Consider the following 57671-nt stretch of genomic DNA (forward strand, 5'->3'; position numbering starts at 1 on the left):
ATTAGTTATATGCTTTTCGTGGCGAATTTCCCCGAAATTTGGGTGATGCCCCATTATAGGATTTACTTTGCTATTTAGTTTATACCATATAGCAGAATTTATGATTGTCAAGAAAAATAGCCCTTTAGGCTTCTTGTCTATTCAATTATTATTTTTTGTAACTGCATGGTTAATCGCAAAGCTGCAATTTGGTAATGGTTTCTCTGATTGGGGATTTATAAGGTCTACAAAAATTTTCAAACAAATGGGCTTTGGATTGCTAATCGGAATTATAATTTATGGAGTTACATTTACCATATCTATTCTTTCAGGTGCTGAGAGAATTATACTTGTACCAACAATTAAAGAAGCAATAATCCCTTTTTCATTATTTGTCTTTGGTAACTTCTTTTCATCTTTTTCAGAAGATATTCTTACAAGAGGGTATGTTTTTGCACATACTAAAAAAAAAATAGGAAATATTGCAATTATTCTCGTCTCATCATCAATCTATGTGTTGAACCATATCTACAGATTAGGTGATGGTATAGAAACTTACAGCTACTTGTTTCTTCTTGGAGTTATTTTTATAATTCCACTTGTAAAAACAAAACAAATCTGGACAACTGGTTCAATACATTGGGCAGGTAATTGTACCTTTTACTTTACTCACGAAATAATTAAAACTCAATCTCAAAACAGTTTTTTATCACCCAATATTATACTGTCAATTGTAATCATCTGTTTTATAATTTTTTTCCCTCACGATTTCCAAAAGATTCTGGAATAGTTCACTAAACTGTGTCTAGGTTAAAAAATATGTAAGACAGGGACTGGCTAGGAGGCCGAAGGCCTCCTAGCCAGTCCCTATGGAATTAACATTTTTGCGGTACTCTCTGTGGGTAAAGTTCCATGATTTCCCGTTGGATGGAGGTCCATCCATTCGCCTTTCTCTTCCATGATTTCTCGTTCCTGGTGATGGATAAATAGAGCTGTTTTAACAAAGCCGTTTCTGATACTCAAGCCGCCTTACTTTTGACCAACTTACGCATAATGCGATGAAGTGCTTCCACCGGATTGGTCGTATAAATCATTTTTCGCATCGGTAATGGAAAGTCCAAAAAGGCCATCAATTCTCCCCAGTTTTCCCTCCATTGCTTGAGGATATATTTGTATTTCTTACCCCATTTGGCCTCAAAAGCGGCAAGTGCAGTTCTTGCACTTTCTTCCGTGCTGGATGTATATACCTGACGTAAATCCTTACTGATTGCCTTTTTGTCCACTTCATCCACGTATTTTAGCGAATTCCGCATCTGGTGGACAATACATTTTTGGACAATAGATTGAGGAAAAACCTCCTGAATCTGTTCACTGAACCCCTGTAAATCGTCCGTACACACCACTAAAATGTCTAGCACACCTCTGGACTTAAGGTCTTCCATCACTAAGCCCCACTTCTTAGCTCCTTCGCCACCCGAGTTGATATACAACCCCAATACATCCCGATTCCCTTCCCAATCTACCGAATAAACCGTGTAGAAGGCGCTCTGGGTATATTTGCCGTCCTGACGCACTTTGAAGTGAATGGCATCCAAATATACAATCGGATAGAAACTTTGTAGGATTCTTGTACGCCATTCTTGGATCTGAGGAAGTATCTTATCGGTAATCTGTGAAATACGCCCCGCAGAGATACCAACCCCATAAATATCTTCCACCAAACGTCTGACGTCTTCCACCGAGTTCCCTTGAGCATAGAGCGCCAAAATCTGTTCATCCAAGCCACTACTCAATTCTCGTTCTCGTTTGCCGATTAGTTCTGGCTCAAAGTCGCCGTTACGGTCTCGAGGTGTCGAAATATCTAAAGAACCCATTTCGCTCAAAACTCGTTTGGGTGTCTTCCCATTCCGTTTATTAATACTACCTGTGGATCGTTCTTCAGCAAGAAAACTGTCGATCTCTCCCTCAAGCATCGTGTTGACCATCTCTTGTAAAATCTCACTAAAGGGACTCTCTTTACCCAGAATACCCTTCTTACTGTAAAGATGCTCTTTCAAGCGAGCTGTCATCGTGGGATCTGTCAGAAGACCCTCAACTGTCTGTTTTTTCTTCATTGGTAGCTAAGTTAGCAGACACACTTAATTGAACAATCTCTTTTTGTATAAGTATTTTTATGTGTCATAATATACCGTTTACTATCAATATCATTGCTAATTAAAAACCATATCCTTTTCTTGCTTGATATGCTTTACCTATTTTTTAATAAACTTAAAAAAGTCATTATATATTTTGCTATTGCTTATAAAATTACCACATCACAAAACTAATTAATATGATAATATCTGTAACAAGCTTGAAGGGCGGTGTAGGTAAGTCTACTATTTCTCAGAATTTGGCGGTATGCTTTGCTCATGGTGGATATAAGGTCTGCATTGCCGATGCTGATGCAAACCAGAGTGCATTACGCTGGTCTAGTTTACGAGGTGAAGATTTACCATTGATTCCAACTTTTGGGACACCTGAAAAAACATTGGCTGCTAATATCAAACAGCTAGCTAGAGATTATGAGATTGTAATCATCGATGGCACACCATCGTTGGATAAAATCACCAGTAAGATTATTCTTTTGGCGGATTTGCTGTTAGTACCAATCTTACCTAGTGGTTTGGACATCTGGGCGACTGAACAATTTATGCAACGTTTTGAGGATGCAAAAGTCGAAAAGGAGGAAGATATTCCTGCTCGCTTTATTCTAAATCGATATAGACCTAATACCAATCTGAGTAAAGAGGTCAAAGAAATTCTTCAGGAAACAGGGATAGGTGTTGTAGACACAACTTTAAAAGATAGAACTGCTTATGCTGAGGCCGTAATTAAAGGTCTTGGAGTACTAGAATATAAAGATGAAAAAGCTAAACAGGAATTGATTTCACTTTACACAGAGGTATTGTCATTACTACCAATTAAGTAAATAAGTATTTAAACTTTTGAGTATATACTTATTTACTTAATTGGTAGCCTTTTTGATACATAAGTAAAATATTAGCATTGATAATCAGAGTTTTACAAAATAGTAAATACTTAAATAAAAAAGAATATGGCTAAAGATAATAAATCAAATATTGGATTAAGAAATGTTTCAAACTTACTGCCTAAAAAGGTGGAATTGAAAACTACAGAAATAGATGTAAAAACTACAGATAAAGTGGTGCAAAAAATACATAGCACTCAAGGGAAACAGACTCGGCTCAGTGTTGATGTACCAGAAGAACTTTATCAGCCAATTAAGATTAGACAACTGACAAAGGGATATAAAACTACTAGAGAATATATCCTTGATTTGATAAATAAAGATCTTGAAGAGGGTAATAAATAGAAATACATTAGAGAGCACCTATGGATATTAGAATTATAGGTGTTTTTTTGATTTTAAGAGACGTTTACCACACTATCTATATAAGTAATCATTTGAACCAAAAATAACGCCTTAAAATCGAAATATTAAAACTAAACATTTAGTTCACGGCCCTACTTGCTACAATTTAGTTTGATTTTTGAAATTTTCCATTTTGACATTTTTATTCTTGGTCTACTTTTTTGAAAATTTTAACTTTAAAAAACAAATCATGATTTTATTTATTTTATCAATTAAATATTTGATTGATTTAGGGGCCTCCTATTAAATTGATTTACAGGCAATTGCAAAGAGAATAATGACAAATTGAAAGGCAAATAATGACAAATTGAAAGGCAAGGGTGTGGCAAATAATGACAAATTGAAAGCCAAATAATGACAAATTGAAAGCCAAGGGTGTGGCAAATAATGACAAATTGAAAGCCAAAATTTGGCTAAAAATCGCAAGTTATCCACATAATTCTTGAGTTATCCACAATGAAGTACGGCAAATAATGACAAATTGAAAGACAAAATTTGAGTCAATCTTAACATATATCAAGATGATTTTTAGAATAATGACAAATTGAAAGGCATAAATGCTTAGGCTGGAAAATAATAATTCAAAAAGAATAATGACAGGTATATTATTATGTCATTATTCTCCTTAACTTTGTGTAAATGAGAGATTAAAAATTAATATTTTACAACTATTGCTTATGTCTACTGAACTATTTCAACTAAGAAAAAATAATTTTCAACCTAACAGCCTGACCTTATCGAGACAAGAATGGGGGTTGAATGAAAGAAAAATCCTATCGGTAGTTTTAAATCAATTGGATCATGTAGGCAAATATGAAGGTCAATCCACTCATACTTTCAAAATTCCCATAATAGATGTTGCCAAACATGTTCAATATAAATACATCAAAGAGTGTTTAGAAAACCTTCAGCAGAAGAAAGTTCAGTATCACTCTGAGGTAAAGAACCAATTGCTAAGTATCGTTTTGTTTCCAGACATAAGATATAATATCAATAACAATGGAATGCTTGAATTGCTTGTAACTCGCTCATCGTTGGACTTTTTGCTAAACTTGGGACAAGAATATACGAAGTATAATATTGACATTTTTCTTCAGTTTCAAAGTGTATACTCTCAAAGAATGTACGAAATTGTAATGATGGAGTTACGAAATAGCAACAGAAAAACGTTTGTTATTGAAGTAGCTGAATTACAAAAAATATTCAATACGAATTATGCCTATGCTGATTTTAAAAAGCGTGTATTGGAAAAAGCAAGAGCCGATATTTATGAAAAGGCAGATATTGTCATAAATTATGAGCCGCATCAAAAGAAGGGTAAAAGCGTCATATCCTTGGCGTTTGCAATAACTACGGTGCGAGATGTAAAATACAATTCGGTAGAAGAAGAACTTGACGGATTTAGGAGCGCTAATCCTAATATGGTTAGACTAATTGCTCAAGGAATTCTTGAAACAGAATATACGTTTAACAAGGAGCAAATGAAAATGATTCTCTCAAATGACGACCTGTTGGAGAAGTTTGCTGAAGTTAATTCAAAAATAGATAATGGAATTATTCTGATTAAGAGCTCTAAGACTCAGTATATGGCAAAATCATTAGGATTTAATAAAACTTACAAATCGACAAATAAGTAGTCAAAAAGAGGTAGCAGTATAGCTTTGTTACCTCTTTTTTTGTTATCTGTAACAAAAAAGATAAATATTTGAAACTTCAAAAAATGCAAAATGCTGACTTTTAAACACTTAGTAAAAACTAGATTGTTATTTATAAATAATTTTATTCGTATATATACTAACGTTTTGAAATAAATAAATCCTGTTATACATTTGCACAAATTAATACAATAAAATCTACAACGTATTAGTACCAAAACTGTCTTCAGATAAGTTTATTATAATCACTAAATAAGTAAAATAGAATTTCATTCAATATGAAATGTACAAAAAGAGAGGTGTATATTTCCGACGTAGAAAAGGAAATACACAAATTTGAGCAGGAAGCTCCAAGCAAAAATAGTTCAAACACCTTTGTCCGAGTCAAAAAAGCATTACTTGACTTTGATTTGAGACTAGACTCGATTAAGCTTGATTTAGAAATATCTCCTAAAGGGCTGAATAAGTTTGAAACTTTAAATGACTCTAATTTATATGTGAGTCTAAGGGAACAAGGAATTAAGATATCTAAATCTGATTTTCGAGAAATTCTAAAAAGTGATTTTGTCCCTAAAGTCAATCCTATAGATAACTACTTCAAACAACTAAAGAGCTATAAACCAGAGGAACCTGACTACATTGATAAATTAGCAAACTTTGTACAAGCGGAAAATCAAGGAGAATTCAACAAACAATTTAAAAAGCATTTAGTCAGAACTGTTAAATGTGCTTTAGACGATGACTACTTCAACAAACAAGCTTTCATTCTAGTACAAGCTGGACAAAATACAGGTAAAACTACCTTCTGTCGATTCTTAACTCCTCCTACATTAAAGGATTACTTTGCAGAAGATATTACCACAGACAAAGATGGACTCATCTTATTAGCTAAGAACTTTATTATCAATCTTGATGAATTAAGTACCTTACACAAAGCTGAGATAAATGCTTTAAAGTCCTATTTCTCAAAGACTTCCATTAATGTTAGACTACCGTATGAGGCTAAAAATAGCAATATAGTTCGACGCTGCTCTTTCATAGGATCAACAAACTTGGGACAATTCCTATCTGATGAAACTGGTTCTGTTAGATGGTTATGCTTTCAAATAAATTCAATAAACTGGGAATATAAGTCAAGCATTAATATTGATGACGTTTGGAGACAGGCATTCTACTTATATCAAAGCCAATTCCCTTGTGATCTAAGTCAACGAGAAATACAAGAAAACGAGATTCGAAATTCTCAATTTCAAATGCTATCGGTTGAGGATGAGTTGATTCATAAATACTTAGATGTTCCTAATAGTACTAATGATCATCAAAAGGAGTTTCTACAAGCGTCTGAAATAACAACATATCTAAAAGTAAATTCAGGGATTTCTAAAATTAATCATGTCCAAATGGGAAAGGTTCTTTCAAAATACTACCAAAGAGACAAAAGAGTAAAAAATGGAATACAAGTATATGGCTATTGGGTAGTTAAAAGCTTAAACTTCTAGAAATTAAGTTACCTACTTACCTATTTACAAGTAATATTCTCATAACCAGTAAATTAATATATTTAGGTAACTTTACAAGATAGTCATAATCCGTTCTTACCTACCTACATATAAATCTCATAAAGTTCTAATTATTAATAAGATACAATACATTAGGTAAGTAGGTAACTTTAAAACTACAACTTTTAAAACTATGACTTTTAGATATTCATTAGATAAAACGACTCCGACTAGGTTGTACAAGTGTCCAAGCTGCGGAAAACGAACATTAAAAAGATATTGGGACAACGAGAATGGTAATTACATGCCAGATGATGTTGGGAGGTGCAACAGAGAAGTAAATTGTGCATATCATCTAACTCCGAAGGCTTTTTTAGAGAAAATTGGTAGCAATTATGCACCAATAGCGATTGGAAGACACTCAAAAGAGTCAATATTGCTACCAACGTATATACAAAAAAGTTATTTGGATAGAACAATGAATAGAGATGAGCCCAATAATTTGATTAGGTATCTTAGGCGGCTCTTTAAAGAAGACTTAACTCTGTACTTAGTAAATCGCTTCAAACTGGGTACCTCTACCTACTGGAAAGGTAGTACAATGTTCTGGCAGATTGATGAACGGATGAATATACACGCAGGAAAAATCATGCTTTATGATTCCGATACAGGGAGAAGGTGTAAGCATCCGTTCAATCATATTCAATGGGCTCACTCAGTAGCCAAGTGGAAAGATTTTAGACTCAATCAGTGCTTTTTTGGATTACATCAAATTAATACCCACGAAGCCAAAAGCATCTGTATTGTTGAATCCGAAAAAACAGCAGTGCTTATGACAGCATTAATTCCAAACGTGATTTGGTTAGCGTCTGGGGGAATGAATTTGTCAATTGAAAACTTTAGACCCCTAAAGCAATTTAAGTTAATTCTTTTCCCTGATGTAGGAGTGGAAGATAGAAACGGTAAAACACCTTACCAAAAATGGCAAGATAAAGCCTCTCTTCTTGAAATCTTGGGATACACAGTTTCAGTATCAAGTGTCTTAGAAAATAAAGCAACGATTCAACAAAGGGAGAAGGGATATGATCTAGCAGATTATCTAATGAAAACAGATACAGAACTAGGACTTGCGCTAAATGACAATAACTATCCCGTGTCATGGGATTTTAATTCAAATACTTTTCCAAATCAACAATACCATAAACACTAATGTACAAATACCGAACCACCACTCGCACAAAATTAGCACAAGAATACCAAGTATGTCTCAAGACATTTAACAAGATGTTGATGCGTATTCCCAACTCCCAATTTCAACTTGATAAAACGAGAAGGGTGCTAACCCCTAAAGAGGTAGAAGCTATTATTAACCACCTAGGTCCTTTAAGTGATTAATTTGAAATAACCTCCTTTCAACAGATTAACCCATGTTAACATGAATTAACTGGAATTAACCCGAATTAATTGGGATTAACCTAGATTAACCTAGATTAACCTAAAAGTGTCTAACATGGGTTAATTAAGTTTGAGAGGTAAACACATAAACAGGAGGGTGGCCTCCAATAATTCACTACATGAATCACCTCAAAACGGGTAGAGCTCTACAACTGGAAGGACTAGAGTTCGCAACAAACAAAGTAACAATTGGATTTAAGTGCGACGCAGGTACAAAAATCCAACTCGCTCAAGAAGCTAATCTATACGGACTAACGCTAAGTGAATACGTTGATACGATTCTTGGGCAAAGACATCATCAAACAAAGCAGCAGAAAACAGAAATGACCTATTCAAAAGAAGAACTAGAGGTACTGATTAAAAAGATTGCCTTCTATGAAAATGATAGAATGCAGCAAGCCTACGAAACTCATAAAGGAAACACACTAAACATTATGTGTGTAGATAATACTGAAAGACAATTTCAGGTTAACCACATAGAAGACATTTTTACCATCATCATGAACCTAGTAAAACTTTCATAAACCTATGTTTGAAGTAACATCACAACCATTTGGAACGAGTACAAGAGAAGAACTCACTCTATCAGGGCACAGTACGTTCTTAGAGTCAAGGTATAAATCCTCTAAATCATCATCAGGGATATTGAGTGTAATACTAATTTTTGGATTAGTCATTGTTGGATTGGCGGCTTTATTCTGGGATGAGTTGGAGGATAGAATATCTAACCTTCAAATCCCTGGTAAGACCTAAAATATATACACCTCATATACTTTCTTCTTGATTTTTACATTCCTTGGGATGAGTGGGCGTAGTAAAGAAACTTCTCATAGGTTTCCTATCATACTCTTCCCAATAAAGCTTAAAAGTATTGTGTAAGCTTCCCCAAAATAGTACGAATTGAAATTAGAGAGAATCTTTAACCTTTAAATCGTATTATTTTGGAGAAACCTAACAAATGCTTTGGTAGATATTTAAGCGATTCAATTTACATCAAATACCAAAGTATATAATAGGTCTTGATTTAGCTTTTGCTGAATCAATAAATTGTCTATTCCACAAAGGGATGAAGAATTTGCATGTTTGTTATTTACAAACCAACCATGCTCAATACCAGCATCAGGTCTTATTGTAATCAAGGTCTTATGCTTGTTTCGAATCGACAAGAAACGATAGTGAGGAAGATGTTGGTCTAATTCAACATTGACTGACTCAATACCACAATCCTTTGCTATTCTTTGAATAAAGAATTTACGGGAGTTTTCATCATTAAATTGCTCAGTAATATTTCCTTTGTTTTGTTCATAATATGGAGCTTTCATTTGTTGCAATTGAACTGTCAACTCGGTTATCTCGAAATTTAATTTCTCTTTCATAGTATTTATAAATTGAACAAGCAACAAGCATCCCAAGGGCTTCATAAGGTATCTGTCAGAATACGTAAGATGAACTTTTTCTCCTGCTAGAACTTGGGCAAGTTTATCTTGAACATCATCATTCAAACGTTCATGAAACATGTTGTAAAAATCTAACGAGTTAATATATTTACTAGGCGCTGGTATTTTTACTTCAAAAATGTTTCCAATCAAATCATCAAATTTTATATCATAAATGGGAAGAGTCCACTGACTAAAAGCTTCCTGCTTGTATATATAATTGCTCCTCGAATTACCCCAGTCTGCATCTAATTGGGTATGGAAGTCGTTTGTAAAATAGTCATACAGTTGATTATTCACAAGCTTTACCCTTGCAATTTGCTGTAAGTTCCCAACACTGAAACTATCAATATAATTAAGTTGCGCCCATACTCTTGTTTGAATAAGGGTAAGTTTATGCTCAAGAGATAATTGCATGGGATGACCACGAAAAACTAAATGAATAGAAATACCATTCAATTTCATACTATTTAGAAGTTGAAAATTATCAACATTCCAGTTATCTATGTTGTCATAGTCTACCAATAACCACACCTCTTGCATTTGTTTTTTACTCAGTAATCTTGCCCAATCATTTATGATTGTCCCAATATTTTTTTTAGGTTGATTTGTTAATAACATTTCAACCTCGTAAGGTACCTTATTGTCAACAATACTAGACAACCATTCAATAGCACTATGTCGATCTAATTTATCAATATAATACTGAGATTTACGGTCAATCAAGCATTTGGTACAAGCAGATTCACAATTACACCTTTTCAGAAAATCTAAAGCGTTATTACAAACATCCTCGAAATAGGTGGCAGACTGAGAAACATAGCCGGCACCTCCTTTGGCAGTATCAAAAAGAAAAATACTTGAATAACCACGATATTTCTTTAGACCAAAATCAACTTCCTGATCTTCTATACCCAGAAATGTAGTAAGACTTTTCGAAATGGCTTGACCTAAGGAATATAGAGTGGCTTCATTATTGATAAGGTTCCCATTTGCATCCTTACACCTTATTTCAAAAAAATCAGTTTGGAAACGGCCAACCAATAAAACATTATTTCGAATAGCATATGGATTATCATTTCCCTTACAAAGAGAATTATCTCTTTCGTTTTTCCCTCCCCTTAATCTTGTATGACCGTTCAATGAATTTTGATTTATATCCGCACGTCCACATTCTAAACAAACAGAATATCCTTCGCCAGCTCCATAATTATAATAAAGTATTTCTGCATTTTCTTTACTATCCCTAAATTCAAAAACAGGATGAGTATCATCACTCCAAGATTCAACACCAATTAGTAAAGGTTCAACATACTGAACATTTGAAAGTTCAGTAATCTCCCTTGTTTTATCTTCAAATAAGTCTACAGAGAAACCCGCAGGCTCGATTATTTCAGTGTATAAACTTTGAGAATTAAGTCCTTTTAGTGTGTCATTTTTACAGTCAGGGCACGTTCTTGAAATAGACTCGTTACTTACAATATGTTCAAAGCCACAGGCAGTACAGTGTTGTAATATTCGTTTTGTTGCCTCGCCGCCCCAGTTATTTTTTAATGAAATACCTGCAGATTTATAACTCCAACCATCAATTACTACCTTTGTACCAGGGGCATACTCTGAAAGTGCTCTAGTGATATGATAAGAAGGAAGTTGCTTGGGTTCATCAGCACTTCGCTTTAAATCCGTAATATTTATATTATTAAAATCAACTACTCCAGTTGGAATTCCTCCAGCAGGTAAAAACCCTTCTTCAGATAGATAGGATAATAGGTTTTTATGTAAAAATTGATTTTTCTGATAGTTAACAGCTTTGTATGCTGGAGAATCTTCGTTATATCCTTTAAGTTCTAAAAACTTCTTCAAAGAAGTATCAAAATCGACCCTCTTTTGAAGAATAGTATTGACTAAAAATTCAAAGTTTGAATAAACTTTATTGATAATTGCCATTGTAGTATGATTACTCAAAGGGGTATTCCTAATTATTTGTGCAATTGAATCTAACAATTCTACCGGAACACCTTCAAGTAGAAACTCCATCAATAATTGCGAAGCATTTGCTTGTTTTCCTGCTAAATTTATGAAGAAAAAACTTTCTATTGTTTCTTTAACATTAATGCCAGCTAGCTGATTTTGGATAAACTTTCCAAGCATAAAAGCATTAATATGGCGTTGTACTACTGCATTACTGCTAAAGGAAAGCATTGGAGGTGCTATCTTATGATTTAAGGCCCATTCAGGTTTAGCCATCACATTAGATCCTATTGGGTTTGCAGCACATATGGTGAAAGCAAGAGATTTATTTTCACCTCTTCTGCCTGCTCTTCCCGTTCTTTGTAAATAATTGGCTGGACTAGGTGGCACATTACTCATGACAACAGCTGAAATACCGCCAATATCCACCCCCATTTCCATGGTGGTTGAACAGCTTAATATGTTTATTTTGCCGTCCTGAAATTTTGTTTCGAGGTCATCTAATCTGGATTTTTGTTGCTGAGCTGAATGCTCTCCAGCTAAATACAATGGCTTAAAATTTATAATTCGTTCATGAAGGCTATTCCATAATCCTTTAGTTTTAAAAAATTTAACTTCGGAATTTGTATCAATCCATTGTAATGTAGGTTCTGTATTGTAATTGTTATCTTCATCCCTATTAAAAGGGTAATAAAACATTGGAAAATTGATAGAGTTTCCTACTTTGAACGCTCCAATATTTGATGCATTACCGTTAATCCAAGGTGAATAACCTCTAAAATTAGTATCAATAAGCCTTTTTTTGACCGGACACAGCCATAGCTTATCTGCTAATTCAAACGCAACTTTTTCTTCTAAATTTAGCTTATAGCCACCTTCGTTTCCATAAGCTGTTAAGAAATTCCTCCTAATTGTTATCCACAATTGTTCGAGTAACGCATTAATTTGATCTTGAATTTCATTATCAATCGTATTTAGTTCATGATATCCAAGTCCAGCACATATTAAAAGTACCAAACGGTTTGGCCTTACACGATTTCTATCGAATACTGGCCACTTAGAGACATTTGCAATTGGCGAATCACTCGGGTAAATAGCAAAACTTTTATGATTTGTTGAAGCCATTCCTCTCACACTAGGAGAAATAGAATAATAGAATTTATACCTAATTACATAATCTAGCGCAATTTTCACAAGACTTTTCCACTCATTGCTCTCAATTCCTAATCCAGATGCAATATCAGGAGTAGTCAAGTTATCTAAGTCGGGATAAATCACATTGACCATGCCTAAATTTTCCAAAGAGCGGTCTCTGGGTAACCTTCTGGCAAATTCATTGTAAAGGAGTGAATTTAAGTAATCTTTTCCCTGAGAAGATATATTACCGCCTATATTATGATTGAATAAATTTGTAAATTCATTTTCACTACGCTCCAATATTTCCAGCATTTCCTTCCAAGTAATCCGACTTTGTTGTACACTCGGAGGTACCGAATTAATTATAGCTTCATATTGCTCAATGTCAGCCTTTTTTTTATTAATAAGAATAGGGATTTTTATCGTCGGTAATTCTGCTTTTAATTTTTCTAATTCTTTGATACAAGCAATTTTGTCCTCTTCATTTAATTGAGGAAATTGATTTTGTAACTCTATTCTTTCTTTACACAAAGAATGAAATACCTGCGATCTCAACCAGTAGGTTTCACTATCTATGTTAATGAGGGCTGATATTTTTGCCGTCCCTTGTCTGCTATCTGTAAAGGAAATGTATTTTTTCCCCTCCCAAAGCATTTCTTTACTAATTTGGTTTGCACTATTTGTTTGTTCAAGAATCAAATCTGACATCAGCCTATTTAGAAATGCTGCTGATAATCTAAAATGGAAAGGACGCTCAAGATTACATCCACAATATGGACAACCTTCAGTATTAGGTACTTCAAAGAGAGGCCCTAAAGTATCAAAATTTAAGGTGCTATCAATATTGATTTTAACTGGTACAAGATTCTCAGAAATAAATGGTCTACCCTTTAACTGTTTGGCAAGAATAAATCTACTTGGTATAGGATTCATGCTTAAATTATCTTCATTATCCTCATCATTTTCATCATCTACCTGAAAAAAGTCATTACTTTGCTTAGAACTTTGTTTGACTACATTCCCCTCTTTTTCTCCTTCCATCATGTAGGTGCCACAAGTTTTACAGGAAATTAATTCTAGCAATGGGTAACCACATTTGCACTGCTTTTTAGAAATAGTAGTAAGTGTGCCTATGATGTGTTCAGGGACATTTCGATGAATCGTGCAAGTAGGATTGGTACATGCATATATTCCACTTATATTTCTTGCAAAAAAATGTCCTCTGACTGGGAGAAAAGATTGACCATTATCAGAAATATCAGCTAAACTATCAATATATGCAAGCTGGTCAGAGCGATTAGGGAGCTTAGTAGTTTTTCCAATTACCTCTAAATTCAGACAAGTATTTTCGTATAGCTGCTTACGTAAATTGAGGGCAATATCAGAATCCTCTATATCACTTTTATCCAGTAGGCTAGCGTCAAAACTTGGTAGTATTCTTTTCCCTTTAATAATTTCGATATTCGATGTTTGAATACCACATAAATCAGCCATAAACTGCTTTAAGTAATCATCGTTTCCATCCCCAACTGTTGCCGAAGTTACTGCAAACCTTACAGTATTGATATCTACGTCAAAAGCATCGATAACTCTCCTAATCAGAAGAGCCATTTCTGTAGCTTTTGACCCCACTAAAGTATGAGCTTCATCTAACAAAATCCACCTCAATTTTCCTTTTGAATTTTGAAGTAATTGGGTGTCCTTATCCCTAACCAGCATATATTCAAGCATAGTTGGATTTGTGAACAAGATTTGTGGGGTCTGTTCTCTTATGTTTTTCCTTGATATGATTTCAGGAAAAGCCTCATTTTGTTTTAGCTGCGGTACAGTTTCTGCAGTATTTCCATTGTACACGGCATATTTAATATTTCCTAATGCCTTACACCATGCATGCATACGCTTTTTTTGACTACCAATCAAAGCATTTAATGGATAAAGAAATATAGCATTAACACCTATCTCATTTGGGCTATTGGTATAAATATCTTGTAAGACTGGTAACATAAAACATTCTGTTTTTCCAGAACCTGTACCAGTTGTAACTAAGATTGATTTCTTTTCATCTATAGATGCTTTCCAACTACTTAACTGATGTAAATAAGGAAGCCTATCTGCTGAAAAACGATATTCTTCATTTTTTATGCTATCAAGTTTTTTGATAAAGTCAGGATTAAACATAAAACTCAATTGCCCAAACGTTTCTTGAGAAGGTTCCCAAGGGAACATATTTTGAAATACGGGCTTGGCTAATATTTTCTCATCCTCTTGGTTCAAAATATATTTAAGATAGGTCTGCATCTCGGCATCTCCTGTTGCCCAAAGCGATAGAACGGTATCGATAATTCTTTGTTCAGTACTAGTGTAAAATTTTCTAAAGTTCATCATAAATAGGTTTTGTTTTTATAATATTCGATTGATAGTATAAGTAACTGCTAAATCATACCATTGATTATCAAGATTTTCACAATAAATAATATTTCGTCTGATTTCATGATTATTCAGATGCCATAAATCAACGATTTTACCTCCATTAGGCAGTTCCGATTCATAAAGATTTAATTTTACTAGAGCAATAGCTATAGGACACCTTGTCATTATTTTTAATTTTTTGTTATCAATAGGAATAATTGTTTTTCTGTTTTCGGGTATAAAAGGTCTCCAATGCGGCAATTCATTTATCACTGATTCTCCTAGTCTTTGCCGCATACTATTCATGGAAGTATTTAAGTGAAATCCTTCTGGCATCTTCCAATCATTGTTGTTGAACATTAGAAATTTTCTATCAATAATTAGGCTTGATTTTTCAAGGATTAAACCGATAGCATCATTCCCATGATTATCAATTATACTATTAAAGTTTTTTTGAATCGATTCAAAAGAGCACCAATGAAATCTAAACCCTAACTCTTCTTCCATTTTCCCACAAGTGCGAATAAAATCTTCATTACTATGTGTATAGCAGATCAGAAAGAAGAAAAGTTTAGCACAAATATCAGATGATGAACAAGCTGCTCTAATTATATCAAATGCAGAAAAAGGAAGATTAAACTGATTACAAATTTCAATATATCGATATAATTTTTGCCACTCCTGATCGTCTATCGAATCATCTGATAATTGACGGTAGAATTCAGTAATCCTAACTAACTTATTTTGATAAAGAACTTCTGGTGCTGGTGGCGAAATTATATAATCCTGATTAATAGTTACATAGGTAGGGAGAATCTTACAATTGATATCTTTATTCGTATCAAAAACAATGAACTCCTGATTACTAATGATTTCAGGAATATAAAAACTATCATTATCCCTGTCTAATTCAATAGAATTGATATCTTTAAGCTCGCAGTTCAAGGGCACTGCATAGAGCAAGTAATTTGATTGAGGGGTATAATTAATATCTAAATCATCACTTTTTTTAAGATTAATAAGTAATTTTTTATCTTCCGATTGTCTCAAAGCCCCATCTTCATTTAGGTAAGAGAGACGAGTATTATATGCTTTAAACTGAATTCTTTTACCCTGCATTTCCATTACGACTATGTTACTAGATGCCATTGAGTCTGCTAATAGAAATAACTTTTGAATTATTGTATTAAAGTTTCTTAGTGGGATTAATCCAGATTGTAGCGTCTGACGAATAATCAGCTTTGGATACTGTTCATTATAAAACTTAATGGTTTGATTTTCTCCACTTATGATTCGGTATCCATCTATGTTATTCAACAAAAAAATGTGGTTATTACCCACCACTTTATCCTCTTTATCAACTAACTCAATGCCCTTAGCTGGCAGTAGTATATCGAATAATAAATTTCCATATTTACTTTTTATATAGGCTTTGATGTATTTAGGTATTTGATTTGTGTTAGTGATATTTACTACAATAGATTTATCCGTGTTAGAGATATTATAGCAGCTATTATTGTCAACTACTTCTAACATCAAATCATTATGATTAAAATAGATTGCCGGTCTTAAAATATCAGAGCTGGAGAATCTCAATGTAGAGTCTCCAATATTGAATACTTTTTCGTACTCAGTAACTCCAGCGATACAAAATTGCAGTTCTATAATTCCCACAGGAATCGAACCATTATATTCATGCCATACATACTCCCCCTTTCTTCGCCATTTTTTACTTATCTGATTATCACTTATTCTTTTTCCATCATCATTAAAAAAATAAATTTTAGGCAAAGCTTTCACAACTACCGTATTTGCTTTATGTAACCAATGGGGTCTCGTTTCTTGAATATACCAATCAAAAGAGGTAGTATTTAGTTTGAAGTGAACAGACTCATTTTTACTAGTGATTAAGGTAGTAGCTTCTTGTATTTCAAAAAGATAAAATATTTTGTTTTCAATTATCAATTTCAGACTTTTCTCAGTACAATGACTAGGTTCAGAGGTCAAAACAAAGGCACTGTCCCCGTTATGATTTTTCTTGGATAGCATTATCCAACGATTTTCTTCAACTTGAACCCAAAGACTTGGAATGCTAGTATCTGGCAATACTTTTATCTGAGAAGAAATAAAATATTTTTTCCCAGAAGTATCTGCAAAATACAATTCTGGTAGGTGTTTGTTTCCGGGATTCCACAAAATGGGGGTCAAAGACGAATAATATTTTATAAAATCCCCCTTGATATCCTTTCGGTAAGTTGCCAATAAGGTTTCATCACAAAAGAAATTGTATGAAGCAGATAACTCATCATCGGAAATGAGGTTAATCATCTCAGCAAATAATGTGCTGTTTATTTTATCAGGTAAAACCGATTTTAATACAATATTGGCTTCCTCGGAAGACTTCAAATTCAATTCAAAAAATGTTTTTATTTTGGCTTGAGATTTTACTGCCTTTTCTATTTCCGTTTTGCGTTTTTTTAGGGTATCTACTAAATCTCTTTGTTGATTCAGCTCTAATAGGTCAAGTATTTCTCGACCTTCCTCTGTATCATCCCAAATGGCTCTCGAAATACTCAAGGCTGCTTCAAAAACAATTTCATTACGAGTAGACATTGGCAAATCCTTAATCACTTCATAATTATCTGCAATATCACTGATAATAGCGGGTCTCTGTTCAATTACTTTCAATAAAAACTTACGGTATGCTGTTCCATATTTCAGCAAGTTTTTCAAAGGGATACCTCCTTGAAGTAAAAGTGTCCTAAAGTACAAGGTATTCTCTTTCTGAATCCATTTCCAGCCTAACTTTTTACCTCCTTCTTTTGCTTTTTGATATAAATCTTCTGCCGAAAAGCTTTGATCTGTAGAGTATAAGGAATTAAAAATCATATCCTTGGATGGCTTTCCTTCAACATAGGAAAATTTCCACCACAAGCCGAAGAGTATGGCACAATCTCTTGAATCAATACTAGTTAATGAAGACTTTTCCCTAAAATATCTTTTAATACTTTCGAAAAAATCTTCATCAAAGTTTCTTAAACTTTTCCCTTCTAAATTTGTATAGTAGTGCATATCATGTAAGTATTAACTCTGTAAAACTATGTTTCAACTATGCAGTGGTGGTGCATAGTTGAAATTACTTTATAGGTATATTAAACTTACTTTGCACTAGTACTTACTCATAGTCGGACAAATCCAAGATTTTTAGTAGTCAATAAGCTAGTAAGTCTTCTTGCTAGTACCTATTTCTACGCCACTTCAGTATTCTGAATAATTGTTTCTAACAAAGTGATGATTTTAGCAGATGTTTGTTCATCGAAGACGCCCATTATGCCGCTTGTGTTTATATCAGTAAATGGTGAGTCGAATAGTTTTGCTGGTTCGATAATCCCTTTGACGTTCAGAAAATTGATAATAGTATCTATGAATCTAATTTGCTGTGAATTAAGCGTTTGATTATTCAATATCTCGCCAAATGCTAGTTTGGCAGCATTGATATCCAAGCCTACTATTCCTCTGATGAAGCGGCCTAGTGGTTGCTCTCCATACACTTTAATAAACTCTTCTCTAGTGCCTAAGTTTCCTTGTTCAAACAGTAGGTGCTCCAATGCGTTTAACTCGCTTTGGGTGATAGGCACATTGTTACGAAGCTTATGAATCGTTAAGTTATTACTTTGAGATTTAAGATATTGCTCTACTTTACGCTTGTAGGTATCCAAATCATTAAAGTTATAAACCAATGGTTGCTCTTTGATGCCAGATTCTATCACTTCATCTTGATAAGAGGAGTAATAAATGGGCGTTTTCTCCTTTTCCAAAAACTTCATCAATTCACGAAGTTCTAGCCTTACTTTTTCTAGATCAGGAATAGACACACGTTCCCAAAATGACTTTTCTTGAAGATCATGAATAAGCTCTTTTCGTTGTGCTACCGACGGGATTGTTAGCTTTTTGCTTAGCTTCTTGGCTGTTATTACCACATTTTGAATAATTCCAAGCTGTCTTTTCTCTCCCTTGAGTATGCTCAATTGCAAATCGAGCATAATGGCATCAAAACGTTTTGCTTGTTCATCTTGCTCTATTTCTGTAATCAATGGTGCTATGTGATCAAATATCTCTTTGATATTCAAATCGGTAAGAGTATTCCACTGACTAGCATCTTGATATTTCTCTACTATTTCCCAATGCTGACGTACTAGGAAACTTTGCATGTTGAGTGCTTGTACTTGCCTTACTAAATAGGATATTAATTCTTGAGCATATTTTTTTAACTCAGGAGCTTCTTGCGCTTCTAATAACAAAGAGAGTTTTAACCGTAATTCAAATAAGCGTTGACTCAAAGATTTGCCTGTTTCGGTTTCAAAACCTCTCGGGTTATCATTGAAGAACTCTATATTTTCGCAAAAGTCGAATATGACAAATTCCTTTTTATCTTCATCAACGCCAAATAAGTTTTTACAAAGACGGGTACCTCTACCAATCATTTGCCAGTACTTTGTACGACTTCTGATAGGCTTAAAAAATACCAAGTTACACACTTCTGGCACGTCAATGCCTGTATCGAGCATATCAACTGATACCGCAATTTGTGGCATTTTGGCTTTGTCTTTAAACTTGTTTAAGAGGTCATATTTATATTCCTCCTGATAGTCTATAACTTTCAGAAAATCACCCTTATACTCTGGATATTGCTTATTAAAACGTTCTTCGATAAACTTGGCGTGCAGGTGCGATCTGGCAAAAATAATGCTTTTTGCAAGTTTGTCTCCACCTTCTACTTTGATACCGTTTTGCATCAAATGTCCAATAACTTTATCAACTGTATCGGTATTGAATAACCAGGTGTTAAGAGCTGCGGCATCTATTTCTTCAGGAAAGTCTCCTGTCAATGGGTTACTAAATTGCTCTTCGTACATCAGCTTTTCGGCTTCACTCAACTCTGCATATTTAATGCCTTTTCGCTGAAACTTAATAGGTACTGAAATAGCTTTAGGTGGTACCAAAAACTGGTCATTTACTGCTTGTTCCAGTTCGTAGGCGTAGGTTGGGTTATTGGGTTCCATATCAAACAACCCATAAGTATCTTTATCACCATGCGAGCGTGGTGTTGCAGTTAAACCAATTCTGATACCGTCAAAATACTTAAATATATGCTTATAGCGATTATAGACCGAACGGTGAATTTCATCAAAAATAATCAGGTCAAAATGACCGATGCCATACATACGATTGTCGCCGTCGGCTTCGCCATCAATCATGTTAATCATGGTTTGATAGGTCGAAAATACGATTCGGCTGCTGTCATCTTCTTTCTCTTTTGTTAAATCTACCGTTGGAAGATGGGGCAAATAATCATTCAAATTGACTTTTGCTTGATGTACAAGAGCATTTCTATCTGCCAAAAACAATACTCTTTTTATCCAGCCTGCTTTACTCAAAAAATCAATAATAGAGGCCGAAACCCTTGTTTTACCTGTACCTGTTGCCATTACAAGCAAGGCTTCTCGCTGATTTCTCTCTAATACTTCAGCAACTTTTCGGATAGCTTCTTGCTGATAATAACGATCCGTAATAGCTGAGTTAATCGTTTGATTAACAAGACTCTTTCTTAACGTTCTTCGTTGTACGAGTGCCTGTAGTTCGTCCTTGGTATAGAAACCATAAACCTCTCTTGGGGCATAGTTGAGGTCGTCCCAAAGCCATGTCTGATAACCATTTGAATAGAAAATAACTGGGCGTTGACCATATACTTGCTGCAAACCATCGGCATAGCATTTGGCTTGATGCTGGCCTACTCGTGGGTCACGTTTGGTACGTTTGGCTTCTACTACGGCCAGAGGTTTACCATCGTCGCCCCATAAAACGTAATCAACAAAGCCATTACCCAAACTACCGTCGGCTTGGGGCATACAGTTGTGTACTGCAAATTCTCGTACATTAGTACCAGACGGATTCCAACCTGATTCTGATAGTAATAAATCAATATAGCGCTGGCGTGTAAAAGCTTCATCAGGGTCAACTGCTGGTATAGCCGTAATAATATTTTGCTCCTTGATGGCCTTGATACGCTCTAGTTCGGCTTCGAGTTGTTGGAGTTTGCTCTGTTGAGCATGATATGCTTGTTCGAGTTGCTTGAGCTCTTCCTTACTTTTGTCTTTTCCGAGTTCTTTGGGCACTAAGGCTTCATCGAAAGGCTTAATGCTGATTCTTTTTTCGTTATATACCTGAACTACCCATGCCAAAAATCCATGCAAAAGCTTTAGTCCATGCAAGGCATCTTCGGGCTTTAGCCTAATATTCGTATGTACGGCATCGTTACCTTGCTTTCTGATAAGATTGAGCTGCTTAAACTGGTTGGGAGCTACCAACTGTTTGAATGCTGCATCATGTATCAATGAACTTAGCGAGGTATCATGTGGAAGTACCAAGTCTGGATCATGCTGATAGATCCATCTTACCCACTCTTCTAAGCTTTTGCGACAAAGCATTGCACAGTAAAGAGGGGCATGATACACATGTTGCTCAGCTTCTTGCGGAGCAGCGGCTAAAGAAGCCCAAGGAGTAGATATAAACGAAAAATTACTCATGCTACTAATTCTCCATTAAATGCTTTTTGTAATAGGGAGTTGAAAAGATTTTCACTTTTAAAGGTTATATCCTGACATTGACACTCTATATTTTTCAATACTTCAAGAAAAACGTTTTGTTGTATTATTGGCGGTACAGGGATTACTAATCCTTCTAACACTCCTGTATTCATATGAGTAAAGCCATTATCAGAACCAGTCCGAAGCCTTCCGATTTTTTTTCCAAAATACTTCATAAGAGATGTAAAATAGAAAGGATTTATTTGGTTAGAATCAAGACTAATCTTAATAAGATTTGTACTAATAATTGATTTTGGAATGTCAGTATCAACAACGCACATTTTACCTACAGTTCCAGCCCTAGATATAATTATATCTCCATTTTGTGTGGAATATGACTTTAAATCTTGATATTTTTTATCATCTATAAATAAATTACATTGCTTAGAAAACTTGTAATTTATGATATTATCCATGTTCCAAACAGGGATTCCAAAAGTTACAAACTCTTCTCGTTTTAAAGCACTCCCAAATGGTCCACATTTAACAGGAGACTTAAATAGATCCCCCAACTTCTTCACCTCCCAACCTTTTTCATTTTTAACTGGGTCGCCGAACATGTCGATAAAAATAGCTTGAGCCAACTCATCGTATTTTTTAAGTAGGGCTTCATCTTTTCGGCGAAGGGCATCCGCTGTATCCAATATCTCAGCAATCCGCTTTTGTATCGGTAGCGGTGGGAGTGGGATTTGAATTGAATCTAATGCAGATTTTGTTAATTTTCCTCTTGTTGAACCTGTAATAAATTGTGTTAAGTCTTTAGCATTAAGATAATACATCAAATATTTTAAGTCTGACTTACCGTTTGATGAAAGGACATGAGCGTGATTATTAACCCAACATTTTTCTGAAAAATACACCACACATTTTTGATTTTCGCCCCAACTACCCCCATCTTCTGCAATACAAATTATTTCTTCATCAAATAAATATTCATCTACATAATCCATTATATTATTAGCTCCAATATATGGGTACAGTTTTTTCTTAGATATTTTATTTCTCTCTTGCTCATTTAAGGGCTTTCTCCTATTATCTAAATTAATAGTAATGTCCTTGATTTTAACTTTCTCCCACATCATACTTCTAACTATTTAATGATTATATTTTGCAATTTCGTTTTTGATAAAAGCCTGTAGGGCTTCTTTGGGTGGTAGTTCTAACAAATATTTAGAAACAAACAGGTGGTTGTCCATGCCTGCGGTGGCGTATTCTACCAGTGTATGATTTTTATTAGTTACCAACAAAATCCCTACCGTTGGGTTATCGTTGGCTTGCATCACCTGTGCTTTATAGTAGTTTACGTAGGTGTTTAGTTGTCCAATATTGTGGTGGCTAAACTCTTCTACTTTTAGCTCTACCAGCACATGACATTTGAGAATTCGGTGGTAAAAAACGAGGTCAATAAAAAAGTACTCGTCCCCAATCAAAATCTTTTTTTGGCGTGCCTCCAAACAAAAGCCATGCCCCATTTCGAGCATAAAATCTTGTAGGTTTTCGAGCAAAGCAGCTTCCAAATCACTTTCTTCTACGGCATCTTGGTGTTTCAAACCCAAAAACTCAAAAGCATATACCGATTTTACAATCTCTGTAAGATTCGTAGTTTCTGCTTTGGCGTTAGTTATGGCGCTAAGTTTTTCGGGTTTTGCACTCATATTAGACCGTTCGTAATAGAGGCTATTTATTTGGCGCTTTAGTTCTCGGACACTCCAATTACCTTTTATACACTCAAGTTCATAGAAGCTGCGTCTGATGGGGTCATTGATTTTAATTAATAATTCAAAATGTGTATAAGATATTTTACTAGTAATAAGCTCTCCGTTAAGCTGATAAGCCGATAGTTCAAATTCGGAGGTCGCTGACCTCCGAATTTGTTGAGTGCTGGGCAAAACAATTCCTTTTTCAGAATCATAGCTTGCTAAACTCCGAAATGATGGACTTTCAACCACAGTCTGAATCTGAGGGTATATTTGGTAAAATAGCCTAAAGTTTCTGAATGTACGTTCATCTAAGCCCTTAATATGCTTACATTTTTGTGCTAAATTTACCAGAAGTTTTTCGCCATATTTTGCACGCTCTTCCCCATTTTGTTCAAATTCCACAATGTAATAACCAATCAGCCAATTACGTAATGTAAGGCCAATATTAATAGCTTTTGAGGCTTGCTCTTGAAAATACTGATGAGTTTGTTGGATATTATCAACTAATAATTCAAATTTCATACAAGCAGTTGTTTTAATTGTTTCAGCAATTCGGCACGTTCAGCGTCAAGGGCTTCTATTTCGCTAATAATCGTGCTAGGAGCAGCATAGGTTTTCTGCTCATATACCACCTCTTTGTAACGATTGATACTTAAATCATACTTGTTTTCACGAATTTCGGCCACAGGTACCATAAAACTCTGGTCGGTACGACTACGAGTACTCTCAGCATCAAGATTATGGTAGCGAGCTACTATATCAGCAATATTATTTGCCTCAACAGGCTGGCGCTTATCGTCGAGGCTATAGCCATCGGCTTGCATATCATAAAACCACACGTTTTCGGTACCGCCACTATCGGTTCTTGTAAAGATCAAAATAGCAGTACTTACCCCAGCATAAGGTTTGAAAACGCCACTTGGCATTGAAATAACAGCCTGTAGCTTTTGATGATCAATAATCTCGGTTCGTATTTGTTGATGAGCTTTACTACTACCAAAAAGAACGCCATCAGGAACAATTACAGCCGCACGACCACCCAAAGTCAACCCTTTCAAGATAAGAGCCAAAAATAGTAATTCTGTTTTTTTACTATCAACGACCTTCAAAATTTTACCATCAACAGCCTCACGGTCGAGACTACCCTTAAAAGGCGGATTGGCCAAGATAAGCGATGCTTTTTCGGTAAAACCTGTATTCGCTTCACTCAAGGAGTCCACATCAAAAAGTTGTGGGTTTTCGATACCATGAAGAATCAAGTTCATACCACCAATACGAATCATGGTAGGATCAAACTCCATACCCATAAACATGTGATTCTGGAAATGTTCTTTAACCGTATCAGAGTAAAGCTCTGTCGAATAATGCTCACGTATATACTCACCCGCCACAGTCAAAAATCCAGCTGATCCACAGCTCGGATCACAGATAACATCTTCGAGTGTTGGCTGAGTCATATCCACCATCAACTTAATAATATGGCGAGGCGTGCGGAACTGCCCATTTTGTCCAGCAGAAGCGATTTTACTGAGCAAATATTCATAGACATCACCTTTTGTATCACGGTCACTCATATCAATATTCGAAAGCATTTCGACCACCTGCGCCAGCAAGCGAGCCGTAGGAATCATAAACGTAGCACCTTTCATAAACTTACTGAAAGCAGCACTACGATTCCCTACATTACGAAGAAAGTCAAAAACACCCTTTTCTTTAGTGAAAAGTTTGTGCATCTCTTCAGGATCAATATTTTTGAAACGACTCCAACGCAATTCGTACTCATCTTCGGTATAAATAGGCTCTTCGATAGCCGTTCTAAGCAAGTTAGCTTTTTGTTCTTTTTGAGTCTGGAGCTCGTCGAGCCTACGAACAAAAAGCAAATAAGTCATTTGTTCAATAACTGTGAGAGGGTTTGATAATCCGCCTGTCCAGAACGCTTCCCATACTTTATCAATTTGTGACTTTAATTCTCCAGTAATCATGAGGTAATTTTTAAATGAATTTTTTTGCAAATTTAGGGTAATCTACCCGTGTTTGAGGTTTATTATTTGATATTACCTCAGTTATTTTAATTGAATATAACTCTTATGGCTCAAATAAACTCCAAACGCATAGCTAAAATCCTGTGTTATGAAAACTTTATGCCAAAATGTTATCACATATTTCGAATAATACATTGTGCCCCTTTATTATACTTACACCTTTTAACAGCCTTTCTTCATGAAGAATTAGCAAGAACAGTACAAATAAGATTCACTCTCATTTACTTCATTCCTTGCAATGTCAAAATGGCCTTTGGTATATAGTTTTGTGTTATGTCTCTATTATAAATTGGGCTGTGATAATACAAAATTATTTCTAATCTATGCGCTACACCTGCACAGGTTAATTATATTTCTGAAAGAGCTTATCCAATCGATTCTTAATTTTACTTCTTAAATGCTCAGGAGATAACACTTCTATAACCTCTCCTCGAGATAATATGAGGGTCTCTAATTCGAAATTCACTTTAAGTTGAAGCTCAATGATAATATAGTCCTCGTGTCGTTCCAATACTTTTTGGGATCCATGAAATGGTTTTGTCTCAATATATGGCCATGTTTGTATATCTATTTTTAAAACAATTTTCTCTACCTCTATCCCATCAACTGTCACACCAATTGCATCCTCAAAATATTCCTCAAAGTCTATAGTTTCATTAGCTATGTATGGATTATTGCTTTCCATAAAATGTAGAATTCTGTCTAGAGCCAGATGAGAAGGTTTTTGATATTGTGGATTGAACCCTATTAAGAACCACCGATTACTATATTGTTTAAGATAGTATGGGTGTATTTCCATTACCATAGCCTCAACTTTTTTGAAGTTCTGATAATGTATTGTCAGTGTTTTTTTATACAAGATTGCATTAAATAGATCCCCAAAGAATTCCAGTCCTTTTAAATACTGGTTTTGTTCGAACCCAACAATAGAGGATGCGCTACTAATATTCAAATTCGTAAATGTTGATTCCAATCTCACTAATATTTCTTCAATCCATTCAAACTGAGGCATTCCTTTGAATCGTGATAAAATAGATAACGTTTCCTTCAGTTTTCCTAACTCAGACTCGTTGATAGCCTGCTTCTTTATCGAGAAGTTTTTGTCAGAGTATCGATAAAATACACGTTTACCGTCTTTATGTCTTTCCAGAGGTATATCCCAACCTTGTTCACTTTCCATAAACCTAATATCATCGAAAATCTGTCTTCGTTTTATACCATCCGAAATTCCACAGAATTCTACAAGCTCATTATTACAAGCCTCAATTAAGTCTTCAATAAAGTATCTGCGATTGAAATTTGAAAAGCATTTATCAAGTGCATGATATCGAATAGTTGCGTGTTTATTGGTGGCCATACAAAAAATAATCAATCCCTAAATAGTACCTATGTAAGCCATAATTTAAGAAATATTATTTCCAAATCTATCCTAGTAATTTGAGAAAGGGTAAAATGTTCAAAAATCAATAGTTTCAAATTTCAGAAACTATGTTTATTGGTACAAGTATTCTATACAACTAATAGCATTTACTGTAGGTATTTTTATACAATGTTATTTTGTACCTCTTAAAGAGCGTTTTATGATTTCGTTCGTCCACACATATCTCTGGGTAGTATGAGTCCTGTTATGATAGAGTAAAAAACAAAACACCCATCTTGGGCTGACTGTGGTGGAACCTGTCTCAGCCCAAGATGGGTTAAAAACATAGTCGAAGCAGACAGATTATGTATATTTATATCTGTACTAAAAATGGGAAGCTGACAGAAGCGCTTAAAATTGAGTTATTAATGACTACAGATACGCTTTTGAGAGAGGCATAAATATCCCTTCAGGAAGGGCAATAGCTAGGGCTAATATGCTGTTTTTTTCACACTGAAACGTAGATGTTTTTACAAGTTGTAAACTAAACCTGTCTTTAGTATGTGTTAGTTGGTAGCTTTAACACCTCAGGTATTTACTCGTTTCATGTTCGAAAAATTAAGTAGTGTCCCTATCATTTCAAGGGCTTTTCTGTAAGCCTTTGAAAATTGGCGATTTTAGTTTAAACATTATATTTTGTTAACAGGCACATAAGACAAAACAACCCCTAAAATTGCCATTATTGACATATTTTGGGGTTGTTTTATTTGTAATATACTAATTTTTAAATACTGATATCATTCAAGATGCGCTCATCTTTCAAACTAATAGCTCGAGTGCTATTAGTTATTTCCAGCTCACTGCAACTCCTTTGATATTAAAATCTGTAACGTCAAGTCTAATGACAGCGTTGGCTCCATAATTTGCTGCCAATTTTTTTAAGATAATCAAATTTTTATTTGCTGCATCTGAATCATTATTACTTCTTGTTCTAACATATATGATTCCTATTTCATGATAAGGTCTTGCTGGTAGCTGTGTAATATATAACTGTACAGAATCTGCTGAAGTAGCTTGGTAATATCCCCCCGAACTTAATGGAATAAAAGAATCAGGAAATAATTGATTACTACAGCTCACTCCTCCAGTAGCTAGAAATATAAATAGGGATATTAATTTAGCTTTATAGCATTTTACGCTACTAATAAATTGAAAATAATTTGATAAGTTTTCCATGGCTTTAATTTATATGAATAGTGTAATAGTTTACGATAGTAGCACAATTAACGGTGGCAGTACATTTCAAGTTAGCATATCCTGCATGTCTATCCCACTTAATCCCAACTTGAGTTGAGTTTACTCCCCACATAATCGTCCCGGTGGTGGAGTAATTAGGATAACCAGATGGAATTATTTCCCATTGAATATTGGCGTTTGTACTATTCACTGGACCCTGTATTAGATAACTCATAACAGTTGATGAATAAGGGTCAGGAATATCTGAAACATTAAAATTAGAATTTCCAGAAAATGTGAAATACGGTTTGCCCAAATCTGATAGATTAAACCAACCGAACCATAGAGGATTTCCATTGCTACAGCTTGTTTGACATTTAACTGCTACAGAAGTTACACTATTACTGGTAACATAGTTTCCTGGAAGATAGAGATAGTCATTGCTTGTAAAATTTGAGTACAGTGCGTTATTAAGATTGTTATTATAACTGAAGCTAAATGTGAATTGTGAAGGCGATGTATTTCCATACCCAACAGCTTCACAAAGTAAAGCATCACCATAATTGTATCAAGTATAGGGAAATGCAACTGAAATAGGATCTTGACACACATTCTTATTTGTACTTCCAGTGCATGTAACAATACCGTTTATAATGCCAAATGCAACTCCAATAGCGGCTCCAACAACTGAATAGTTTGCAGCGGATGCTAAAGTGGACCCCGTTGCCCATGCAATTGAGGTAGCGACTCCCGCACCTGTTCCAGACCACCCACTTATTGCACCTACCCAACAAGCTAAGTCAGACCAAAAATCTTGGCTTTGAAATAATCTTGCTCCTTTTATATTTGGGATTTGTTCTAATTTCCAATTTAAAGCATATCTTACAAGTGCCTGATGGCTTAAAATTTGTTTTTTTTCCTCAAATGTCAGAGAATTATCATTTCTGATATTATTTTCTTTATCAATTCCCCATTTATTTATGCTATTCAAATCAGAAGGGCTTGTTGTTAAATAAGAGGATAGGTCTTTAATATGCTTCTTGATTAAGGAACCAGATTTCTCAGTGTAATATTTTTGACCAACAAGATCATCAATAATTTCATCGTGTGATTTTGCTTATATCTTTCTTTCCGAGATTCAAGTTCTTTTTTAAATAGCTCCTGATGCTCTTTTGGAAGATAAGAAGTTAAATCAACAGATCCCATATAATATTTCAAATGTGTATAAAGAAATTTTCCATCTAATTCGTTGTTAAACATAGTGGAGTCAACTGAAGGAATTGAGGTTCGATTCCCTGAGGAGTTAATCATCGAATCGTTGAGGGGAATATCTTTAGTACATTGAGTTAAAAGCGCTAGTACAAATACTAGCATAGGAAGAATGATTTTTTTCACGTTATTAAGGTTCTGTAGTTTTTCTCTCTTTAATAGGTGGAGATGACAACCTATACCAAATCAACTTTTGATATATCTTGATCTATATGATGCATGAACATATATTACTGATACCTCTTCTAACAGTTATAAGAATAGGCATTTATAATTTTTCTGATAAAATCTATTTCTTGATTTCTTATAGCTAAAATTCTTAATTAAGGATTAATAATAGTTACTCACAAACTAAAAGAATCAAAAGAGTCCTGAATAAGCATAGATACTCTGTATGCTATCGTAGAACACCCTAAAGCTTACTTTTGACACATGTTTTTTGTTGGATATGACTACAGCTATCATCCTTCTGTGAATACATTAACTTTTCTACCAGTGTGATTAATGGAAAATGTTAATTGTATGAAATTGTGCTCTAATAAAATTAATCCGAATTGGTTAATTTCATTGGGATGGAAAGAATTAGGCAACAATAGAGTTTCAAACTATATATAGTTCAAATGTATATTAAAATATTAATATACAAAGGTTATTCCATAGATTTTTTTTGATGAACGAGAATAAGGAAAATTAAACGATGAAAAAAGATAAGATTATAGTTTACTGTCGGCTTCCCATTTTTAGTACAGATTAAAAATATACATAATCTGATTGTTTTGATTATGTATTTACTCCTTCTTGGGCTTCGTTCCGCTGCGCTACACTCAGCCCAAGAAGGGTATTTTGTTTTTTTACTCTATCATAACAGGACTTATACACCCAGAGATAGGTGTGGACCAACGAAATCATAAATACTGGTATTCAGAAACAACACTTTGGTTTCTTGTGGTCCGTGCAATTGTAAGGCATTTCCTTGCAAGTAAACAGCACTCACGCTCCAATTGGGTGTAATTTGGTAATTGAGTGCAATTTCATAGGCCAAAAATCTCAACATTTCCGTAATTTCTTGCGACGCAGTGTTATCTGAAACAATTCTTTTGACAAGCGTAAAAGCTGGATGTGCACTTACGCGTAAGCTAAACTTTTTTTGTTCGACTAATTGGTGTCGCAACCAAAAAATCATTCCTCCTTTGCTGGCATCCGACACTAATCTTATGTCAGGATTGAAACTAAATCGGTTTTTACGCCATGCGAAATAGGTTACTACGGCCGGTCGATTTAAAGAGAAAGTAGGAATAATTGAAAAGCCATTATTGGTCACTCCCACAAAACCGCTAAAGGTATTAATCGTTTTGGTACTGTCTTGTTGCCCATAAACGAGCCTACCCATGAGGGCAAATGCCATCAGGGTACATAATTTCATCAAGTTCATTTATATTGTGTTTTTGGATAATGTAAATCAGTTTCAAAATTATACTTTTGAAAGTCTAGTTTTTTTATAAATTTTACGGTTTAACTTACCACTTTTACTAGTCTATGCCACACGAATATTTTTCTTCCATAATTTAGAAGTATCAACAAAATGGAAAAGACCATGGTTATTTATGATACCGTCAAGCAGTATAGTCAGACATTCAACAACTCGGCGTTGCATCCTCTGATTAGTTTAGTCGATTTGGGGAAATCGAATCCCTTACCTCGTAGCAAATTCAAAATGGGAATTTATGCTATCATTATTAAGGAATCCAAATGTGGTGACTTGCGTTACGGCAATACTTACTATGATTATGATGAAGGGACTATTGTATTTTTTGCTCCAGAACAAATCATTTCAACTGAGCCAGAAGGAGAAATGCATCAGCCCTTTGGCACTGCATTGGTTTTTCATCCAGACTTAATTAAGGGAACATCTTTGGGGCGACAAATTCATGAGTTTAATTATTTTTCGTATCAGTCAAACGAAGCATTACACGTATCTGAACGAGAAAAGGAAACTATCATGAATTGTATCGAAAATATATCTTCTGAAATCAATCAAAATATTGATAGACATAGCAAAAAACTCATTATTGCTAATCTTGAACTATTATTGAAATATTTTTCAAGATTTTATGACCGACAGTTTATCACTCGAGAGGAAGTTCATCAAGGTATCCTTTTGCAATTTGACCAACTATTGACCGATTATGTATATGGGAAAGATTTGGCGACGAAAGGGCTTCCATCGGTAGCATATTTTGCAGATTGTCTGCATTTATCCGCTAATTATTTTGGAGATTTAATCAAGAAGGAGACAGGGAAAACGGCACTAGAGTATATCCAATTAAAATTATTGGATTTCGCAAAGGAACGAGTGTTAGATACCACCAAATCGCTAAGTGAGATTTCGTATGAATTGGGCTTTAAATATCCCCAACATTTTACTAGATTTTTTAAACAGAAACTAGGTGTCACACCATTAGAATATCGCTTAAATTAGCCATGAGCCATTCTTAATTGAGTGAATTGAGATTGAGTGAATGAGTGATTATCTTAAAATTAGGATTACATTCCAATTTTAAAATAATACAATACTTGATGACACAGCTTTATTAAGCTTTTACAAGTGAGAAAATTATTTTAAAAAAATAATCACTAAATCACTCATTCAATAATCACTCAATTCAAGCTTTTTATTTGTTCAGACTATTCCTTCGAGTATTATACATTTGCCAATAGCCTCGTTTATTATTTTCATTCAAAAAAGAATGATTGATTAGGGTTTCAACTAATGGTTGTTTCTCTAACAATGGCGTAAGTATTTTTTCTATTCTGCTTTCCAATACGCCTATTCTTTTACCTAATTCCACAAAATCTGCTTTTGCTGGGTGCCCTGATTTTTTGAATTCTACGCTTTGAAAATCATCTATGAATAGCCCTCTATCCAAGGCAAAATCAGTATCATCGACATGAAGTCTTGTATTGATTAAATCATAAGCGGGACTCAACAGATAATCTCCTCCAGAAGATTCAAGCAAGGAAAAGTTTTTCAGATGGGCATCGCCGTTACTAAACAAATAATTGAATACCACCAACACAAAATACTTTTCAATCTCAACGCGCCACGCTGGTACGTACTGTTTTATGAGTGCGCCAATTTCTTCATAGCTATATTCATATTTGAAATTAGCACCCGCATTATCTTTTGTTTTTCCAGCCAAGGTTGCAAAATCCTCCTTACCCCATTTTCCTCCATCTTTCTTTACATCAAATCTTTTGGTGATATAGGCTGGCGAGCCATCTTTAAAAAATATCAAGGCATTTTCAGCGGTATTGAGTCCGTATACTTGTTTAGCAATTTGCATGGTCAAATGCTCATTTGCGGGCACTTGATCAACTTTCTTTAAATCTCTAGGAATAGGTTTCAAAATATAAGTACCTTGTTCTCCTTGATGTGTTAAGCGAAGTTGATTTTTTTCGAGTACCAAACTCAATTTTTCTTGTACACCCGAAATAGAAATACGTTTACGATTTTCTATAAATAACTCGGCGACTTCCTCATTTTGCTGTGCTTGTTCATAAGGCAAAATATGGTTTACTTTTTTGCCATTAAACATATTTCTTAAGCAACTCGGACTGTAAGTGTTAAATCCTTCTGCTAATGTTCCAGGGCAATAAGTTAATTCATGTAGATTCATTTTTCTATCAAGGGTTTTACCGTTACGGCTCCGATGGTATCGCTTTGGGCTGTCGCCATCAATAGACCAAAACTATCGTCTTCATCTATGCGTAATTGTGTGCTTTGTAGTTTACGATTTACCCCTTCACTGAGCATATTAAAAAAGAAAGGGAACAGTACCTCACTAGTGTATTCTTGCTGGCTCTTAGGAAGCGTCAGACTTATAGCTGGCATTTGGGAGTCATCGAAATAATTTTTATCGTATTTGAAAACAAACTGCTTTCGATTTTCTTCTATGAGGATTCCTGCAAAAATACCATTTCGATAGACCGCTACTTTTCTCATTATTTACGCATTTTTTTTAATGTCCATGGATAAAACCAAACCAAGTACTTCTGCCAATTTATTGAGAACCTCTAAAGAAGGATTTCCCTGTCCTCGTTCGAGTTTATACAGAGTGTTTGTACTTATACCTGCCAATTCAGCCAAATGTGGCTGAGTAATTTTCAACTCCTTTCGTCGTGTCTTGATGATATTTCCTAAATCCTGAACTAACATTATATTGTGATTTTTATGTAAAAATATCTTTTTTCAGCAGAAATTCAAGCACAAAATCACATTATAATATGATTTATACGTAATTTCTATTTCAAATGCTTATTCATTAAATAAAACACACATTATATTGTGATTTTATCGTTATTTTCAGTATCATCAATCTATTAAATAAGTTGATGTTGTACTCAAAAACAGACATTTCACTAAACTGAAAAACGACTTTTATAGGGATTTTTACTTTCCAAAAACGCCTATACACTTCATATTGACCAAAAGGACAAAATGTCCGCTTGCGTAAAAGCTTACTCCAAACCTTCAATTAAAAACGACTTTTATGGGTATTTTAAAAATGGAGTTTTTGAAAACACTTACTAAAAATACTCCAAGAGGACAAAATGTCCGCTAGGTATTCTTTATTGAGAATTTTACACCATGCACAGATTTAACCTCAAAATTTTCGTGTTATGATTTTAGTCTTTTTCTCAAGCGGACATAATGTCCTCTTGGGAAAAAGACCAGTTTGAGTCATTTTAATAACGACTTTTATGGGGTCTTTAACAATAAATGAGCTATTGACATTATCTTTTAAAACTATAAAAAATACAATTTTATTCATATAAAAATATTGTAAAACTCAAACTATTAAAATAATAGCCCAAGCGGACAAAATGTCCACTTGGGCTATTCTTGAAAAAAGGACTTTATTATTTAATCAATCATGAAGCCTTCGAGTGAATTTACCAATTGCTTGAGCTGGTCAAAATGAGTTTTTGATTTGGATGCTTGAACCGTCTTTAGCATAGCGTTAATATCCTTGAACACTTTATCAGGAGTAGCTTCTGACGAAGAAGTAGACAAAGAAGCTGGCTGTGACACTACCGAATCCAGGGCTGCAATACTCGAAATAGGTTGTTCCACAACAGCTTTGCTCAATTGTTGAATAACTTTTTTGGGTACCTTTACTTCTCCTGAGAGAACTTGTTTACGAAGATCAATATCCAATTTTTCAAGACCGCTGGCAAAGTCACCATCTCTACGAATAGTTTTTTCATCAACCTTAAACTGCTGCGCTATTTTTTCAGAGGTTTTTAATTCCATTCCCTCTGTTGAAAAATTAGATTCCTTGCTTGTCAATTTTTCAGCATTGTATCTCAATCCACGGTAATAGGCCATCTGTGTCGGGCTCAAATTGCGACGCCCCATTTGAAGGTCAAGCATATAATTGCGAGCTTCAAGGATGGTCTCAAAAAACATCAGCACAATATTGAAAGGCAGATTATGTTTCTGACAAATCAAGTATCTATTGTGACCATCTACCAATACAAATAACTCTTGGTCAGTCTCCGAATTGGGATTGACTTTCTGCTCGGTAGTTTGCCAAATCACTAAAGAGTCCTTACAACCATTTGCCAAAATATTAGCTTCAAGTCCTTCTAATTCTTCTGTTTGTAAGGGTTGAATCAAGTCTTTGAGTTCGTCCAAAATCGTGATTCGCTGCTTTATATTCTCATTCGAAATCAAACCAGAAGTTACAGTCTTAGTAACGTTCGATTTCATTTGAGCCTTAAAATCTATCTTCTTAGCCATCTATTTCGAATTACGTTTTGAGTTAATATTATTGAGAAGTTCTAGCGCCAACTCATCATACGATTTGGCAGCGGCAGAGTTTTTATCAAAATCAAAAATTGGTGCTTTCAAAGCTTGTGCTTTTTTAATTTCAATGCCTTTTTTGATTTCAGTATCAAAAATATTGACGCTTTGATAGTTTTCTCTAACTGCTTCTTTCATACTGGTATGCACAGTATTTTTTTCAACTATCGTAAACAAAATACCTTCGATATGTAAAGTTGGATTTGAGAAAATTTGTGTCTCATAAATTACCCCAAAAAGTGAGTTAAGACCATTTACCGCATTCATTTCTGGTTGCATAGCCACAATGCACGAGTTGGCTGCATTTAATGCATTGAGTGTCAAAACCGATAGGGAAGGAGGACAGTCTATTAAGATAAAATCATACACATCCAGAAATGGAACTAAAGCTCTTTGCAAACGTTGTTGGCTAGCTGGAGCTGAAAGTAGCGTTTGTTCAGCTTTTTGAAGTTCTAAGTCAGAGGGAGCAATATGTAAGTGTTCCGTAACTTCTTCGATATGCAATGGAATGGTATAGTTGACCAAGGAATTAAACACTTGTCCATTCTCGGTAGTCACATTGAATATCTGACTTAAGTTACCTTGAGAGTCAAGGTCAATCAACAATACCTTCAAACCACGATTCGATAAGGCTTCACCCAAGTAAGCAGTTGTGGTTGTTTTTCCAACACCACCTTTATTATTGGCAATGGCAATAACTGTAGCTTTAAGATTGAAAGCTTCATTATAACCATATTTCATCAGAACAGGCAACAATTTGCTACGTTGCTTATCGGTAAGTTCGCGCTTAAGAGAGATAATTTGAGTGAGCGAGCGAATCGCCATGCCAGCTTCTTTTTCAATACCCGTAATGGTAAGGGCTGGATTTCTATTAAGAAAACGAATTAGTAAGTCTGTAGTAAGCATAAAAAAGCATTTATTGTGTAAATATAATATTTGTATTTTATCTACACAATAAATATCATTTTTTATATCTTATAAAACTAAGCCAAATTCTTTTGCTTTGGGAAGATAAGGATCCTTAATTTTTTGAAAATCTGAAATAAAATGACTTTTACACCAAGTTACAACAAAACTCGTTACCATAAACTGCTGATTCTGAATCGCTCCATAAAATTTCATAGGAATAGAACTTTCATTTGAGGCTAATATATATTCCCAAACTAGCTCGTCGGTAACTGTTTTGGGTCCATTTTCTATTTTATTTTTAAGCTCATTATAAATCGCAACTCCCACAGTAGGATCAAACCTCAATAAATGAATCGCATATTCCAAACAGTCATCGTAATAGGCCTTGAGTAATGAATCTTTTTGATAAGTAATCGACTTTTCTTGAACTTTGATATTCTCTGTAATAATCAGTTGTTCTTGGTGAGCTCTAATCTTTAGCTCTTTCGTTTCTTGCTGTTTGACAATGTCTTCGGCACTTACCATCTTTTGTAAGTAACGAGCTGGATCTTGTACTTTTCCTTGTTTTATTTCTTTAAGCGTATATTCTACTCCTGCCAAAATTTGGGCGTAAGGGTATTTCTTAAACCAGGTATTCACCACTGCTTCTGTGACATACTCTTTCACGAGTGTATGTATCTCCACAATTTGAAGTTGCAAACTTTCATCCACTTTTGTCTTTTGGCGATTTTCAATGATGATAAAACGCAAACGAATAACTTTTTTCCCTGATTTAATTTCTTCAAAATCAAAATATAAATCCGAACTACTTTCCAATTCTGTTCTGGCTTGTTGCAAGACTTTGAGCTTGAAATCAAAATAGTTTTTGTATCTGGTCGAAAGCCCTAAACGATCTTTCAAGTCTTCAACATCTAACTCAAACGAGCCAAATCTTTCATACTGTTTACAGAATTCATAAAATCGAATAGCGTAGATACTATCTAAAAAAAGCAGGTTACGTATATCTAATACCGTAAAATTTTCTTTAATCTGTAAAAGGAAGGGCTTGAGCTTATTAGAAAACTCAAAAATGAATTTTGCCTGAACTTTATCGTAAACGATTGAACTAAAGAAGTTTGCTTCTAATTTGATTTTATCATCTTCGTAGTAAATATCTTTTTTACGAAGTTTGGTCAATTCTTCTTGTAAGTATTTTAATAAGTTTTTGGTTTTGCCACCCACAAAGTTTTGAAATTCTTTCAGAGAAATCTGCACGTCAGGCAAATCATCATTGCTCTGATCGACAGATGCAATGACTTTCAGAAAAACTTTCATCTGTACTGCAGTAATGTCAAACTTAGCATTGATAATGGGATTGGTCTTGACTAATCTGTTGGGATCTCTTGAAATAACTTCAATGGCTTTTTCTCTATGCTCTTTACTCATGGACGATTTGGGCAACGATTTAGATGGTAGAACGACTAAGTATTTGTTTAGTCGTTTTTACGAAATTAGTAGCTCTAGGTCACAAAAAAAAGTAAAAACGACACATTTTATCCACAGTCGTTTTTGCAAAATGTGGATAATTCCCTATAAAAGTCGTTATTGACCCATAAAAGTCGTTTTAATATCCCATAAAAGTCGTTTTATGACCCATAAAAGTCGTTTTACATCCCATAAAAGTCGTTTTATAACCCATAAAAGTCGTTTTTATCATACTTAAATTATTGAAAATCAAATAGTTACGAAGCCTGAAAGAATAGAAAGAAAAGGAAAGAAATGAAAGTATTTGACAAACAGCGTTGATTTTTTTTATTTTTTTAAAAGTTTAAAAATAAGGATTTTTTCATTCAGTGATTTAGAAATGATTGTCTATTGCGGTGCCCCATAAAAGTCGTTTTTCTTTTCTCGGTGAAAGAAGAAAAACAAAAAAGAAGTCATGTGAAAATTTGAGGTATTACTGTAATTCTAAAAAAGCTCTCATATTTTGATTTTAAGCTCTCAAAATATGAGAGTAAGGAAATTGTTGTCTATTCAGCAAAAAGTCTCGCAAAATGATTTTCTAGGTGGTTTCTCATGCCATTGCGGAAAAGTTCTGGCGAGCCATTCTCCAAAATATCTACGAGACCTTTGTGAGAGACAAACTTCCGATGAGGCAAATCTTTTTTTAGCAGGCCGCTATTGTGGACATAATCAAAAATCGGGAGTAACATTTTCTGGAAACTTTTGAGCGTTTTGTTGCCAGTAATTTCATAGAGCTTCCCATGAAAATTTATTTCGTGTTCAATGTTGAACAAATGCGATTCGCTAGAAGTAGGTTCGTTTTTGACAATTTCCTTCAACTCATCGATATCCTTTTGCGTGATTTTTTGAAAAATCAAATCAGCCATACCGATTTCCAAAACCAGACGCAACTCAAAAATTTCACGCAAAGTATCCTCATCCAGAATGTAAGGATTCATGCTTTTGCTCATGATGCCTACAATGTCTGGGCTTGTAATTACTGAACCTTTTTTCTTTTTGGATTCGATAATTCCCATAGTACGCAGTCGAGTAATCGCTTCACGAATTACGGTTCTACTCACGCCCAAGAGTTCGACTAATTCCACTTCTTTTGGAATTACATCACCAACTTTAAGTTTTCTGCTTTGGAGCAACTCCACCAAATTGGCCTCAACTTTATCTACCAACGAACTATTATCTACTGCGATAAAGCTATCGCTAAAGTCTTCATTTGTCATAATATGTATTACTTATTTTTATAAAAGTAGTATAATTTATCGAATTTGAAAAGCAAAAACCATGAAATTTAGACCTGAAAGGCATTTAATAGCCATTTTATTATTTTGTCTAACATGAGGTATACATTTTTTGATAAATCAACTATGTTGTATAAATAAATCCTCATAGTTGTACTTATAAGTATTACATGTTATTGAATTAAATACATGAAAGTAAGTAGTAATACCTCAATAAAGTAAGTATTTACTACTAAATTAAAATAATTTATAAAAATTTTACTAAAAACTTGCATAAATGATTCGCTAGTCCATACCTTTGTTATGTAATACATAATACATTAACTAAACTATATTATGAAAAACATTTATCAGAGAGTGGGTTTACTCATGATTTGCATTTTGTGGACATTTGTTTCATGGGGGCAAAGCAAAAAAGTGAGCGGAAAAATTACCGCCTTAGAAAGTGGCGAAGCGCTGCCCGGTGTTTCAATTCTCTTGAAAGGGAAAACACAAGGAGCCAGCACTAACGAAAAAGGAGAGTTTGCGTTGGTGGCTTCAGAAGGAGATATTTTGGTGATAAGCTATGTGGGATATATCAAGGAAGAAATCAAAATAGGAACTGCAACAAATCTGAGCATTCAGTTGCGTTCAGATGTTACTTCTTTGGGAGAAGTAGTGGTGGTAGGTTATGGCACACAATCGAGACGAAATATTACGAGTTCGATTGGAAAGCTTGAAAAAGACATATTGGCGAATGCTCCAAGGGCTAACCTTGGGACAGCCTTACAAGGATCTTTGGCAGGTTTGCAAGTCATCAACCGTTCAGGAACGCCAGGAGCTGCACCTACTATTTTGCTTCGTGGGGGAGCTTCAATCAATAGCCCTGGAGCGCCATTAGTTGTAGTTGATGGTGTCATTAGAGCACTCAATGACATTGCTCCAGACGATATTGAATCGATGGAACTTTTGAAAGATGCAGCCTCAACAGCCATATATGGAGCAAGGGCCAACAATGGGGTTATTTTAATTACGACCAAACAAGGAAAAGCAGGTGTGGCAAGAGTGAATTACAAATTTACCTTGGGTTACAACCAAAATCGAGAAGGATATAAGTACATGAATGCTCGTGATTATATCTATTACAATCGCTTGGGAAATTTGAACTCAGGTAGAACATTAGCTCAAGTTAATGCCACTCGTGGGTATGGTCTATTGACGGACGCCGCCAACTTAGGATTATTTGATATTCGTGCCAATACGCCTGCCAATGCTGGTTTGCTAGCGAAAGGTTGGCAATCGATGGACGACCCTTATGGCGGTTCGATTTTATACAAAGATCATGGAGGCGAAATTGAGAATTTGGTTTTTAGAAATACCTATACCCAAGATCATTACGTGAGCGTAGAGGGTGGCAATGATAAAGGAAAGTACTTTGCTAGTTTTGATTATTACAATGAACAAGGCGTAATTGTTGGTTCTGACTACAAGCGCTACACAGGGAATTTGAATGGTTCTTACAAAGTAAAACCTAATTTAGAAATTTCGACGGGAGCAACATTTTCAACTTCCTCTCAAATCGGAACGCTTGGTTCTGAAGCGAATACCTTGTACAGAAGTTTAGCCATTTGGCCAACGATGAATCCTTGGTTAGATTCTTTGAAAACTCAGCCAAATCCTGGGAATAGTGTTACGGATGGAAACCCGCTGTACTGGTTACAAAAAACAAAGCGTGAAAATGAGGTAAATCGTATTACAGTCAATGCTTCGGCGAAGTATGATATTACCAAAGATTTATATTTGAAAGTCTCAGGTAATGCGTATTTGTTTGAGTCGCTGAATAACTCATTTAGTTTAGCTACTCAAAACTATACAAACTTGTACACTAATCCAGTGTCGTATAGCAATACTACTAGAAATGCGTCATCGCTATTCTCTCGTTCGTTTCAGCAACAATACAATGCGATTTTGAATTACCAGAAAAATCTGGGTGATAAGCATCATTTGACTGCCATGATTGGTACGGAATATTTCAAACAAAAAACCTTTGAAATGCAAGTTCTAGGTCAAAATGCTCCAACTGATGATATTGAGACTGCCAATGCGTCGACCACTTTTGCTGCTGGAAGTAATTATTCTTACAAAGATGAATATCGTATTTTCTCACAATTTGGTCGTTTAAACTATGATTTTGATGAGCGCTATTTGTTGAATTTTGTCGTAAGAAGAGATGGTATTTCAAGTTTGGCTTCGGATAATCGATTTGGTATTTTTCCAGGAATGTCGGCAGGTTGGAATTTACACAAAGAGGAGTTTTTTAAAAATAGTACTTTGAGTGATTACGTGAGTTCGGTAAAACCAAGATTTAGTTATGGGGTAAACGGTAACGTAGCAGGTATTGGGAACTATGAAGTACAAGGGGTTTATGGTTCGCAAGGAAATTACAATACCAATTTGGGCTTTTTGAGCACAAGTATTATTAACACAGGCTTGCGCTGGGAGAAAAGTACTACCATGGATGTTGGTGTAGACGTTGGTTTACTCAAAAATCGTATCAGCTTGATGGTGGATTATTATGACCGTCGTACCAGCGATTTGTTGACCAACTTGACCCTACCAAGTTATACAGGATACAGCTCAGTACGTACCAATTTGGGAACGTTCCAAAACACGGGGTTAGAATTGACTTTGAATGCAACAATTCTACAAAAACCAAACGGATTAGTTTGGAATGTTGGGGGTAATGTTTCTTTTGTTGCCAACAAAATTTTACAACTTCCATTCAACGGCAATGAAAATAATCGCCAAGGCGGATTGCAAGTGTATGACCCTGCACAAGGAAAAGTCGTGTGGGTAGGAGGTTTGCAAGAAGGTCAGCCATTGGGAGCTATTTATGGCTACAAACAAGTGTCGATTTTCAAAAATGATGAAGAAGTAGCTCGTATTGCGGGTAATAGAGTAGATAATATCGCAGGAATTGGCGGTCCATCGACAACGATGACTAATAAAATTGCCCCAGGAGATGTCAATTGGCTCGATGTAGATAACAACAATATCATCGACTCTCGCGACCAAGTGTATTTGGGAAATGTCAACCCTAATGTCATAGGAGGTTTTACTTCAACCTTGTCTTACAAACGCTTTTCGCTCTTTACCAGATTTGATTTTGCATTAGGACATACGATTTATAATGATCTTGTGGCTCGTACACTGGGTAACTATCAGGGTACTTTCAACTATCTCGAATTGCAGAAAAATGCTTGGTCACCAACCAATACCGATACTGATATTCCAAAGGTGTATTATGCAGACCAAGTAGGAGCACCAGCAGGAAAGAAAAACTATACAAGAGCCAATAACGGTGGAGCGGTTTTGAATGGCAACAACTCAAGGTTTTATGAAAAAGGAGATTACTTAGCTTGTCGTGAAATTACCCTTTCTTATGATTTATCGAAAAGCATCATAGTGAATAAACTATTCTCCCAAGCTCGCATTTACGCCAACTTCAATAATCTTTTCTATATCACGAAGTTTAGCGGTCCTTCGCCAGAGCCAGCTTCAGGAGGAATCTATTCGGGTACGTATCCAACGCCAAGAACTGTTGTGATGGGAGTACAAGTGTCATTTTAATATTAAAGAAACCGATTTATGAAAAAAATATTTAAGATAACCTTTTTGGGAATAGCGATAGGTTTGGGAATGACCGCTTGTAATACAAGCCTCGACCTAGCACCTATTAGTAGCATCAGTGACGCTAATTATTGGAAAACAGCCGACCAGTTCGATGCTTTTGTTTCAGGAGTTCATTCAAGACTGAGAAGTCATAATGCCAATATTCAAGCCTTGGGCGAAATGCGCTCTGATATATTTGGTACTGAAGCTAATAGTGCCAGTACCTTCACGGGTGAGGCCACACAAGGCTTAGAAAGAATGTGGCAACATACCCTCGATTTAGACAATTCAGGCGTGAGCAATTTTGGCGGATTTTATACCAATATTGTACAGTTAAATTTATTGATTAGTAAGTTAAATACGACCAATATCGTAAGTACTACCAACAAGAATTACTATTTGGGTATAGCCTACGGAATGCGTGCCTATTACTACTTCCATTTGTATCGCACATGGGGTAGCGTAGTGATTCAGACTGAGCCAGTTTTGTCCATTGATATTGCCAACTTGGCGAAGGAGGCTTCTCCAGAATCAGCAGTGATGGATTTGATAAAATCAGATATTGATAAATCTATTGCTAGTTTTGGCAGCGACTATTCTTTCAGAAATAATAAAGGCTATTGGTCAAAAGCCGCTTCATTGATGCTCAAAGCAGAAGTGTCTTTGTGGAATAGTCAAAGAGGTGGTGGCGTAGCGGATGCTACAACAGCATTGAATGCTTTAAACGAAATCAGAACCAATATCCCAAACCTTACGCTGTTACCAAGTTTTAGCAATGTTTTTGCCTCAAATAATAAAGGTAATAACGAAATCATTTTTGCTATTCGATATGTGTTGAATGAAGCAAGTATGGGTTTTGTATCAAGTAGCTTTGTTCCACAAACAGGCTTGATTTCAAACTTTTATGACTTGAATGGCTCTCGCCAGTTCAATGTTAATGTTGACAACTGGAGTGGCTTATTGCGTGCCCCAGTGCGTATTGCCACATTCAAAAAATTTGATGAAGCTGATACTCGTCGTTTGTCTTCGATTCAGCCAGCTTTTGAGAAGCGTAGCACAGGTTTTGAGCTAGTAGGATGTTTTACCAATAAATTCCAAGGCGAGCAAAATGCAGGCTCACGTGTATATACCAACGATTATCCGATTTATCGTTTTGCTGATTTGTTATTGCTTACTGCCGAAGCGAAAATACTGTTAGGTCAAGATCCTTCTACCGAAATCAATCAGGTGCGTGCTAGGGCTTTTGGTGCTAATTATGTGGCTAGTAAATATGGCTTTCCGAATCAAGCCAGAGATAAAGACCCTAAAAATGCTATCTTAGATGAACGTTTGTTTGAGTTCATTTTTGAAGGAAAACGTTGGTACGACCTTCGTAGATTTGGTAATAGCTATGTTTTTGCCAATACGACTTTATCAAGCAACGAAGCTTACAAAGTGCTATGGCCAATCGATCGTAACTCATTGACAAATAACCGTTCACTGGTACAAACAACGGGGTATCCAAGCTTTTAATTTGAATTAAGAAAACTATAAAAAAGGCAATTATAGAGGTACAAGTGAAAAGATTTTAGTGTGAAACTGTACCTCTATGCCTTTAATTCATTGTCCCAGAAATAAATAATACTAATATGAAAATAGCTCATCTTCAAGGACTTATTGCTGCTCCTTTTACTCCTATGCACTCAAATGGAAGTTTGCATCTGAAATTGATTGAAGAATATTACCATTTGCTCAAATCCAATGGTGTGACAGGTGCCTTTATTTGTGGCTCAACAGGCGAAGGTGTTTCGTTGACGCATACCGAAAAACGAGCGGTTGCACAAGCTTGGGCGAACGCAACTTTAGGTGATCCTGATTTTAAAGTAATGCTCTTTCTGGGTGGTACAAGTATTGCCGATTGTAAAGAGTTGGCGCTATATGCTCAAGAATTAGGCTTGTATGCTATTTCGTTTACTTCGCCCTTTTATTTTAAACCAAGTTCTGTAGAAAAGCTTGCAGAGGTTTGTCAAGAAGTAGCTTCTGTAGTGCCCGAGATGCCTTTTTACTATTACCATATTCCTGTGTTGACTGGGGTAAACTTTGCCATGTATGATTTGTTGAAAGCCATAGATGGAAAAGTACCCAATTTTGCAGGAATCAAATATACGCATGAGGATTTCATGGATTATCAGTCGTGTTTAGAATTTCAAAGTAGGAAATATGATATGCTTTGGGGACGCGATGAAAATATGCTGGCAGCTTTGAGTTTAGGAGCAAAAGGTGCCGTAGGCAGCACCTTCAATTATGCTGCACCTTTGTACCATGATTTGATTGAGGCTTTTGACAAAAATGATTTACCTAAAGCCAGAGCCTTACAAATGCAATCTATCGAAATGATTCGTTTGTTGGGCAAATATGGAGGAATCTCCACTGGAAAAGCCTATATGAAATTGGTTGATATGGATTGCGGAACGTTTAGATTACCCGTTAGAAATATGACAGATTCTCAATTCGAACTTTTCAAGAAGGATGTCGAAGCATTGAATTTCTCTGTATTTTGTTCAAAAATGCATGCTTAAACTATGAAAAATTTACTTATGTCTACGATTATTTCTTGTATGGGATATACCAACGATGTGTTGAGTGATGTACCGCCTCAAATTCAGTGGTCGGTATTACATTCATTGCCAGTAGCTAATGGACATACCAAACAAGCGGGTTTGGCTGGACCAATCGTTGGGGTATCTCAAAATGTGTTGATGATAGCTGGTGGAGCTAATTTTGAAGATGCTTTGCCTTGGGAGGGTGGAAAAAAGAAGTATTTCGATGACATTTATGTATTACGCAAAGATACTAACAAGGCGCTTTTCTGGCATTCTCAAACTTTTCGACTGCCTCAAAAAATGGCTTATACGACCACCGTTCAGTCTTCTCAAGGGCTGATTTGCATCGGTGGCGAAGACCAAGAAGGTTATCGAAAAGAGGTTTTTGTTCTGAAATGGAATCCGCAAAAGGAACAACCAGCCATAGAATCTTTACCTGATTTACCACAAGGAATTAGTAATGCGGCAGCCACCATTGTTCATGATTCGGATATTTATTTGGCTGGTGGCGAAACCCCAACGGGTGTTTCGAATCAGTTACTCAAATTGGATTTGAAACATATATCACTTGGTTGGCAACTCGTTGCAGAGCTTCCTGTGCGTCTTTCACATTCTTTACTGTTTAATCTCAACCATCAATTATATATAGTTGGCGGACGCCAAAGGCAAGCCAATGGCATAAGCGACTTTTACGATTCTTGCTATTCTTTTGATAGTCATAAAAAAGCTTGGACTGCAAAAAAATCTTTGCCTTATGCTATTTCGGCAGGAACTGGGGTTGTAGTAGGCAAAAATCAATGTATGTTATTTGGTGGAGATAAGGGCGAAACTTTTCATCAGGTAGAAATTTTGTTGGCACAAATCGCCCAAGAATCTGACCCTGAGAAGAAGGCTAAACTCATTGCTCAAAAAAATAATCTACAGGTCAATCACCCAGGTTTTAGTCGAGAAATATTACTGTTTGATTCCCAGAAAAATACATGGAAAAAGCTTGGCAAAATTCCTTTTTCTGTGCCAGTAACCACTACGGCTATTACTTGGGATAACAAAGTCATTATTCCTTCAGGCGAAATAAAAGCAGGAGTAAGAAGTGTAGAAATATTAGTAGGAGAAATCAAATAGGGTTTTAGAAGAGGTATTTGTTAGTGATGAGTTATGAATTGTGAGTTGTGAGTTGTCCTTGCCTAAAATAGGTTGCCCTCAAAAATCAACTAATGATGGCAACTTCAAAATCTAAAACTGGGAAAAGTACAAAATACGAGATTCGTCAAAGTCGTATTTTCAGTGAGTCGTTCAAACGAGAAAAAGTCGAAGACATTCTCAACAAAAGGATTAGTATCATCGAATTTTGTAAATTGTGGGATGTAAGTAGCACAAGCGTTTATCGCTGGATTTACCAATATTCTCCCCACTACAAAAAAGGAACTAAGATGATTGTACAACAAGATTCCGAAGAGGCTAAAACCCAGGAGCTACTCAAAAAAGTAGCTGAACTTGAGCGTATCCTTGGGCAAAAACAAATGGAAATTGACTATCAGTCAAAGCTCATTGAGATTGCCTCAAAGGAACTCGACATCGACCTAAAAAAAAGTTTCAAACCGACACTTTAGAGTACTTTCGCCAAAATATTACCCAACATTCTTACCAAATGAAGCATTTATATGCGCTTTGTGGTATTTCCAAACAAGGACATTATCAAATGCTCCGCAGAATCGAAGAATGGAAGGTAAAAGAAAGTCTTTATGTGGGCTTGATGCTCCAAATTAGGGAGATTCACCCTGCTATGGGTCTGAGAACCATGTATGACTATTATCGACCAGAAGGAATCGGACGAGATGCCTTTATCAGCATCGGACTCTACTATGGCTTTAGGGTAAAAGCCTATAGAAACCTCTGTAGGACTACTTTTTCAAGTCCTTACAGTCGTTATAAAAACCTTTTGGTTGATAAAGTCCTCACAGACATTAACCAACTCTGGACGAGTGATATTACCTATTTTAAAGTAAATGATCGGTTTTACTACATCGTTTTTGTCTTAGATGTTTACTCGCGTTTTATCGTTGGATATTCTCTTGCAGATAATATGAGAGCAGAAAACAACATCATTGCTTTAAAAATGGCATTGAAAACTCGGAAACAGAATAAGTTCAAGCATGAGCTTATTCATCATTCAGACAGAGGAAGTCAATACATCAGCGAAGCCTATGTCAGCCTTTTGAATGAGGCTGAAATTAGCATCAGTATGTGTAATGAGGTCTATGAAAATGCGCGGGGACGCCTAGTCACGTTGAAAGAGTGAATGGCACGATTAAAAATCAGTATCTGATTTATAAAAATATTACAAATTTTGACGAATTAGCCACTGAGCTTAAAAAAGCAGTTCACACATACAACCATCAAAGACCACACGCAGCCCTGAAAGGACTAACACCTTTTGCGTTTGAACAGTACATCAAAGAACTAAACAATGAAAACAAACCTAATTTACCCATTTGGACATGTGATTATTCAAAAAACACAAACCCAAATCAAACTATTTTACAATTTTGATTAATTTAACTTGGCTAAAACTCAGGGCAACCTATTTTAGGCAAGGACAAATTTTTAAATTAGTACTGTACGAAGGTTGAGCTTTATCATTAGAATAAAATTGGTGTAGCGGTAACTCTTGCAGTTACCTCATTCAAAATATAAAATATTTGTAAACAAAAGTTGACGCAAAGAACTCAGCACTCATACTTAATTCGTTTGTTCAGTTTTTCATAAAACACAATACCAAAGCTGATATCCGCAATCAGAAATCCAAAATCAATAATCAAAATGTTATCGAATTCCAAAAACTATAAATGGCTTGTTGTAGCGCTACTTTGGGTGGTAGCATTGCTCAACTATCTCGACCGACAGATGCTTTCGACCATGAAAGCAAGTATGCAGGTATCGATTGTTGAGCTTCAGACTGCTACAAATTTTGGGCAATTAATGGCCATTTTTCTTTGGATATATGGGCTTATGAGTCCTATCTCAGGATTGGCTGCCGACCGTATTAATCGCAAATGGATTATTGTCAGTAGCTTGTTTGTATGGTCTGCTGTGACATTATTGATGGGTTTTGCTCAAAATTTTCCTCAATTATTGGCTCTTCGGGCATTGATGGGCTTTAGCGAATCGTTGTATATTCCTGCCGCTTTGTCACTTATCGCCGATTACCATGACTCCAAAAGCCGTTCAATTGCCATTGGCATTCACATGACGGGCTTGTATATAGGTCAATCGCTTGGTGGATTTGGAGCAACGATTGCGGCATCTTTTTCATGGCAGGCAACTTTTCAATTATTTGGTTTTGTCGGTGTGGGATACGCCCTTTTACTAATGGTTTTATTAAAAGAAAATCGAAAAAAAGTAGAAGAGAGTAGTGTTGAATTGTCAGAAAATCAGATAGTTAATAATTTGAAAAGCTTGTTTGGGAATACCGCTTTTATCTTGTTATTACTTTATTTTACGATTCCTAGTTTGTCAGGCTGGGGTATCAAAAATTGGCTTCCTACGCTATTTTCTCAAAGTCTCAATATTGATATGGCTCAGGCTGGTCCGCTGTCTACCATCACTATGGCTTTTTCCTCTTTAGTTGGCGTTCTTGCGGGGGGATATTTATCTGATCGATGGATACAAACGCATATTCGAGGACGAATTTTTGTGAGTGCTATTGGTTTGGGACTCACGATTCCTGCCTTGTTTTTACTCGGTTTTGGTACGGAAGTTTGGCATTTGGTAGGAGCTGCTATCTGTTTTGGGTTAGGATATGGCATGTTCGACGCCAACAATATGCCTATTCTTTGTCAAATCGTTTCCGAAAAACAACGCGGTACTGCCTACGGACTTATGAATATGTGTGGGGTATTCGCAGGAGCATTGATTACCAATATTCTAGGAAAATCTACCGACCAAGGAAATCTAGGATATGATTTAGCGAGTTTGGGAGGCTTAGTTTTTATCGCTTTAGGGATTTTTCTAGCATTAATAAAACCCAAAATAGCAAAGTGAAAATTGGATAGTTATGGACAAAGGGAAGAGCGGTTGATTACCTGATGTGTACATGCTTCATCAAGGTAAGGCTCTCCCTTTTCTTTCAATTTCTAAAAAATATACAATCCAAAATGAACATCCAACGACTTACAACATTAAGAGATTTTTATCAAAAACAATTACTAGAAGATACCATACCCTTTTGGTTTCCTCGAAGTATAGATTGGGAATATGGCGGTTATCTGCTCATGAGAGATCAAGATGGATCGCTCATCGACGATGATAAAGCCGTTTGGATTCAGGGACGAGCCGCTTGGACACTTTCGACTTTGGTAAATACTTTTGGCGAAAATGAAATGTGGCTCAATGGTGCCAAAAACGGGATAGATTTTCTGAACAAACATTGCTTTGATACCGACGGACAGATGTTTTTTCATGTAACTCGGCAAGGCGAAGGTATTAGAAAACGTCGTTACTATTTCTCTGAAACTTTTGCTGTAATTGCTCACGCTGCTTATGCCAAAGCATCGGGTGATGAGGCTGCGGCTCAAAAAGCTCGTGAGTTATTTGGTAAATGTTTGGAGTACGCTACCAATCCAACCTTACTACCAGCAAAGTTTACGAATACGCGCCCAACACGAGGTATAGGTGTGCCGATGATTATGATGAATACCGCCCAGCAACTTCGTGAAACCATTGGTGATGAACGCTGTGATGTTTGGATTGAAACTTGGATTCAGCAAATAGAACAGTATTTTGTCAAAGACGATATTCGCTGTGTGATGGAAAGTGTGGCGCTCGATGGCAGTATTATCGACCATATCGACGGGCGTACTCTCAACCCTGGACATGCGATTGAAGGCGCTTGGTTTATTTTGCACGAAGCTCAATACCGTAACAACGACCCACATCTGATTGAATTAGGTTGTAAAATGCTCGATTATATGTGGGAAAGAGGTTGGGATAAAGAACATGGTGGTATTTTGTATTTTAGAGATGTTTACGACAAACCTGTACAAGAATATTGGCAAGATATGAAGTTTTGGTGGCCACATAACGAAACTATTATTGCCACTTTACTGGCGTACTTGATGACAGGAAATGAAAAATACGCACAGTGGCATCAAATGGTACATGACTATGCCTACCAGCACTTTCATGACCCTATTAATGGTGAATGGTTTGGGTATTTGCATCGTGATGGAAGTCTTGCGCAAACTGCCAAGGGTAATTTGTTTAAAGGGCCTTTTCATTTACCTCGCCAAGAATGGTATTGTTATAAAATTTTGAATGAGTTTTTAGAAAAAAGAGGATAGAATATCAGCGTTAGATATTTAACTATAACTATGAAAAAAATACTAGTAATCATTCTAAGTGTCTTGTTGACAAGTCAATTGTGGGCACAAGTGCCTGTTTTTACCTCAGGACAAGAGGGGCATAAATCTTTTAGAATACCTGCCATAATCGGTTTACCTTCGGGCGAATTATTGGCTTTTGCCGAGGGAAGAGTCAACGGAAGTGGCGATTTTGGCGATATTAATATTGTCCTGAAACGTAGCAAAGACCAAGGAAAAACATGGGGTAATATCGAAGTTGCTATCAATTATGGTTCTCTTCAAGCGGGTAATCCTGCGCCAGTCGTTGACCTTACCGACCCAAAGTATCCGCAAGGACGTATTTTCTTGTTTTATAATACTGGAAATAACCACGAAGGTGAAATTCGGAAAGGCCATGGAATTAGAGAAGTTTGGTTTGTGACCTCTGTTGATGCAGGTCACACGTGGTCGAAGCCTCAGAATATCACCACGCAAGTACATAGACCTAACCAACCGAAGATTAATCCTGCCTATCAGTTTCAGGAAGATTGGCGTTCGTATGCCAATACGCCTGGGCATGCTACACAGTTTTTGAAGGGCAAATACAAAGGGCGCATCTTTGTGGCTGCCAATCACTCGCAGGGCGAACCACAGGCTCATTTTGTAGATTATTTTGCGCACGGGTTTTATAGCGATGACCATGGAAAAACTTTTCATTTGAGCGAAACCATCAACATTGCAGGAGGGAATGAAGCTACAGCAGCTCCTTTGTCAGGCAATAAATTGATGTTTAATGCTCGTAATCAAAAAGGAGATATTCGTCAGCGAATTGTAGCGATTAGTAACGATGGTGGACAACATTGGCACGATACCTATTTTGACCCAAACCTTCCAGATCCTGTATGTCAAGGAAGTATTCTGAGTTTTACAGAAGGTAAAAAGACGATTCTTGCTTTTTGTAATGCCGCAGATACCAAAAATAGAGATAACCTCACTTTAAGAATTAGTTATGACGAAGGAAAAACGTGGGTGAAAAATTGGGTTATCGACAAAGCCGAAGCAGGGCATTCACGCGACAATGTCGCCTATTCGGATATTGTGCAAGTGGGAAAAGACCAAATTGGAATTTTGTATGAAAAAGACAATTACAAACAAATCATTTTTCATACTGTGTCATGGAAGTAAAAGTGATTGGCAAAATCCCGTGAAATGGATGTTTACAGTTTTGCCATTTTTTGAGTAATCAATCATGAAAAAATATCTTTTTACCAAATTGCTGTGCTTGAGTCAATTGGCGCAAGCACAGCTTGAATTACCCGCTATTTTTAGCGATAATATGGTATTGCAGCAGAAAATGGCTATTCCTGTTTGGGGAAAATCATGTCGAGCTTGTGAGGTGAACGTTTCGTTTGATGGTTTTTCCCTAAAAACTAAAACAGATAAGAATGGTCATTGGAAAGCCAATATGCCTGCTCATACTGCGGGTGGTCCTTTTCAATTACTGGTTACCTCTCAAAAGCAGCGACTAGTTTTTCAAAATATTCTAGTGGGCGAAGTGTGGCTTTGTGCTGGTCAGTCCAATATGGAATTTCGTTTGGAACAAACCAAAAATGCTAAACAAGAAATATCTCAAGCAGATAATGTTCAAATTCGATTGTTTCGCATGACACCCCGTGCTGCGGCTCGTCCCTTGGCTAAGGTGGTATTTAGTGATAGTCTTTTGTCTGATTTACAAGCAGGTAAGTTTTATGAGCCTACGAACTGGCAACTATGTACGCCCGAAACGGCTGCTAAATTTTCAGCGGTGGGTTATTATTTTGGTAAACAATTACAGCAAAAGCTCAATGTACCAATTGGGCTAATTTGTAATGCCGTTGGCGGTACTACTACCCAAGCTTATATCGATTCGGCAAGTTTGGCTTCGCATCCTCAATTACAGCAGTTTGTGGAGAAAGATTGGTTACAAAAAGCCCAAGATATTCATCCTTGGGTATTGGAGAGAAGCAATGAAAATTTGGCTCTTGTGTTACAAGATGCTACGCCCAATCGTAAATTATTACATCCATTTGCAGGTTCTTTTTTGTTTAATAATGGCATAAAACCTCTAGCGCCCTTTGCCATCAAAGGCGTGATTTGGTATCAGGGTGAATCCAATGCCACACATCCCGAAATTCACAAGCCTTTGTTTGAGGCTTTGGTAAAAAGCTGGCGAAAAACATGGAATCAAGGGGATTTTCCTATTTATACAGTCCAGCTTCCTGCTATTGCTAATCGTTCTGGTTGGCCTGCTTTTCGTGCAAGTCAGTTTGAGTTGAGTCAAAAAATCAACAACGTTGGAATGGTTGTGAGCATCGACACAGGGGATTCCTTGGATGTTCACCCGACTGATAAAAAGCCTATTGGCGAGCGACTGAGTTTATTAGTTTTGGCCAAAACCTATCAGTTATCCCTTGATTATTCAGGACCTATTTTTAAAGAATATCAGCAAAAAGGAAATACTATTGAACTTAGTTTTGACTTTGCTAGACAACTGCAAACCAGTGATGGATTAAATCCCAGAGGCTTTATCTTACAAGGATTTAATCTAGGAGGAACAGAAGCATCTTTCTTTTATCCTGAAAAAATAACGCTCTTTTCTGATAAAATAATCCTTACCTTGCCTTCGGATAAACAGGTTACCCAAATCAATTATGCATGGCTTCCTAATCCAAAATGTAATATTGTCAACGAGGCTAATTTACCATTGATGCCATTTAAAATAGAATTAAATGGGAATTTTTAAAACGGATTTTACGATAAACGAACATATTTAACATTTCATCTATGAAAATCAGATTTGCAATAGGCTGTGTATTCGGCCTATTTTTTGCCTTTATGGCACAGGCTCAACAAGTAAAGTATCGTTTTCCAGATTCTTTATTTTCAACCTATTACCATCAAAGAGTAGCTCTTTTTAAAGTTTTGCCCAAAACCTCAAAAGATATCATTATGTTGGGCAATAGTATTACCGACGGCGGAGAATGGGCTGAAATGTTTCAAAATCCTCATATTAAAAACAGAGGTATCAGTGGCGATATTAGCGCAGGAGTATTGAACAGGATCGATGAAGTAGCTGAAAGAAAGCCAGCCAAAGTATTTTTGTTAATAGGCACAAATGATTTGGCAAGAGGTATTTCACCTGATAGTGTGGCCAAAAATATTCGTCAGATTGTGGCAATTTTGCATGAAACATCGCCTAAAACGCAGATTTTTGTACAAAGTATTTTTCCTGTGAATGAATCTTTCAAGAAATTCGGGGGGCATACTAGCAAAAAAGCTGAAATCATTCAAGTAAATCAGTCTTTGAAAAGTTTGAGCGAATCAATACCATTTGTCTACGTTGATGTATATACAAGTTTGGTAGACGAAACAGGTCGCATGAATCCAAAATTTACCAATGATGGACTTCATTTGTTAGGAGAGGGATATTTAGCATGGAAAAAAGTGATAGAAAAGTATCTCAAGTAGAAATTAATAATAGCTCATTTATATGTTGTCCGAAGAGAAAATTTATAACTATCTAAATAAACGTTGTGTACCTCAACATCCCGATTTTATATTGGTATTGGGAAGCAGTGATATGCGTGTACCGAAGTTTGCGGCTGAATATTTTTTACAAAATCCTGTAAGTTATATCGTCGTTTCAGGTGGTTTGGGAAAAGTCACCAATGAAATCTGGACGGAGACAGAAGCACAAAAGTTTTCCCAAGTCATGATAGATTTGGGCGTTCCATCTGAGAAAATTTATTTAGAAGAAAAGGCCTCTAACACAGGTGAAAATATACTTTTTTCCAAAAAAATTATCGAACAATATGACTTACCGTATCGTGAAGGTTTATTAATAGCCAAACCTTATATGACTCGCCGAGCTTATAATACTGCTTCCCAACAGTGGACTGAGGTAAAATGGTCGACCGCAGCCGAACCACTGACTTATCATGAATATTTAGAATTGGTAGACGATCAAGAAACCTTTATTCACTTGATTGTCGGTGATTTGCAACGTATAAAAGTATATGGAGAATTGGGCTTTCAAATTCCAGAACAAGTTCCTGAAGATGTTTGGTCTGCATTTGAAGAGTTAGTCAAAAGAGGGTATAATCGATATGTTTTCCGTCAAGAAAGTAGGTGAATTATGTAACATTACTACCAAACTTCACCAGTAATGGAATGACAATAAAGTGGTTAGTCTCTTTTCCTTTTCTGATGACTTTATCGAAAACTGCTTTTACTTTTTGACTCCTACTGCAAGACAGATTGGATTAAAGTCGAGTTCTCTTGAAATATCGCTGAATGAAAAGCTCAAATCGGCATCGATTCGTTTCTTAATAAGCCAAGAGTGAGAATTTTGGTTATTAGAAATTTGTAGAATAAAATATAATGGCTATGGCATGCTAAGAATAAAAAACGCTGAATTGATAAACCAACTCATTGACCAGGTGTATCAGTTCAGCAGAATGTACTGGAAGAGTGTAAGCCAGCAGAACCTGCCGGTTACGATCAAGTACCCCGAAATGGTGGCCGAGATTTTCCCTCATTTCCAACACGATAAACTACCCGACTTTGGCAGGGAAAGCCTTTGGTTCTTATAAAATATTTTATTTTATGAAACATAAGTTTAGTAAATATCTAAATCAGCCTTATCCATTTTCTGTACTAGAAAATAACACGAAAAGGAACATATTTTTTTCTCTTTTTGTTACTGCCTTTTTGTTAATTTTTAAACCCTTTGGTTTATCTGTTTACGGATATGAACGCAGTTATATCATTATAGGTTACGGGCTTATCATTTGGCTAACATTGCTTTTTACTGATTTTATTGCTTATAGATTTTTTAAAAGTATTTTTTCTGAAAAAAAATGGACAGTAGCATCCCAGATCATTTGGGCTATAACGCAATTATGTATCATTGGTATTACCTGTTTTTCTTATGCTATTGCAATTGATGCATTTCCCCAAAATATATCGAGCTTTCTTAAAATAGAGTCTTATGTTCTATTGTGTTCCATAATCCCAATAATTATTATTGTACTAGTAAAACAAAACTACTTGCTTCGTCAAAATTCTCAAGAAGCTCTAATATTGGATAATGAATTACATCAAAGCAAAAATGCAAATAGTGAATATCAAGAGTCCAATAAAATTGTTTTTACTGGCGATAATCAGAATGAGCAGTTGGCACTCAACTCAGATGATATAGTTTATATTACCTCACAAGACAATTATTTTGAAATAGTTTGGCAGGAAAACGATAAAGTAAAAAAACAACTTTTTCGAGGTACACTTTCTAAAGCTGAGGAAACGGTACAATCATTCCCCTTTTTATTTCGTAGTCATAGAGCTTATATCGTTAACCTCAAAAAAGTAGCATCCATAGACGGAAATGCTCAGGGATATCGTCTTAAATTAAATGTTACTTCTGAGGTTGTTCCCGTTTCCCGCAGTAAAGGGCCATCCTTATATCAGCTTTTACAAACGATTACTTAGTCAAATCGTGCAATTCATCCCTGTATGTTTGTATTCCATCCCAATGCTTGTAATTCATCCCAAATTATTGATAATCAACCCTCTAATTTGGATACCCCTAAGAGGGCAAAATATTTTTGCATCGTAATCATTCGTCAACTTAAAAAGTTTACGCCGTGCAAAAATCAATTTTCAGTAAAAAAATCACTTTACTATTTTTAAGTGCTGTAGCTACATTATTATTAGGTAGATATTTTCAACTATCATTTCTGTTATTTCTTTTTCCTGTTTTTGCAATAAGATATTTAAGAAATCAGGAACTACTAAAAGGTTTTTTATTACTATTTGCAGGAAGCCTTACGGCAATTCTTATTTCATTTTGGGGTATTGCAGCTCATATGTTTAGCTCAAATGCTGTATTTGTTGTAGTGATGGCTGTTTCTACTTTAATTGGTTTGATGCCCATTTTATTAGATGCCTGGTTATTCAAAAAAGGGTTCAATCAGTTATGGCTTATTAGCATTTATCCATTTTCTAAAATTTTCCTCGAATACATTGGTTCTGCAAATAGTCCTTTTGGCATTTGGGGTTCGCAGGCAAGCTTACTAGCAGGTTGGGAACCACTTAATAATATTGTCGCTTATGGTGGCATTTGGGCTCTATCCTTACTAGTGTCATTTTTCTCTTCGATTTTAGTTTACCTACTTCAAAATAGACCTAATAACAATAAATCAAAGTCATTAATGCTTAGCTATGGCTTGGTTGTGGCTGTAATAGCCATTTGGGGAGCGAAGGACATTAAAAAGTATAATCCACAAGAAAAAGTAAAAGTTGCAGTGGTTTTGGCAAATGACAGCCTTAGAACCGAACCTGTTAATAGAATCTACCATCATTTATTAAACCAAAAAATACAAACAGTTTCTGCAACTGATTCAATGTATTACCACAATGCTTTTGAACTATCTAATACTGAATTATTAAATCAAGCTGTAAAAGCTGCCGATAGTGGAGCTAAAATTATTTTTTGTGCCGAAGGAAACGTTGTGTTAATGAAAAATGATGAGCAGGCATTTATAGAATCGGTTAAAAAAATAGCAAAAGAGAAGTTGGTTTATATAGGAATTGCAGCCGAAGTATTTAGTGCTGATCAACCTAAACCGGTTGAGAATAAAATTATTTTCATACGTCCTGATGGTAGTATTGGTTTTGAATATTTCAAACATTATCCTATTGGTATTGAAAAAGATTTAATGGTGGTTGGCGATGGAAATATTCCGGTATGCAATACTGAATATGGAAAAATATCGGCAGTAATTTGCTTTGATACAGACTTTATTACTTATGCCCGAAAAGCAGGTAGCCTAAGTCCTGATATTTTGTTTGCACCATCAAACGATTGGGAAGCAATTGCAGTATTAAGAGGTAAAATTACCCGTTATAGAGCCTTAGAAAATGGTTTTACATTGGTTCGTCCTACATCACACGGAGTTACAGAAATGGTTGCACCTAATGGCAAGTTAATCTTTGCAAATAATTATTTCCAGAATCCAACCCGTGTTTTATTGGCCGATGTGCCTTCAAAAAATAAAACAACTGCTTATATAAAATGGGGCGATTGGCTGCCAAAATTGGCTGCAATAATGTTGGTGATTTTATTAGTAACCTATTTTATAAAATCTAAAAGAAAAATGAGCAATAACAATACGCTACTCTTTTGTATGGCAATACTTTTTTGCCTTCCTGTAATGTCTATGGCACAAAATAATAATAGTATAGATACAACTAAAAAAGGTCCTACTTCAAGAATCAAAAAATCAAAAACAGTGTTGTTTCCTGCTATTTCATATGCA

At 35.6% G+C, this 57671-nt stretch carries 44 protein-coding genes and 2 pseudogenes (1 of these 46 running past the window's edge); 26 read left to right on the plus strand and 20 right to left on the minus strand.

Annotation, left to right across the window (positions count from 1 at the left end; translation table 11 throughout):
• The first annotated feature begins 100 nt into the window (after positions 1–100).
• On the plus strand, positions 101–769 hold the full coding sequence (locus tag ACOVQ4_RS18555) for a CPBP family intramembrane glutamic endopeptidase (protein WP_421822108.1): 669 nt from the start codon (positions 101–103) through the stop codon (positions 767–769).
• An 85-nt stretch (positions 770–854) separates the two neighbouring features.
• On the opposite strand, the pseudogene ACOVQ4_RS18560 reads toward ACOVQ4_RS18555, so the two are convergent.
• Positions 855–2093, minus strand: a pseudogene (locus ACOVQ4_RS18560) (IS256 family transposase).
• A gap of 218 nt (positions 2094–2311) precedes the next feature.
• Between ACOVQ4_RS18560 and parA the strand changes: the two are divergent.
• From parA to ACOVQ4_RS18605, 9 genes and pseudogenes are all read left to right on the plus strand, one after another.
• Positions 2312–2950, plus strand: a complete 639-nt coding sequence (parA, locus tag ACOVQ4_RS18565) for a ParA family partition ATPase (protein ID WP_421822109.1) — start codon at positions 2312–2314, stop codon at positions 2948–2950.
• A gap of 126 nt (positions 2951–3076) precedes the next feature.
• A complete protein-coding gene (locus ACOVQ4_RS18570; protein WP_421822110.1) occupies positions 3077–3355 on the plus strand; it encodes a hypothetical protein in 279 nt (92 codons plus the stop codon).
• A 737-nt stretch (positions 3356–4092) separates the two neighbouring features.
• Positions 4093–5052, plus strand: a complete 960-nt coding sequence (locus ACOVQ4_RS18575; protein WP_421822111.1) for a replication initiation protein — start codon at positions 4093–4095, stop codon at positions 5050–5052.
• A 296-nt stretch (positions 5053–5348) separates the two neighbouring features.
• Positions 5349–6569: a VapE domain-containing protein gene (locus tag ACOVQ4_RS18580; protein ID WP_421822112.1), complete on the plus strand. Its 1221-nt coding sequence runs from the start codon at positions 5349–5351 to the stop codon at positions 6567–6569.
• A gap of 193 nt (positions 6570–6762) precedes the next feature.
• Positions 6763–6936 (plus strand): annotated as a pseudogene (locus tag ACOVQ4_RS18585) (PG0870-related protein); the annotation flags it as partial.
• A gap of 111 nt (positions 6937–7047) precedes the next feature.
• Positions 7048–7779 carry a DUF6371 domain-containing protein gene (locus tag ACOVQ4_RS18590; protein ID WP_421822154.1) on the plus strand — a complete coding sequence of 244 codons (732 nt, stop codon included), beginning with the start codon at positions 7048–7050 and terminating at the stop codon, positions 7777–7779.
• Positions 7779–7964 (plus strand): hypothetical protein, encoded by a 186-nt coding sequence (locus tag ACOVQ4_RS18595; protein WP_283330301.1) that lies wholly within the window; start codon positions 7779–7781, stop codon positions 7962–7964. Before ACOVQ4_RS18590 ends, ACOVQ4_RS18595 begins: the two co-directional genes overlap by 1 nt.
• Positions 7965–8143: 179 nt before the next feature.
• Entirely contained in the window at positions 8144–8548 is a 405-nt protein-coding gene (locus ACOVQ4_RS18600) for a hypothetical protein (protein ID WP_421822113.1), read from the plus strand.
• Positions 8549–8552: 4 nt separating this feature from the next.
• Complete coding sequence (locus tag ACOVQ4_RS18605) at positions 8553–8777, plus strand: hypothetical protein (protein ID WP_421822114.1); 225 nt, start codon at positions 8553–8555, stop codon at positions 8775–8777.
• Positions 8778–9007: 230 nt separating this feature from the next.
• Here ACOVQ4_RS18605 and ACOVQ4_RS18610 read toward each other — a convergent pair whose 3' ends face one another.
• The 12 genes from ACOVQ4_RS18610 to ACOVQ4_RS18665 all read right to left on the minus strand — a co-directional run bounded on the left by ACOVQ4_RS18610 (position 9008) and on the right by ACOVQ4_RS18665 (position 30663).
• A complete protein-coding gene (locus ACOVQ4_RS18610) occupies positions 9008–14953 on the minus strand; it encodes a DEAD/DEAH box helicase (protein ID WP_421822115.1) in 5946 nt (1981 codons plus the stop codon).
• A gap of 15 nt (positions 14954–14968) precedes the next feature.
• Entirely contained in the window at positions 14969–18049 is a 3081-nt protein-coding gene (locus ACOVQ4_RS18615; RefSeq protein ID WP_421822116.1) for a hypothetical protein, read from the minus strand.
• 176 nt (positions 18050–18225) lie between these two features.
• Positions 18226–21564, minus strand: coding sequence for a DEAD/DEAH box helicase family protein (locus ACOVQ4_RS18620; RefSeq protein ID WP_421822117.1), 3339 nt, complete (start codon positions 21562–21564; stop codon positions 18226–18228).
• Positions 21561–22706, minus strand: a complete 1146-nt coding sequence (locus ACOVQ4_RS18625; protein ID WP_421822118.1) for a restriction endonuclease subunit S — start codon at positions 22704–22706, stop codon at positions 21561–21563. The genes ACOVQ4_RS18620 and ACOVQ4_RS18625 overlap by 4 nt, the downstream gene beginning before the upstream one ends.
• A gap of 12 nt (positions 22707–22718) precedes the next feature.
• A complete protein-coding gene (locus ACOVQ4_RS18630) occupies positions 22719–23846 on the minus strand; it encodes a PDDEXK nuclease domain-containing protein (RefSeq protein ID WP_421822119.1) in 1128 nt (375 codons plus the stop codon).
• Positions 23843–25306, minus strand: a complete 1464-nt coding sequence (locus ACOVQ4_RS18635; RefSeq protein ID WP_421822120.1) for a type I restriction-modification system subunit M — start codon at positions 25304–25306, stop codon at positions 23843–23845. The genes ACOVQ4_RS18630 and ACOVQ4_RS18635 overlap by 4 nt, the downstream gene beginning before the upstream one ends.
• 403 nt (positions 25307–25709) lie before the next feature.
• Positions 25710–26723 carry a helix-turn-helix transcriptional regulator gene (locus ACOVQ4_RS18640; RefSeq protein WP_421822121.1) on the minus strand — a complete coding sequence of 338 codons (1014 nt, stop codon included), beginning with the start codon at positions 26721–26723 and terminating at the stop codon, positions 25710–25712.
• A gap of 849 nt (positions 26724–27572) precedes the next feature.
• Positions 27573–27962 (minus strand): hypothetical protein, encoded by a 390-nt coding sequence (locus tag ACOVQ4_RS18645; RefSeq protein ID WP_421822122.1) that lies wholly within the window; start codon positions 27960–27962, stop codon positions 27573–27575.
• A 4-nt stretch (positions 27963–27966) separates the two neighbouring features.
• Positions 27967–28197, minus strand: a complete 231-nt coding sequence (locus ACOVQ4_RS18650) for a hypothetical protein (RefSeq protein WP_421822123.1) — start codon at positions 28195–28197, stop codon at positions 27967–27969.
• A 333-nt stretch (positions 28198–28530) separates the two neighbouring features.
• Positions 28531–28953: a hypothetical protein gene (locus ACOVQ4_RS18655; RefSeq protein ID WP_421822124.1), complete on the minus strand. Its 423-nt coding sequence runs from the start codon at positions 28951–28953 to the stop codon at positions 28531–28533.
• Between the two features lie 53 nt (positions 28954–29006).
• Positions 29007–29336 carry a hypothetical protein gene (locus ACOVQ4_RS18660; RefSeq protein ID WP_421822125.1) on the minus strand — a complete coding sequence of 110 codons (330 nt, stop codon included), beginning with the start codon at positions 29334–29336 and terminating at the stop codon, positions 29007–29009.
• A gap of 766 nt (positions 29337–30102) precedes the next feature.
• The gene (locus tag ACOVQ4_RS18665; RefSeq protein WP_421822126.1) at positions 30103–30663 is read right to left on the minus strand and encodes a hypothetical protein; all 561 of its coding nucleotides are present in this window, start codon (positions 30661–30663) and stop codon (positions 30103–30105) included.
• Positions 30664–30813: 150 nt separating this feature from the next.
• On the opposite strand from ACOVQ4_RS18665, the gene ACOVQ4_RS18670 reads away from it, so the two are divergent.
• Positions 30814–31710, plus strand: a complete 897-nt coding sequence (locus tag ACOVQ4_RS18670; protein WP_421822127.1) for a helix-turn-helix domain-containing protein — start codon at positions 30814–30816, stop codon at positions 31708–31710.
• A gap of 193 nt (positions 31711–31903) precedes the next feature.
• Here ACOVQ4_RS18670 and ACOVQ4_RS18675 read toward each other — a convergent pair whose 3' ends face one another.
• From ACOVQ4_RS18675 to ACOVQ4_RS18705, 7 genes are all read right to left on the minus strand, one after another.
• Positions 31904–32908, minus strand: a complete 1005-nt coding sequence (locus ACOVQ4_RS18675; protein ID WP_421822128.1) for a type II toxin-antitoxin system HipA family toxin — start codon at positions 32906–32908, stop codon at positions 31904–31906.
• On the minus strand, positions 32905–33234 hold the full coding sequence (locus ACOVQ4_RS18680) for a HipA N-terminal domain-containing protein (RefSeq protein WP_166553073.1): 330 nt from the start codon (positions 33232–33234) through the stop codon (positions 32905–32907). The genes ACOVQ4_RS18675 and ACOVQ4_RS18680 overlap by 4 nt, the downstream gene beginning before the upstream one ends.
• A gap of 3 nt (positions 33235–33237) precedes the next feature.
• A complete protein-coding gene (locus tag ACOVQ4_RS18685) occupies positions 33238–33447 on the minus strand; it encodes a helix-turn-helix domain-containing protein (protein WP_166553074.1) in 210 nt (69 codons plus the stop codon).
• A gap of 708 nt (positions 33448–34155) precedes the next feature.
• Positions 34156–35034 carry a hypothetical protein gene (locus tag ACOVQ4_RS18690; protein ID WP_166553075.1) on the minus strand — a complete coding sequence of 293 codons (879 nt, stop codon included), beginning with the start codon at positions 35032–35034 and terminating at the stop codon, positions 34156–34158.
• Positions 35035–36003, minus strand: coding sequence for a ParA family protein (locus ACOVQ4_RS18695; protein WP_166553076.1), 969 nt, complete (start codon positions 36001–36003; stop codon positions 35035–35037).
• A 69-nt stretch (positions 36004–36072) separates the two neighbouring features.
• The gene (locus ACOVQ4_RS18700) at positions 36073–37431 is read right to left on the minus strand and encodes a replication initiation protein (protein WP_421822129.1); all 1359 of its coding nucleotides are present in this window, start codon (positions 37429–37431) and stop codon (positions 36073–36075) included.
• Between the two features lie 584 nt (positions 37432–38015).
• Positions 38016–38726: a FadR/GntR family transcriptional regulator gene (locus ACOVQ4_RS18705; RefSeq protein WP_421822130.1), complete on the minus strand. Its 711-nt coding sequence runs from the start codon at positions 38724–38726 to the stop codon at positions 38016–38018.
• Between the two features lie 354 nt (positions 38727–39080).
• Here ACOVQ4_RS18705 and ACOVQ4_RS18710 point away from each other — a divergent pair, with 354 nt between their 5' ends.
• From ACOVQ4_RS18710 to ACOVQ4_RS18780, 15 genes are all read left to right on the plus strand, one after another.
• The gene (locus ACOVQ4_RS18710; protein WP_421822131.1) at positions 39081–42353 is read left to right on the plus strand and encodes a SusC/RagA family TonB-linked outer membrane protein; all 3273 of its coding nucleotides are present in this window, start codon (positions 39081–39083) and stop codon (positions 42351–42353) included.
• Between the two features lie 18 nt (positions 42354–42371).
• Positions 42372–43907: a SusD family outer membrane lipoprotein NanU gene (gene nanU, locus ACOVQ4_RS18715; RefSeq protein WP_421822132.1), complete on the plus strand. Its 1536-nt coding sequence runs from the start codon at positions 42372–42374 to the stop codon at positions 43905–43907.
• 116 nt (positions 43908–44023) lie between these two features.
• Entirely contained in the window at positions 44024–44953 is a 930-nt protein-coding gene (locus ACOVQ4_RS18720; RefSeq protein ID WP_421822133.1) for a dihydrodipicolinate synthase family protein, read from the plus strand.
• Between the two features lie 3 nt (positions 44954–44956).
• Positions 44957–46099 (plus strand): Kelch repeat-containing protein, encoded by a 1143-nt coding sequence (locus ACOVQ4_RS18725; protein ID WP_421822134.1) that lies wholly within the window; start codon positions 44957–44959, stop codon positions 46097–46099.
• A 92-nt stretch (positions 46100–46191) separates the two neighbouring features.
• Entirely contained in the window at positions 46192–46587 is a 396-nt protein-coding gene (locus ACOVQ4_RS18730; protein ID WP_421822135.1) for a transposase, read from the plus strand.
• 38 nt (positions 46588–46625) lie between these two features.
• Positions 46626–47276 carry a transposase gene (locus ACOVQ4_RS18735; protein WP_421822136.1) on the plus strand — a complete coding sequence of 217 codons (651 nt, stop codon included), beginning with the start codon at positions 46626–46628 and terminating at the stop codon, positions 47274–47276.
• The gene (locus ACOVQ4_RS18740) at positions 47273–47527 is read left to right on the plus strand and encodes an integrase core domain-containing protein (RefSeq protein ID WP_421822137.1); all 255 of its coding nucleotides are present in this window, start codon (positions 47273–47275) and stop codon (positions 47525–47527) included. Before ACOVQ4_RS18735 ends, ACOVQ4_RS18740 begins: the two co-directional genes overlap by 4 nt.
• Before the next feature lie 270 nt (positions 47528–47797).
• Positions 47798–49018 carry an MFS transporter gene (locus ACOVQ4_RS18745; protein ID WP_421822138.1) on the plus strand — a complete coding sequence of 407 codons (1221 nt, stop codon included), beginning with the start codon at positions 47798–47800 and terminating at the stop codon, positions 49016–49018.
• Positions 49019–49131: 113 nt separating this feature from the next.
• Positions 49132–50316, plus strand: a complete 1185-nt coding sequence (locus ACOVQ4_RS18750) for an AGE family epimerase/isomerase (RefSeq protein ID WP_421822139.1) — start codon at positions 49132–49134, stop codon at positions 50314–50316.
• A 30-nt stretch (positions 50317–50346) separates the two neighbouring features.
• Positions 50347–51501: a sialidase family protein gene (locus ACOVQ4_RS18755; RefSeq protein WP_421822140.1), complete on the plus strand. Its 1155-nt coding sequence runs from the start codon at positions 50347–50349 to the stop codon at positions 51499–51501.
• Positions 51502–51565: 64 nt separating this feature from the next.
• Positions 51566–53098 (plus strand): sialate O-acetylesterase, encoded by a 1533-nt coding sequence (locus ACOVQ4_RS18760; RefSeq protein WP_421822141.1) that lies wholly within the window; start codon positions 51566–51568, stop codon positions 53096–53098.
• Between the two features lie 41 nt (positions 53099–53139).
• Entirely contained in the window at positions 53140–53823 is a 684-nt protein-coding gene (locus ACOVQ4_RS18765; protein ID WP_421822142.1) for a GDSL-type esterase/lipase family protein, read from the plus strand.
• 22 nt (positions 53824–53845) lie between these two features.
• A complete protein-coding gene (locus ACOVQ4_RS18770; protein ID WP_421822143.1) occupies positions 53846–54487 on the plus strand; it encodes a YdcF family protein in 642 nt (213 codons plus the stop codon).
• Positions 54488–54918: 431 nt separating this feature from the next.
• On the plus strand, positions 54919–55842 hold the full coding sequence (locus ACOVQ4_RS18775; protein WP_421822144.1) for a LytR/AlgR family response regulator transcription factor: 924 nt from the start codon (positions 54919–54921) through the stop codon (positions 55840–55842).
• A 155-nt stretch (positions 55843–55997) separates the two neighbouring features.
• A protein-coding gene (locus ACOVQ4_RS18780; protein WP_421822145.1) for a BamA/TamA family outer membrane protein crosses the window boundary here: on the plus strand, positions 55998–57671 show its 5' portion. 951 nt of this gene lie beyond the right edge of the window; 1674 of the gene's 2625 nt are visible here — the first part of the coding sequence; its start codon is at positions 55998–56000; its stop codon lies off the right edge, out of view.

Source organism: Flectobacillus sp. (assembly GCF_049240685.1).
In the GTDB taxonomy this organism is placed as follows: Bacteria; Bacteroidota; Bacteroidia; order Cytophagales; family Spirosomataceae; genus Flectobacillus.

Coding starts and splice junctions, on each gene's coding strand:
- ACOVQ4_RS18635 (WP_421822120.1), bottom strand. CDS start 25,306: ATGATTACTGGAGAATTAAAGTCACAAATTGATAAAGTATGGGAAGCG.
- ACOVQ4_RS18665 (WP_421822126.1), bottom strand. CDS start 30,663: ATGAACTTGATGAAATTATGTACCCTGATGGCATTTGCCCTCATGGGT.
- ACOVQ4_RS18770 (WP_421822143.1), top strand. CDS start 53,846: ATGTTGTCCGAAGAGAAAATTTATAACTATCTAAATAAACGTTGTGTA.
- ACOVQ4_RS18675 (WP_421822128.1), bottom strand. CDS start 32,908: ATGAATCTACATGAATTAACTTATTGCCCTGGAACATTAGCAGAAGGA.
- ACOVQ4_RS18640 (WP_421822121.1), bottom strand. CDS start 26,723: ATGGCCACCAATAAACACGCAACTATTCGATATCATGCACTTGATAAA.
- ACOVQ4_RS18680 (WP_166553073.1), bottom strand. CDS start 33,234: ATGAGAAAAGTAGCGGTCTATCGAAATGGTATTTTTGCAGGAATCCTC.
- ACOVQ4_RS18615 (WP_421822116.1), bottom strand. CDS start 18,049: ATGCACTACTATACAAATTTAGAAGGGAAAAGTTTAAGAAACTTTGAT.
- ACOVQ4_RS18575 (WP_421822111.1), top strand. CDS start 4,093: ATGTCTACTGAACTATTTCAACTAAGAAAAAATAATTTTCAACCTAAC.
- ACOVQ4_RS18590 (WP_421822154.1), top strand. CDS start 7,048: ATGAATAGAGATGAGCCCAATAATTTGATTAGGTATCTTAGGCGGCTC.
- ACOVQ4_RS18765 (WP_421822142.1), top strand. CDS start 53,140: ATGAAAATCAGATTTGCAATAGGCTGTGTATTCGGCCTATTTTTTGCC.
- ACOVQ4_RS18620 (WP_421822117.1), bottom strand. CDS start 21,564: ATGAGTAATTTTTCGTTTATATCTACTCCTTGGGCTTCTTTAGCCGCT.
- ACOVQ4_RS18600 (WP_421822113.1), top strand. CDS start 8,144: ATGAATCACCTCAAAACGGGTAGAGCTCTACAACTGGAAGGACTAGAG.
- ACOVQ4_RS18710 (WP_421822131.1), top strand. CDS start 39,081: ATGAAAAACATTTATCAGAGAGTGGGTTTACTCATGATTTGCATTTTG.
- ACOVQ4_RS18625 (WP_421822118.1), bottom strand. CDS start 22,706: ATGATGTGGGAGAAAGTTAAAATCAAGGACATTACTATTAATTTAGAT.
- ACOVQ4_RS18755 (WP_421822140.1), top strand. CDS start 50,347: ATGAAAAAAATACTAGTAATCATTCTAAGTGTCTTGTTGACAAGTCAA.
- ACOVQ4_RS18570 (WP_421822110.1), top strand. CDS start 3,077: ATGGCTAAAGATAATAAATCAAATATTGGATTAAGAAATGTTTCAAAC.
- ACOVQ4_RS18555 (WP_421822108.1), top strand. CDS start 101: ATGATTGTCAAGAAAAATAGCCCTTTAGGCTTCTTGTCTATTCAATTA.
- ACOVQ4_RS18595 (WP_283330301.1), top strand. CDS start 7,779: ATGTACAAATACCGAACCACCACTCGCACAAAATTAGCACAAGAATAC.
- ACOVQ4_RS18700 (WP_421822129.1), bottom strand. CDS start 37,431: ATGAGTAAAGAGCATAGAGAAAAAGCCATTGAAGTTATTTCAAGAGAT.
- parA (WP_421822109.1), top strand. CDS start 2,312: ATGATAATATCTGTAACAAGCTTGAAGGGCGGTGTAGGTAAGTCTACT.
- ACOVQ4_RS18735 (WP_421822136.1), top strand. CDS start 46,626: ATGAAGCATTTATATGCGCTTTGTGGTATTTCCAAACAAGGACATTAT.
- ACOVQ4_RS18670 (WP_421822127.1), top strand. CDS start 30,814: ATGGAAAAGACCATGGTTATTTATGATACCGTCAAGCAGTATAGTCAG.
- ACOVQ4_RS18610 (WP_421822115.1), bottom strand. CDS start 14,953: ATGATGAACTTTAGAAAATTTTACACTAGTACTGAACAAAGAATTATC.
- ACOVQ4_RS18730 (WP_421822135.1), top strand. CDS start 46,192: ATGATGGCAACTTCAAAATCTAAAACTGGGAAAAGTACAAAATACGAG.
- ACOVQ4_RS18685 (WP_166553074.1), bottom strand. CDS start 33,447: ATGTTAGTTCAGGATTTAGGAAATATCATCAAGACACGACGAAAGGAG.
- ACOVQ4_RS18660 (WP_421822125.1), bottom strand. CDS start 29,336: ATGCTAGTATTTGTACTAGCGCTTTTAACTCAATGTACTAAAGATATT.
- ACOVQ4_RS18695 (WP_166553076.1), bottom strand. CDS start 36,003: ATGCTTACTACAGACTTACTAATTCGTTTTCTTAATAGAAATCCAGCC.
- ACOVQ4_RS18690 (WP_166553075.1), bottom strand. CDS start 35,034: ATGGCTAAGAAGATAGATTTTAAGGCTCAAATGAAATCGAACGTTACT.
- ACOVQ4_RS18745 (WP_421822138.1), top strand. CDS start 47,798: ATGTTATCGAATTCCAAAAACTATAAATGGCTTGTTGTAGCGCTACTT.
- ACOVQ4_RS18760 (WP_421822141.1), top strand. CDS start 51,566: ATGAAAAAATATCTTTTTACCAAATTGCTGTGCTTGAGTCAATTGGCG.
- ACOVQ4_RS18650 (WP_421822123.1), bottom strand. CDS start 28,197: ATGAGTTATCTAATACAGGGTCCAGTGAATAGTACAAACGCCAATATT.
- ACOVQ4_RS18630 (WP_421822119.1), bottom strand. CDS start 23,846: ATGAAATTTGAATTATTAGTTGATAATATCCAACAAACTCATCAGTAT.
- ACOVQ4_RS18725 (WP_421822134.1), top strand. CDS start 44,957: ATGAAAAATTTACTTATGTCTACGATTATTTCTTGTATGGGATATACC.
- ACOVQ4_RS18580 (WP_421822112.1), top strand. CDS start 5,349: ATGAAATGTACAAAAAGAGAGGTGTATATTTCCGACGTAGAAAAGGAA.
- ACOVQ4_RS18750 (WP_421822139.1), top strand. CDS start 49,132: ATGAACATCCAACGACTTACAACATTAAGAGATTTTTATCAAAAACAA.
- nanU (WP_421822132.1), top strand. CDS start 42,372: ATGAAAAAAATATTTAAGATAACCTTTTTGGGAATAGCGATAGGTTTG.
- ACOVQ4_RS18605 (WP_421822114.1), top strand. CDS start 8,553: ATGTTTGAAGTAACATCACAACCATTTGGAACGAGTACAAGAGAAGAA.
- ACOVQ4_RS18645 (WP_421822122.1), bottom strand. CDS start 27,962: ATGGAAAACTTATCAAATTATTTTCAATTTATTAGTAGCGTAAAATGC.
- ACOVQ4_RS18705 (WP_421822130.1), bottom strand. CDS start 38,726: ATGACAAATGAAGACTTTAGCGATAGCTTTATCGCAGTAGATAATAGT.
- ACOVQ4_RS18720 (WP_421822133.1), top strand. CDS start 44,024: ATGAAAATAGCTCATCTTCAAGGACTTATTGCTGCTCCTTTTACTCCT.